Source organism: Cryobacterium serini (assembly GCF_004404025.1).
Taxonomy (GTDB): domain Bacteria; phylum Actinomycetota; class Actinomycetes; order Actinomycetales; family Microbacteriaceae; genus Cryobacterium; species Cryobacterium serini.
In genome coordinates, this window is sequence record NZ_SOHN01000008.1 from 1 (window position 1) to 57,671 (window position 57,671).

Sequence of the window (57,671 nt, forward strand, 5' to 3'; positions counted from 1 at the left end):
CCTTCCTCGCCGGCATCTTCCTACTCGTGCTCGTGCTCGGCCTCGGCGACGTGCTCGCCGTCGTGCCCATGGCCGCCCTGGTCGCCGTGATGATCATCGTGTCGTATCTGACCTTTGACTGGCACAGCATCCGCTTGTCTACTCTGAAGCGGATGCCGGGGAGCGAGACCACCGTCATGGTCGCCACGGTCGTCATCATCGTTCTTACCCACAACCTGGCCATCGGTGTCGTCGCCGGCGTGATCGTGGCGATGGTCGCCTTCGCGCGCCGTGTCGCCCACCTCGCCCGGGTCGAGCGCACCGTCGAACTCGACCAGCCTGTGCCGACCGCCTACTACACGGTGACCGGGGCGCTATTCTTCGCCTCCAGCAACGACCTGATGACACAGTTCGAGTATGCCGACGACCCCGACCGCATCGTCATCGATCTGTCGGCATCACACATCTGGGATGCCTCGACCGTCGCCACCCTCGACGCCATCAGCCACAAATACGAGCGGCTCAATAAACACGTAGTCATCGAGGGATTGAACGAGGCGAGCCACGAACTGCACGCCCGGCTCGCCGGCAACCTCGGCGGTGGGCACTAGCACGACGGTTGACACGGTGTCCTCCAGCCTGTACAAGGTGCGGGCGTAAGCCCCGCAGGGGCTACGGTAACTCTGGTCCGGAGCGCGCGGCGCCCCGGTAGTCTGGACCTTAAGCTGCGGCGGGCAGCTGTGAGGGGCGGTTCTGGGGAACGTGACGGTGGAGTTGGAGCGCACCCAGGCATCGTCGGAACCGCTCGACCGACTCGTCGAGGACCTCCAGCGCCTACGCAACACGGCGGGCGAAGTCTCATACGCCGAGATCGCCGCGCTGATAGCCCGCACACGTGAGGCGCACGGGATCACCCCGGCCGCGGCCCGGGTCGCCCGCTCGTCAGTCTTCGATGCGTTCCGTATGGGCCGTCGACGCATCAACGCGGTGCTGGTCGAGGAGATCGTGCGGGCCCTCGGCGAGGATGAGGCCGCTGCCGCGCTCTGGCGCAAGCGGTGCCTCGACGCCCAATTCTCCGCGCGACGTTCGGCCGGCTTTGTGAGGATAGACCGACCGGATGCGTCGGGTGAGCCGGCCGAGTCGGCTGCCCCGCATCCGCCGGTCGCGCCGCTGACCTCCCACCCGGATCGCCGGGCCCTGGCCGTCGCGCTCACCGTCGCTCTGCTGGTCGGTTGCGTGGGCGTGAACCTGTTTGGCGACGGCGTCGTAGACAAATTCCACCTCCCGGTCTGGTTGGACATGATCGGCACGGCGACCGCCGCGATCGCGCTCGGCCCGTGGCACGGAGCGCTCGTCGGGGTGCTGACAAACCTGCTCGGCGGGCTGCAAGGCAACCCGGAGACACTGCCATTTGCGCCCGTCAATGTCGTGGGGGCGCTCGTCTGGGGCTACGGCTACCGTCTCTTCTGCCGGAACCGCGGCGCCCTACGTTTTCTGCTCCTCAACGTGGCGGTCGCGGTCTCCTGTACGCTCGTCGCGGTGCCGATCAACGTGCTGGTTTTCAGCGGCGTTGCCGGCCATGCCAGTGACCTTGTGGCGTCGACGATGGTCACCATCGGCGAGAGACTCTGGGTCGCCGTGTTCTCGGCGAACCTGATGCTTTCGCTCCTCGACAAGCTCGTGGCCGGGTACATCGCCCTGCTGCTCGCCCGCTTTTTACTGCCGTTGGGCCTGGGCCGCAGCCCCGAACTTGGCCGGCAATGACACTGCCGAGGTGTCCGAGATTGTCCGGGAACGGCATCCGCTGCCCTCACGGCCCCGAGCAGGGCACACACTCGGCACACAATGGTGCTCATGGACACAACCCTGACACCTGACCTGACGTTGACGGAGCAGATCGAGAACGCGGGTCTGCGGTATGCATATGCGCGGGCTTTTCGTATCACGGTGCCCGACGCGCCCGCCGACGTGGACCCGTCGCTGCTCCTGCTTCTGCGCGAACGAGGGCTCACGGAAGCCGACGCCCTGCGCGTTCTCGCGGCCGACCAGGCGATGGCTGCACTGCCGAAGGACGATACACGACCGTTATCGGCGACGGCCTACAACATCCCGATCCGGCAGACGATCGTGGGGGAATTCAGCGCGAACTCCGGAAAGAGGGTGACCTGGCCCCCTCGCCACAACAAGTTCAGCCAGCAGTGGTCGGAGTCGATGACATCCGCCAGGCTGCCCTTTGTGACACATAGCCCCGCCTTGCCTGAGAGGAAAGAGGCGGTCGCGCAGCTGCGCGAATTTCTGGATGCTTTGGAAGGCAGCAGGAGCACGGGTGACTACGTCGTGTGGCGCAGGAACAGGCAGCAGGACGATACCGTCACCACGCCGCCGTCCCTCGAAGAGTTCAACCGCGTCTTCGGCTCGTGGAGCCAGGCGCTCGACGCTGCGGGGATGGCGGCGCCCGCGACCTCCACATCGGCACAACAAGCCGAGGACGCAGTGGCCAAGCTCGCCGCTGATCTGGAGCGGCACCAGGCCGACGCGGAAAGACTGCGTAAGCAGTTGGGCGCATCCGGCGGGGCATCTCCCGATGTGCTCGCGCACCACACCGAGCTTGCATACCTCGTCGCGTTGGAGACGCACGCATTGGAGAGCTCGCGTATCAACGAATACCTCCTGAAAGAGCGGGAGAAGAACGCGAAAACGCTCAAGCGCTGGGCCATCGCCGGAGGCGCGGCGCTGGCGATTGTGCCTCCCCTCATCGAGTTTCTCCTGACGAAGTACCTGTAGTGCACGTTGCACCGCGGATTCGACAGACCAGGAACAAGGACACCGAGCAGGCGGTCAGACAGTGAGCGTCGATGCGCCCAGAGTTTCGGGAAACTGGCTGTATACCGTCGTGGGGGCGCTGAAGAAGGCCCCGGGAATCAGCAGCCTAGGTGTCCGCCCCGAGTCATGGGCCATCGAGAATGCCTTAGATCGCCCCACCGATATCGTCGCGAAGCTCCCCACTGGCAGCATCAACCGCAGCGCCCACCGTCGGCGCCAACCGCTCGGGTGAAAACCGGTCACCCAGTCCGAAGGCCTGCAGTCGGTCCTTGACCGGTCCCTTCACTTCGGCGAGCACGAGCGTCACCCCCCTAGAAGCGAGGTACTCGTCAAGCTCGAGCAATTCGTCGATGGCGGTCGTGTCGATATCGGTGATCGGTTCGGCGGCAAGGATGACGGTGTGCACGGGCGTGCCACCGGCCTCCGATTCGCGCTCCGCCCGCCGCACCATCGAGCGCACGTAGTCATCAAAGATGCCCCCGTTGGCAAAAAAGAGCGGGGCGTCGAAGCGCACGATGACGATGCCGGGAACGCGATCGGCATCCGGATGCCGTGAGCGGTCATGGTAACCGCGCACACCCGGAATGCGTCCGAGCTCGGCCCGGTACGGACGCCACGCGCGGATCACGAAAGCGACCAGGGACAGACCGATCGCCACGAGAATGCCCTGTAAAACGCCCACCAGAAAAACGCCGAGGAACGCGGCGATCGAGAGCAGGGCATCCGTTTTGTCGATCCGCCACAATCGCGAGGCGCCCGAAACGTCGAGCAGGCTGGCTGCGGCCACAATAACCACGGCGCCGAGGGTCGCCGTCGGCAGGTACCCGGTTACACCAGGGGCCACGAGCATGAAGATAACGATGATCAGCGCGCCGATGACGGGCGTCAGCTGGGAGCGCGCCCCTGCCTGCTCGGCGACGGGCGTGCGCGAGGTGGATGCAGAGATCGGAAAGCCGCCGAAAAACCCGCCTCCGATATTAGCGATTCCGAGGCCGGCCATCTCTTGACTACCGTCCACACTGTCGCCGCGGCGCGCCGCAAGCGTGCGGGAAAGCACCCCGGTGTCAGCGAAGGCGATGAGCGCTATGCCCAGCGCCGGCCCGATCAGCGAAACCACGTCGTCCCAGACGAGACCGCCGAGCGCCGGGGCGGGGAGCCCCTGCGGCATGGCACCGACAATCGGCAGTATGTTCTGCAGGGAGAAGATCGCCGTGACCACAATGGATGCGACGACCGCGATCAGCACGCCAGGGATGCGCCCGCCGAGCAGGAAACGCAACCCTACGATGACGGCAAGGGAGGCAAGGCCGAGCAGCATCGCACCGACGACGATGCTCCCCGCCGCAGCGCCCTGCACGATGGCGCCAATTCCCTGGATCGGGCCGGGCGCCTCGATGGAGAACCCGAGCAGCTTGGGAATCTGCGAAATGATCACGAGCAAAGCGAGGGCGTTGAGGTAGCCGACCCGGATCGGCTTGGAGAGCAGGTCGGTGACGAAGCCGAGGCGGAACAGGCCGGCGATGAGCAGAGTGAGGCCGACCATCAGCCCGAGGAGTCCGGCGAGCGCAATCGCTCGCTCCGTGTTGCCGAGCGCCAGCGGCAGGATCGACGCAGCGATGATCGGGGCGAGTGCAGAGTCGGGTCCGAGCACGAGGATGCGCGATGGGCCGAAGACGGCGTAGACAACCAGCGGCACGATCGTTGCGTACAGACCGGTGTACGCGGGCAGCCCGGAGGCCTCCGCGTAGCCCATACCGGCCGGGATCAGCAGGAAGCTGAGCACGATGCCGGCACGCAGGTCGGGCACCAGCCACGCGCGCTGGTAATGCAGGGCGGTGTTCAGCCCCGGTATCAGGCTGAAGGCTACGCCGCGGAATCCGCCGGTTGGCATGCCTTTACGGTAGTCCGGTCCTTGGCTGGTGTCTGGATTTTATCGAGTGTTCCGTTGCCGCCGCCAACCGCCCTGCTCCAAGCGTTTGGCCGAGCCCGCTTCAACGGCTCAATCACGGTGCCCGTGGGTCAGTCAGTCACCAGAATCAGCCCGCGCGCGCCCTTCTCCGCGTCCGACATCACGTGGCTCACAAACGGATAGGTACCCGCTTCGGTAAATGTGAGCTCGACGAAGCCGCCCTGGGCCGGTGCAAGCGCGAGTGTCTGAGCCCCACCCGTTCCGGTACTGCCACCGTCACGCAAAAGGTACTCTCCCTCCGAGAACACGGTGTCGAACTGACCTCCGACCACGTGAAAGGAGCTTCCAACGTTCGGGCCGGCATCGAGAACCCAGATGCGCACCCTTTCCCCGACTCTCGCGGTTAGCGGCGCGGCGACATACTGATTCGCGTAGCCGTTGAACGTGAGCAGGTCCGGCAGTTGCGTCTGCACCTTGACCGGGTCGCCTTCCTCGCCCTGCCGCCCAAGATAAAACTCGGACTGGACCAGCACGTATTCCGAGTCGACGGCGGGAAGTCCGGGTGGGTCGATGATGACCGCACCAAACATGCCGTTCGCAATGTGGACCGACATAGGCATCGTAGAGCAGTGATACATCCAGATTCCCGAGCGCGTCGCGGTGAACCGGTAAGTGAGCTCTTCGCCGGGGTCGATGGTTTGCATCGGCTTGTCCGGTGCGAGCGCGCCGGCGTGAAAGTCGAGCGAATGGCCGATGGTTCCGGCGTTCACGAAGGTGATCTCGAAGACGTCACCGACAGTGCCGTGCAGGGTCGGCCCGGGCGCTGTTTTGTTGTAGGTCCACAGCATCTGCGTGACGCCCGGTGCCACCTCGGTCTCGGTATTGCTCACGGTCATCGTGCTCGTGTGCACGGTAGCGGATGCCGCTGGCGCCAGTCGCGCATCACGCGCGACGAAGTCGCTTCCCGGCTCGGCCATGGGATCGATGTCACCGGATGCCGACGCGTCGCTGTGCATTGCGTCCGCGTTCGAATCGGCAGAGGCGGCCGAGTCCGCACCGATCGCGTTCACGGTCAGCAGCATCCCGAGCAGCCGGTGGCCCCCAAGAGAACACCAACCGTTCAGGTCGGCTGTGATCATCCCGACATCGACGGTCGTCGTTGCCTTGGGCTCGACCGAGCCAGACTCCACTTTGTTGTCTAACACGAGGTCGTGGAGCATGCCGTCGGCGTTGATGAGGGTGATCACCAGGGTGTCGCCGACCGGAACGTTGATCGTGTCAGGGCTGAACCGAGTGTCAATCATCGTGACGTCGACGGTCGTCGTATGGCCGGTCGCGCCCGGGCCGGAGGCGAGGCTCGTGTTGGAGGGCTCGAGCGCGACGCCGACGGCGAGGGTCAGCGCCAGGGTCGCCGCGGCCGCGACGAGCATGTTGGTGCGACGGGCCGGCGGCGGTGCAGGACTCTCCACGACGTCGCGGACCAACGGCGGAAGTTGCGCTCCCGGAGGGGTGCGGTTTTTTCGATTGACGCGCAGCGCCCGCACCATCAGAACAATGAACGCCGCGAGAGTCGTGAGGAGAACCGCCCAGAGCGCAGCGGCGACGACATCGGGCACCGGCAGAAGGGTGAGAACGAGTGCGCCATTGACGACGCTGACTCGGAACAAGCCAGCACGATCGAGTTCGCGCGCGGTGGCCTTGGATGCTCGCGGTCCGCCGCCGAGCACGACCGGAATCAAAAAACTCAGCGCACCGATCATGATCTGGCCGCCGAAGCCGACCGCGAAGTACGGCACAAGCGTTTTGAGGCCGGCCGCGGCATCCGCCCAACTGGCAGCGGTGACTACGACGGCGCCGAAACCGACCGCGCACAGTGCAAACCACGCCAGGGCCACGATGATAGACCACCCGGAGTAGCTGACGGCGGGCGAACGGCGCACGTGCCCGGCCAACTCCGCAAGCACCCGGGCGAAGCCGACCAGGTAGATGAGCACACCTGCCGCAGTGATGATTCGGGAGTCGGCGTAGGCGCCAGCGCCCAGAACCACAAGTCCGGCCAGAAGAGTCGGCAGGGTGGGGCGTGCGGCCGCCCGGGTGGTGGACAGCACCCGGGAGCGCAGCACGGTCGGGAGCAGCAGGGCGACGGTGCCAATGACGGTCAGGCCGACCCAGCCGAGCAGGTTCAGCCCGATGTGCGCGATGTAAAGCCGGTCGTAATAGTCACCCGCCGCCGAACTGCCGGGGTGGGCCATCCAAATTCCGAGAGTGACACCGACTACGAGGCATCCGGCCGCCGCAATGTAATAGCGCACCAACAGAGCGAACCGGGCCGGAAGTGCGCCCCGCAGCTGCCGCACGAGAATGGTGGCGTGCACGATGGCATTGAGCCCGACCAGGATTCCTCCGGTGAGAACAACATGCCACCAGGCACCGGTGATCCCGATCATGACCAGCGCCGCACCCACCGTATGCACGGTCAGTCGAACGCCCAGCCAGTACCGACCGCCGGGAGCAGTGTTCTTCAGCAGGCTGTCGGCGAAGTGCTGACTCCAGACCAGGATCGCGGTCGAGAGGGCCCCAAGCAGCAGCAGGTGCACCATGAGCCAGGGCCCGAACGACGATCCCCGATAGAGGACGACGCTGACAATGCCGAGGATCAGCCAGGCGGGAACGAGCATGCCGGTGATCTGGTGCCACAGCCGACGCTTGAGGCTCGGTTTCATCTCGAACCGCTACAGAATGCGGGTCAGGCGCAGGGTCCACACATCGGGACCACGCTCGAGGTAGCTGATGCTGAAAGAGTTCGGGTGGTTTCGTTCGAGCTGGGCCAGTAAGGGCAGCGGATTGTGGGACGCCATGAGGTCGAGCGATATTCCGGGCTGAATCGCGTCCAACGCACCGAAGATCGCGGCGTGACGGATCGCGTGCGGGATGGTGCGGCTGTCGAGAACGATTGCTTCGCTGTCGTCATGACCGCAGGTACACGTGGCCGTAGCGGGCTCGTGCTCGTGCTCGTGCTCGTGCTCGTGGGCAGTCGGCCCGGCAGTGATGCGGATTGGTTCGGCGGTCATGGTGTCTCCTCGGCTCGGTGCGAACAACAACACCTCTATTTTAGAGCACACTATTCCGTTTAATACACCGACCCTCCTATGAGCGAGTGAATGGATGCGTCGCATTTGGTGAAATCACCGTTACCACTCTCGCGACCGGTTAGACGATCGACGTTGGCACGCGCTCGGTAACCGGGTGCGTACGCTCAAGCGACGCCCCCTCAACATCAACGTTGGGCAGTATGCGATCGAGCCATTTCGGCAGCCACCACGCGGCGTCACCGAGCAAATGCATCACGGCCGGAATGATCAGCAGTCGCACCACAAATGCATCAAGCAGTACGCCACCGGCGAGCCCGAAACCGATTGACTGGATCATGACCGAGTTCGAGAAGATAAAGCCAGAGAAGACCGAGGCCATGATGAGTGCGGCGGCGATGACCACCGTGCGCCCGGCGTGCACCCCGCGCTGCACGGCAAGGCGCGCCGATGCTCCATGCACATACGATTCGCGCATACCGCTGACCAGGAACAGCTGGTAGTCCATCGCCAGCCCGAACAGAACACCGACAACGAGAATAGGCAGGAAGCTTAGGATCGGCCCCGGGTCATGGATACCGAACACGGCACCGAGCCAACCCCACTGGAAGACCGCCGTGATAGCCCCGAACGATGCGAACAGCGACAATACAAAGCCCAGCGTTGCGGTTACGGGCACCAGGATCGATCGGAACACGAAGATCAGAATGATCAGTGAGAGCCCCACGACAACGAGAAGATAGAGCGGGAGCGCGGCGGCGAGTTTTTCGCTCACATCGATGTTTCCGGATGCGTTCCCGGCCACACCAAGGGATGCGACACCGTCGAGATCGATTCCTCGGAGGTCACGGACGAGCTGCTCGGTCGATTCGCTGTTCGGCCCCTCGGCGGGAATGACCTGGAAAGCGAGCAGCAGGTCATCGTCGGATGCTCCAATCGGCGCGACGGCAACGACGTCTCTCTCGGCACGGAGCGCCGTTCCGATGCGCACCTGTTCGGCGAGCAGGCCCTCATCCGTGATGGCGGTCTCGAGATCGGCGACGACAAGCAGCGGGCCGTTCACGCCCGCCCCGAATTTGTCGTCGACCAGTTTGTAAGCGTTGTACGCGCTCGAGCCCAGCGGTTCGGACGAGCCGGCGGGGAGTCCGAGGCGCATCGAGAGCGCGGGGATGGCCACGACAAGCAGAACGACGATGCCCACGACCACCGTGACGACGGCGCGCACGGTGTTCATCGGCTTGACTGGCACCCGGGCCTGGTTGCTGGCGTGGCCGACCCGAGCGCGGGCCTTCTTCGTGAGGATCTTCGTGCCGACCATGCCCAGCACCGCCGGCGTGAGCGTGATTGCAATGAGAATGGCGACGAAGACGCAAACGGCACCGACCGTGCCCATGAGCCCGAGAAAGGGGATGCCGGTGAGGTTGAGGGCGAGCAGGGCGATGAGCACGGTAGCGCCCGCGAACACGACCGCGTTGCCGGAGGTGCCGTTGGCCAGTCCGATCGACTCGTGCAGAGGCAGGCCGTGGCTCAGTTGGGTGCGATGTCGGTTGAGGATGAACAGCGAGTAGTCGATGCCGACTGCGAGCCCGAGCATCACACCCAGAACCGGAGTGACCGAGAGCATCTCGACGGTCCCCGACAACGCAAGTGACGCGAGCACGCCAACGCCCACACCGATCAAGGCGTTCAACAGGGGCAGTCCCGCACCGATCAGGGTGCCCAGCATGACCCACAACACGATGGCCGCAACGATCACGCCGCCGATCTCTCCCGGGCCGAGGATCTCGGGAATGCTGGAGGCAATGTCGTTGGAGACTGCAGCCGTGACGCCGTCGATTCCGGAGCCGGTCATCTCCGCGACAACGGCTTCCTTCGACTCTGCCGGTACCTGATTGAGCGACGTGTCGAACTGGATGCTCGCCACGGCGGTTGTCTCGTCGGTCGAGACCTGACGGATGCCGGCGGCCAGGGCGAGCAGGTCTGCTCCCTGCTCGAGCGTGGTGCTCTGAGTTTCGAGTTCCGTGCGGCTCCCATCCAGGGCGGCTTGTTGATCGGCAATCGCAGTCAGGCCCGCATCGATCTGCGCCTGCTGTGCATCGAGCGTCCGTTGAGCAGCGGCGAGTTGGCCCGCCGCCTCGGCCTGCGCGCGGCTGGCATCGAGCTGGGCCTGTCCAGCCGCGGCCTGGGCCGCTGCCGCATCGATCTGCGCCTGCCCCGCATCGATCTGCTCCGTTGCGGCGGCGATCTTCTGCCGCCCGTCGACGACCTGCTGCGTCTGGTCATCGATCTGGGCTTGGGTATCGAACGGATTCGTCGCCGATTTCACATTGTTCAGACCGATCGTGCGTGTGAGCAGGGCGCCGATGGCGGTTTTCTGGGGGCCGGTGAAGGCGGAGTCGTCGGTCGTAGTGAACAAGACCGTGCCCCGCCCGCCACTGGCTGCCGGGAACTTCGCCGCCAGCTCGTCGCTGACCTTCTGAGTGGCGGTGCCGGGGATGCTGACGGACGACGTGAGTGTTCCGCCGAAAGCAGCGAACGCAGCAACGGCGAGGCCGAGAATAACCACCCAGGCGATGATGACCAGCCACGCTCGGCGGGCGGAGAACCGACCCAGTCGATAGAGAAGCGATGCCATAGTTCTCAGTTGCTTTCTTGGTGGTTGGCTGGTGAATAACCAATGCGAATGATCAAAATGAGGCGGTCGAGCAGTTCGTGCCAGACAGCGCGGGAGGATGCGTCGAGCGTCCCACCCGTAAGAGCCAACCAGTGCGCCGAGACGATGGCGATGCCATTCATCACCGAGCTGACAAGAATGGAAACCTCGAATTCGTCGATCGCGCTCGTGCGATCGGCGATTTCCGTTGAGAGCTGTTCGGTCGTGCGGGTGAAGACGTCACCGATGCTGTGCCGGGAGCGACCGTCCTCGCCCTCGACCGTGAGCACGCCGGCGAGGTAGGCGACCACGGGCGGCAGGTCGATGGTACGCAGTGCCGTCGTGATCTCATCGAACAGGGCGTCGCGGCTGCCGTCTCCCACCGGGGTCGATGCCGTCGCCGCACGGAATTCATCGACGGTGGCGCTGAGCACCCGCGTGCAGGTGGTCATGATCACATCGTCGAGCGATGAGAAGTGGTTGAAAACCGTGCGCCGAGAGACGTCGGCGCGCTCAGCGAGTTCGTCGACGCTGAATTGTGGTTTGCCTCGCTCACGAATGAGCGAATCGGCAGCATCCAGGATGGCCTGACGGTATCGCGCCTTGAGCTCGGTACGGCGATCGGGGGTGGCACGCAACGAAATCACGTCATTACACTAAGTGCAACCACGCACAAAGTGCAAGGTGAACTAGAGTGAGCTGCTGTTTGCCTAGTGCCCGCGAGTGATCCACTCTTCGCGGTGGCTCGCCTCGTCGCCGATCAGCGTGGACTGACCGTGCCCGGTGCGCACCACGGTGGCAGCCGGCAGCGTGAGCAGCGCGGTGGTGATCGAGTCGATGATCGTGGGGAAATCGCTGAACGATCGTCCGGTCGCGCCCGGCCCACCGTGGAAGAGCGTGTCGCCGCTGAACACCGTCCCGAGTTCCGGCACAGAGAAGCAGACCGATCCTGGCGAGTGCCCCGGCGTGTGCAGCACCTCGAGCTCAATGCCGGCGACGACGATGCGCTGGCCGTCCTCCAGCGCCTTCGGGCGCGTGCCTGCCGCAACAGACGCTGCAGCATCCGCTGGAAAGACCATCTCCCAGAGCATGGTGTCGGCTGGGTGCAGCCAGACCGGGGCGCCCGTTGCGGCGCTCACTCCGGCTGCTGCACCGATGTGGTCGTTGTGCCCGTGGGTGCACAGAATGGCCAGCAGCTTACGGTCGCCTACGGCCTTCAGGATCGCCTCGGCGTCGTGGGCGGCATCGATGACGACGCATTCGGTGTCGTCGCCAACGATCCAGACGTTGTTGTCGAGATCCCACGTACCGCCGTCGAGGCTGAAGGTGCCGACGGTGACGAGGTGGTCAATGCGTGCGGCCATCAGAGCACCACCACCGAGCGCAGCACGTCGCCGAGTGCCATTTTCTCAAATGCCGCCTCGATTTCGCCGATGCCGATCTTCTCGCTGACGAATTCGTCGAGCGGCAGCCGTCCCTGCAGGTACAGGTCGGTCAGCATGGGAAAGTCGCGCTCCGGCAGGCAGTCGCCATACCAGCTCGATTTGAGCGAGCCGCCGCGCCCAAAGACGTCGATAAGTGGGATTTCGAGCATCATTTCAGGGTTCGGCACGCCGACCAGCACGACCGTTCCGGCCAGGTCCCTGGCGTAGAACGCCTGCCGCCAGGTTTCGGGACGGCCGACGGCGTCAATGACGACGTTGGCGCCGAATCCGCCGGTCAATGCCTGCACCGCTGCAACGACGCCGGCCTCATCCAGGTTCGACGAGTCGATGGGGTGCGTGGCGCCGAGGTGCTGGGCCTTGTCGAGCTTCTTGGGGTCGCGGTCGATGGCGATGATGACGGATGCTCCAGCCAGGCGTGATCCCACAATCGCGGCATCCCCCACCCCGCCGCACCCGATCACGGCGACCGAGTCGCCGCGGCTGACGTTGCCGGTGTTCATGGCCGCGCCGATGCCAGCCATGATGCCGCAGCCGAGGAGTCCGACGGCCGCGGGGTCGGCATCCGGATTCACCTTGGTGCACTGCTTGGCGTGCACGAGGGTCTTTTCGGCGAAAGCGCCGATACCGAGGGCCGGGCTGAGCTCGGTGCCGTCGGCGAGGGTCATCTTCTGGGTTGCGTTGAAGGTGTTGAAGCAGTACCAGGGTTCGGCCCGCTTGCACGCTCGACATTCGCCGCAGACGGCGCGCCAGTTGAGCACCACGAAGTCGCCGACCGCGACGTGAGTGACGCCGTCGCCGATGACGCTGACGCGCCCGGCGGCTTCATGCCCGAGCAGGAAGGGGAAGTCGTCATTGATGCCACCCTCCTTGTAGTGGAAGTCGGTATGGCAGACGCCGCACGTTTCGATGTCCACGATGACTTCACCCGGGCCGGGATCGGGGATGACAATTTCGACCAGTTCGACTGGCGCGCCCTTCGAGCGGGCAATGACACCTGTGACTGTGGTGGGCATGGAGCTCCTCCGATTGAGGGGTGACTAGGACTCCTTGTACTTTATCGGAGGCGTTCGCGTGAAGGCGGCCTCCTGACGCCCGCACAGGTGCCACGCCCGATTGCCTGGATCAGGCAGGGCGGCTTCGGCGCTCACGCAACACCGTCACGGTCTGCAGTTCTGGCCAGGTCAAGGCCGGACTTGAAGACCCACAGCCGCATGGCCAACGCGTCCCGGATTGCGATACAGGCGTCGGAGCCGAGCAACTGACGCCAATCGCTAGTTGGCCAGGCGTGCGCGACTGAAAAGGAAATGACGGCGCCGTGTCGGGCGCACTTGGCTTACGCTCGCCAGAGTTGCGGCAGGAGTTGATGAGGCTGGTGTCCGCACGAGTTCAACATGGGAAGACACGGAACATTGAATAATAAATTCATGAACAGATAAACCTCGCCCGAAGAACGGATTCCGACGGAACATCGCCTCTTTCCCGCACGTTTTGCACCGAGAAACTAGATGACTAGGTCCTGGCGCAACGCGCCGAGCCGTTCCTGGGCCCCATTTCCCTGATCGGACTTTGATATACGAGGTACCACTGGCACGGTCGTCGAGATCCGCGCCCAACCAAATGCCGTCAACCACAAGACCCTTCCGGTCTATAGGGTCGATCAGCACAGCGGGAACGTATCCAAACTGGTTCACCCGGACTAGAACGATCGAGGGCACTCGGGAGGCTTCCTCATGAAGAAGAATAACTGTCACAACACGTGCATTTTTTAACAAATCGTTCCTTCGAAATAGCAAAACACGGAAGACCATCGACCGATGATGTTCCGTAATGGCGCTGCTCCCCGTCATCACACGCACTGGATCGACCGCCTACGGCGGCACCAAACTCCCAGCGTGTTTTGGCCGCACGTGGCAATCCTTCGGAATAACGCTGGACCCGCATTATAGGTTGCCTTCCCAGACTATGGGCCGATCGTGTGGCCGTACACATCGGCGTCAAGACCCCGTGACCCAGCCCACCCCATCGGCCACCCGCCGCCCCCAGTCTGTGCGGATGCCGCCCCGCAAAACAAATGTGGGCGCGGCCGTCACGATTCGCGACCAGACTCCGGCAGATTTCGCGACGATGGGAGCGTCGTCGTCGACAGCGGCACCAATTCCGCACTTGTTAGCGTCCGGGCGGTGTATTGGTTCGCGCTCAAAATGGTTGGAGCAAACGGCATGCCATCAGGCCCGTGGACCAGTCCGTCTTGCCGTTCATGGATTCGACGCGTCCGCTTGAGCCCGTACTCGATGGATGCCGCCTAGAATTTTCGGACAAAGAACAACCCCTGACTCCCAGTGTTTATATGGGATTCAGGGGTTCAAATGACTGCGGGTAGTTTACGTAATTCCGATTGCCCTGTCACAGCGCAGAAGCAATCGACCGACCCGTATCTCTTTTCCATCACATCGCGGAACCAATTCCACAACACCCGCCGTGTCGCCTGACTCTGCGCTGTGTATTCGAGGCTGTGGGGCCAGGGAATATTGCCTTCGGGGGCCGCCGGTATTGCCTTTGGTTTCCGCGTAATCGCGCGGCCGCGGGCCAGCGGCGCTCGACCGCGCGAGTCTCTATGCCGTGACCTGGCCGACGGTCCAACGGTTTCGACCCAGACGGTGTTGTGCACGATGCGGTCCGTGATCGCGTCGGCGTGAACGCCAAAACTACGGTGCTGGTGCCAGTCCTTCTGGTCTACTGGGTGCAGAACACCGTTGATGCCTGGTCGGAGCGTCGCTCGAGAAATTCCAACAGCATGCTCCCGGTGCGCTCGGTCGGCTCGGCCAGAAGCCATTCATCGATCACAAACAGCGTGAACGCTTCGCACTTGTTCAGGAACTTCGTTGACCCGGACGGCTTATCGCGGGCCAGCTGCCAGGCCTCTTCGATCTCTGGCATCCGGATGTAGTGCGCTCGCACCAGGTGCAGGCAGGCCGCTTTCGTTAGCGCGCAGCCCAGACACGATTTCCCGACCCGGTGAAGCCCTAGGACACGACATTCTGCTGCCGGTCGATGAATGAGCACGTGCCCAAGCCGGCGATCATCGACCGGTTAAGACCGCGCTCGTCCACGAGGTCCAAGCGGAGCAGGTCAGCGTTGGGATAGCGCGGGTTCGCCCGACAGATCAGCCCCTCCACTCTGGTTTGGGTGAAGGCGGAATGGGCATCATCGACGGTCAGTTTGATCTTCTCCTCGAACGCCAAACCCAGCGTCAGGACGTCGTCTTGAGCGTCGAACGCGTCCAACAAAGTGGTCACTCCCATCTCGCGGAGCTTGAGTTTGGTCTCGATATCGATCCGGCTCATCGTGCACCGCCTCCGGCGTAGAGTGATTGGCGCCGCGAACATATCCGCCGGTTTCGGGTTCGGTGGGTTGGGAGCGCGAAATCCTGCGGGTTCCTGGTTTGTCTTGCCCGGTTTCCAAGATCGGCTGTAAGTGCGCATACCGGGGGTGCGAATGGCTGCAGCGAGGATGTCGTGTGCCAAATTCCGAGGAGGGTGCGACGGCGACAGGGCGGCCGGACACGAACGCGGACCAGCCGAGGTTGTGGCCTCGACTCCCTCAACGACTAAGTCTCGGAGGGGCGCACCAACGGGCCGAGGTTTTTCTTCATCTCACCCTCATTGCGAGTTGCCCGCCAGATGACAAAGGGCACAAGGAGGAAGACCGCCAGATCCCAATATGAGAATCCATTCTTCGCAATGGCAAGTACGCTGCCACCGACTGCGGTTAGGACATAGACGACATTGTCAATGTGATGACCCCTAATCCCTTGCGCCTTGTACTGTAATCCACGCGCGAGAGGCGTGAATCTGAGATGCTGTTCCATTCCCAGTAGGAGTTCAATCTCATGAAGACGGCGAAGTTTCAATAAGTACAGTTGCCGATAGTGGCTTGCAAAGAGAAGCCAACACGACATCAAAGATGCGACGAGAACGGAGGACACTCCAACGACCATCTCCGAGGGCGTGGACTGGATGAGGAAGCCCCAGTAGACGAACACTCCGGCGATTAGGAACGATCCTGCCTGCCATCTGAAACCGTCGTAGGTTAAATAGACATCGTTGGCCGCAGAGTATTCGACTAGGAGAACGTCCCGCGGGACGCCCCCGCGCTTTGACTGGGCTTCAGCCATGGTGCCCTCATCCCCTCACTTACTCGCTGCCCCACTGGCAACTCAACGATCGAACCGCAATCGCAATCGCAATCGCGGAGAACATGAATCGGACGAAGTGCAGGTAGATGATTCCTCGCCGCTTTCCGATCGACGCTCCGTTGGTCGCTGTTTAATGAGGATACAAGTTGGGAGCTGCCCGATGGACTTAGCCTCGATCCACTGGCCGACCTGTGACGAGCGTCCGAGCTTGATTTGAGTGTGTTTCGCGGTTTCGGGCACGGTTGAAAATCGGCCTCATCCTCTCGGCGCGGAGTTGAAGCACGAGCTTCGCGTTGATCCTTCGTACCATTGTTGATTACTCCTTCTGCCGCGTGCCAATACACGCGGCAGAAGGAAGCAGATAGCCCCCAACAGCAATACTCGGTGGCCCCGAGCTCGCTACTGACCACACCGCCCGGTGGTCGCCAAAGTCCATATCGGTGGCCCCCAGCAGGGCTAATACTCAGCGCTTCTATCCACAGGCGTTTTGAACAACAATGTGGCGCTGCGGAATACCGCTCGACAATTTCTAGCCCAAGAGACGGCGGTGCTTACCTCAAAAATGAGGTGAGCTGCTTGGCGACGACAACTGAGACAGAATCCACCCCACCAAGCACAACGATCTTGCCCGGCCGCAACCGGGTCAATTCGTCCTTGATCGAATTCGGTATCGCACCAACTTTCTCCGATCACTCCATTCGTCTGATCCGAGTAATTGGGCAGGACGCCACGGTCCGCAAGGTTTTACTGGCTGGCGGCGGGCTCGTTGCCGTGGCGGCGCTCAAGGTCGTCCTGAAAGATCCCGCTGTCGGCGAGCCTGTCGCGAAATGGTTACGCGACCTCGCTGCTACAACGAAGTCCATCGGGAATGTCGTGGATCAGTTGGCTGCAACATGAGACGAAGCCGTCGATCCGTGGCTCCACCGGGCCAGCCGAATCTCAGTGGCGGAAGAGCCGCATGTAGCGACATCCTGCTGGCTCGTTCGTGACGGTCATCTAAAGAACGCGACAGTGGGCGTCGAATCTTGGCCCCGTGCCAACCGGGAACTCAGGGATTGTAATAAGCGATGTGCGGGGCGTCTAAGGAGTTCCCACAGGTTTCGATTACATCGGGTTTGACTTTTGATTGCGCGGCTCGCGTCACACGACATCGTTGAGTCGTTTGCCTAGGGCCAAATACGGATTCGCGCATCGCCGGGTAGGAGGAACCGCAGTAGGCACCACGAATTGCGGCCATGATCCCGCAGCTGAATTTCTGGCTCAATTGCCCAGACCTCGCTAGATCAAACACGATCCTCCACACCCGTCGATCACTTCGCTCAAACCATCGGCTTGGGGAGGTAAGCGCGAGAAGAATCAGACGCTCGTCTCGCAATGTTGAGACTAAAATCCGGCGCGAGCCGAAATCGGGCGTTGCGCCCGATACCCTGATGGTGTTGGACACCGAGACTGCAACGGGGTCGTTCCCATCGGTTGGGCCGAATTTTTCGGTCCGCCGGACAAGAGCGCTCCACTTTCTGGAACGATCCTTCGTGCACGGCTTCTGACTCGACATGGGGGACCAACGTGTCTGTGAACATATTAGATAATTTGATAGCAGGCAGATACTTGCCGGCGAAGGACACCAAACAACGAACTGGCGGCCAGGCGAGCGTCATAAAGTGCATCGACACGCACAACGCGCAGATCGTGGCCGTGAAGATAATAGAAGGCCTGTTCAGAGACGAAATAGCTTCAAAGATCTTCGAGCGTGAAACGGGAGCCCTGAAACGGCTAACACATCGCAACATCGTCGGCTATCGCACTTCCGGTTACGACGAAGATGGTCGGATGTATATCGTTCTGGACTGGATTGAAGATTCGCTGGAAACCGTGCTTCAAGACCGAGGTTCAATCCCTTGGGACGAAATGCTGGCGAAGATCGTTCGGCCTCTGGCAGATGGCTTGTCCTACATGCATCTGAACAAGGAAGAGCATCGTGACATAAAGCCAGCCAATATCCTGATCAATGCTGACGGTGTGCCGCTGTTCGCTGATTTCGGAGTGGGAAAATCACGCGCCAACAACGAAGACGAATCAGAAATGACGATCCACGGATTTCGTTCCGGAATATGGACTCCGCCTGAAAGATCCGCCGTCCCCTACGTTCGTGATGTCTACTCGCTGGCCGTAGTCTTTATCCGAGCGGTGTGCACTGATGACATTCAGGACGCATATCAACTTGCCTCAGCGGTTGAATCGATGCTCATTCCGGTCAGCCTCAAGGAGCTTCTACTTCGATGTATTGACGCGGACCCCGATGTCAGGCCAGCGAACGGCTCCGTCTTCGCAGCGGAACTAGAATCCATGATCCGCTCGGACCAGCAGCGCCATTCGAGTTCCCTAACCGTAAATCTCCATCTAACTCGCGCAGCAACGACGAAGATCGGGGGACCTTTCTCGACACCAGAGCAGACAAAGTCCATTGTCCAGACAGACGTGTCCGGCGATACCTTCGTTAGTTATGGATGGGACCGCGATCAGGAGAGGTTTGATCGAGAGACTTTGATTCTCCTGGGCGAGTCGACACGTTACGTCCTCAAAGCCGACGGCCCGGCGGGCGCGCTGATGGTGGTCGACGCCACGAACCCAGAATACGAAGCCCTTGAGCATACGCGTGATCGTTCGCTTCGACTGCCCGCAAGTGTTAACTGGTCGCTCACGCAAGCCAGAAGCAACCCGGGCTTTGAGATCTTGCAGCATCGACTTGATGCATACTACGACGCCGATTCGATGGATCCGTCAGCGGACACCGGCGCAGACTCATCCACGATGACATCCACTTGGAGGAACCTGCTCAACGCGCGCGAGGACTTGGAACGCGGTGATCGTAAACCGCTCACCTACGTCACGTCGGAACCCACGCGTTACGGCACCAGGTTCGAACTCAATGGACCGCCTGAAGAGGACCTCGTCGGGTCGGAGTGGCAAGTCCGTCGGTCCGATGTCGGACGCGGCGGACGAGCCCGAGGCGAAATAGTTGACCAGTCCGACACAGCAATAGTGCTCCGTTGGTCGGGTAAAGCGCCCGTTTCTCTCTCCAAAGCGGGCGTCCTGGAACCGCACCTCGGTTCCTCACAAGTAGGTCTACAAAGACAGAGCGATGCCGTAAGCGCACTTGAGACAGGAACCGGTGCGGCACAGTGGCTGAAAGGCCTGCTCGAAGACCCGACGACAGCCCTTCCTCCTGTGGCCTCCGAAGAACCGGAGTGGGTCACGAATCTTGACGACGATAAACGGGCCGCGGTTCGCGGTGCGCTCGGGGCACCCGAGTGCGTGATCTTGAAAGGTCCCCCTGGAACGGGAAAGACGCGATTCATCGCGGAATTCGTGATCCAGCTCCTAGCACGGGAGCCCGACGCCCGCGTGTTAATCGTCAGCCAGACGCACGTCGCCGTAGACAATGCCCTCAGCAGACTGGATGACGCGGGACTTTCTGGTCTCGTGCGCCTCGGCAAGGAAGACGACGCCAGAATTGGTATGTCGTCGCAGCATCTCGTACTGCACAGGCAGCTCAGCGTCTGGGCCTCGCTCGTCCGGCAGCGGGCCGAAGATCATTTGTCGGCACTTTCGGGACAAGCAGGACTTTCGGTCAAGAATCTCAAAGCAATGTCACTCCTTCACACACTTCGTTCTTCGATGAAGAACAGCGAATACGTTAGGTCCAGACTGCCGAGTGCTTCAAGTGACCAGTCCACAATGACGAGTGAGCTGGGACTCAGAAACGATGCCGTCACACTTCAGGACAAACTCGACTCCGCAGGGGAAAATGAGCGAGCACTCCTGAACTCCGCGCTCGCCCTTCTCGACGGAGAGGTGCCTTTGGGGGACGATCCTGCCCTTGACGATGTTGAGGCCGCGATCGAATTACTTAGCGATCGTTCTGACGCGGCCCCGCATCTGCTGCGTATGTTGAAGCTGCAATCAGAGTGGTTGGAACGCGTCGAATCGGATTCAAGCCTGGCAGCAGAGTATTTGAAAACAACCTCCGTAATTGCGGGTACATGCATCGGATTTCTGGGCAATCCTCTCGTACGCAATCTCGAAATTGGCGTTTGCATTGTCGATGAGGCCTCCAAAGCAACGAGCACTGAGGCCTTGGTCCCAGTGGTCCGTGCAAAACGATTCGTGCTGGTCGGGGACCTGAACCAGCTGCCACCCTCGGACGAGGAACTTCTGCAAAACCAAGACCTACTGGACCAATACAGCCTCACTCAGGAAGACGTCAAAGAGTCTCTTTTTCAAAGGTTGGTCGAGCGCCTACCGGAGGCGAATCAATTTGCTCTCCTTCAGCAGCACCGAATGATCAAACCCATCGGTGATCTCGTTTCTACCTGCTTCTATTCCGGCGAACTTAGGTCGCCGAACGTCATGGGGCTACCGGGCTATGAGTCCCTCGGAAAACCCGTCCTCTGGCTTGATACGTCGACGCAGGGCGCACAACGTCTTGAGTCTTCTGAGGCCGGATCAAAGGGACGCTTCATCAATCGGGCTGAGGCCGAATTGGTTGCGCATCGGCTTGGCACCATCGACGCCGGGATCGCGACGGGCATCGTTCAGCTACCGCCCAACGCCGAAGTCTTGGATGTTTTGGTCCTCGCGTCATATAGCAGTCAAATCGAACAGCTCCGACGCCGCCTCGCACGAGAGCGGTTTTCAAATCTCAAGATCACCATAGAAACAGTGGACGCTGTGCAAGGCAAAGAGGCAGACATCGCATTATTCTCCACCACCCGGAGCAATACGCACGGCGGTATGGGGTTCATGGGCCCCGACTATTGGAGGCGAATAAACGTCGCGGTGTCGAGAGCGCGCTTCGGCCTCACGATCGTGGGTGACGCTTCGTTCTGGAGCAGCGGCGGACTTGGTTCGGTCCTCCAGTACATGCGATCAAACGTAGACACCTGTGAAATTCGGTCTAACAATGGATGATGCGAGCGCCACTCTCTATAGGCAATTCGCGAACAAGCGGCCTGGATTGAGACTGGTTTCTGTTGAGCCTGCAGCGCTTCCGATCACAATCCTGAACACGACTGTTCTTGCTCAAGAAAAAAAGCCACTGCCGCTGCTCGATGAATTCGTGATACGCGCGATCAGTGGCGGGCTAAGGGCAGTCTCCGATATCGGAGGGCTCTTAGGGCTCGAGGAAAGCTTGATTGCTGCGTCGATTGTGGATCTGGCTACAGCGGGCAACCTTCGGTACAACCCGACCCTGCGTACGGCAACTCTCACAGCCATAGGCGAGCAGGTTGCCCAAGACCTTTCAGCGGTGACACCAGTTGAGCTCAGCATCAAACCGGCATTTGATCGGATGCTTTGGCGCGTCGCTGACTACGCGAGGGATGACATCATCAACAAGTCCCTCGCCGTGGACGAGGGTCGTATCATGCTGCCTGCTCGCCACCTGAAACATATTGCAGGTGACGAAGTAACCGCTCGTTCGCTTAATCTTCTACTCCAAGGGGACCTGGAGAATGCTAGGCAGCTGGAGATTCTCCGCGTAATTCGCACAAAGGCGTCCGTGCACAGATATCTACGATGCTGGCTACTGGTCTTTGCAAATGAATCCCGCGGGTCAGCCGCAGAGCTCGCTGTCGTCGTGAACGACGCATCCAGCAGCCTTCACGATATTGCGCTGGAGGAGGCAGGCGGAGCTGAGCGGTTGGGCATATCAGTCCATGCTGGCGACTCGCGAACCGAGCTGGACCCTGCTCTCGAGGTCGCGCGAATTCAGACGATAGAGCCAGCCTCAATTCCTGACTTACTCTCGGTCTTGACGGCCGCGCCAATTGAGGAGAGCCTGCTCGTTCGCAGTTTGGATATGTACGAACACCGAATCGTGCTCAGGGAAGCGTTCGAAACAGCGACGCAAAGAATCCTGATTGTCTCACCGTGGGTCAAGGGCGCAGTCGTGACGACCGAGTTTCTAGCAGCTGCCGAAAACGCACTGCGGAGAGGAGTTCAGCTCGATATTGTCCATGGCTACGGTGACGATGATCGTGGCTCTGACGCGCACGCATTGCGTAAGCTGTCGAATTTGCAGAGCAGATTTAAGAAGAACTTCAATTTGATCCGGCACCCCAACACGCACGCGAAGGTATTGATTTTCGACGACGTTTGGATTTCTACAAGCTTTAATTGGCTGTCTTTTAAAGGTGCTGCCGACCGAACGTACCGGATGGAGGAGGGAACGCTGGTGAAGAGCAACGAACACGCAGACAGGGAATATGCCCAGTATCGGGAGCGCCTTGCCGACATCAATCCCCCCGCCCCCGTTCGCCTGTAAATCCCGTCGACGCATCGCGCAACAATTAGCGGTGCGGATGCGTTCGCGACCGATCAGGTGGAATGTGAGACCACCGATAACAGTCCATATGTCAGGTTCTGGCCTGTCCCCTCCCGGCTACCACGCCGCTCACCGGGCGCAGCTGAGAGCGCGGCACAACCTTTGTGCCTACGACGCCACGGCAGCGGTCGCTGCCACCTGCCGCAGAACGTCGATCAGGTTGGTGACCTGAGCGTCGGTGAACAGCTCATCGGGCCCGTGGGGCGCGTAATCAGTGAATGGTGCTTCGTATAGCAGACCCGTCGCCACAGCACCGCGCTGCGTGAGCTGCTCAATGATTAGCGTCACGAACGCCAGCTGGTTGGCAGTCAGAGCTGCGCTGCTGACGAACGCATCGAGCGCTTGAGACGCGGCGCCGCGGTCCATACCCGCGACCGATCGAATGAACAGGCCGAGTCCGTTGGCTTCGGTGGCGCCCGCAGCGATCTCGGCGGGTGAGAACCCGCCGGTTTCGGTCAGGATGCGTTCGAGTTCGGCCAGGTCGAGGGCGGTGAGCTGGCGCCCCATGCGCAGCTTGTGCAGCACGACCTGGTCCTGGTGCTCGCGGAGGAACGCCAGGAGCTTCTCGCGAAAGCGTTCCCGGTCGACACCGGGCGTCACGATCCGCACCTCAGCCGACTCAAATTCGCCGAGGGTGTCTTCAAAGTCGGTGTACACGATGGCCTGCTTCGTCTTTTCGACGAGGCGCACGAGAGCGCGGAGCCGCAACCGCATCAGCTCGAGCATGCCGACGGTCACGCCGTCCCACCACTCATCACTGGCCACGGCCTGAATCAGCTCAAGGTTCTGTTTGATCACCGGGATGTTGCGTTGCTCACCGAGCGCTTCGGCAATGGCTTGCAGCCGTACCCTGGCATGAGCAAATGCGTCTACATCTTCCGGTTCTAGGCTCACGACTCCGAGCTGGGCCCGCAGCGCCAACAGGTCAAAGCGTTTGGCGTCTTCATCGGTGTCGAGGGCGTGCACGCTCGACGGCAGCCCCGACAGGTGCTCGGCGGCAGCATCCAAATCTACGGCCGTCGGGATGAGCCAGGCGCTGGCGGTGGCGAAATGTTCAGCCTGGCGCAAGTGCTTTCGTACGAGGAAGTTGCCGTGATTCATACCGACGACGGTGTCGTGCAACCGGGTAGCCAGCGACAACCGCAGAGCCATTTGGCTTTCGTGGGGTGAGGCGAGGGAGTCGAGCGCCCGCAGCAGACCAATCCGCGCTTTGAAGGAGCGTTGGTGCAGCGGTTCCACCTGACTGGCAGCAGCGTCCGTCATCTCCGCGTTGAAGAACTCGATGTTGCCGCAGGCGTCGAAGATCATGAAATCTTCTTTGTCGGCGCCGGGCCCATACAGGTCGGGGCGGAGGCGCGTGCCGCGGCCGATCATCTGCCAGTACTTGGTCTTCGAGTACACGGGCTTGAAGAAAACCAGGTTCACGACGTCCGGCACGTCGATGCCCGTGTCGAGCATGTCCACCGAGATCGCGATCCGCGGCGACCCGTCGGTCTTGGAGAAGGTGCCGATCAGGTTTTGCACGTATTCGGTCTTGTAGGTGAGAACTCGCGCGAACTGCCCGGCGAACTCGGGGTAGTTGACGTTGAACCGGTCGGCGATGAACTCGGCATGCGCATTGTTCTTCGCAAAGACAATCGTCTTGCCGAGGCGGTCACCTCCGGCCACCCGCCGCCCCTCGCGCATGAGTACTTCCAGAACCTTGTCCACGGTGTCAGCGTTGAACAATCACTTGTTCACCGCAGCCGCATCGATCGCGTCGGGAACGAGGCCGTCATCCCAATCGAGCATGTCCCATTGGTCGCGCTCGTCAGCACTCAGGTCGGCGTAACGGATGCCGCGGTTCATGAACCCCAGCGCGATCGGCCGCGCCACGGGCGGCACCAAGTACTTGTCGGCGATGGCCTGACCGAGCTCATACGAATCGGTGGGGACCCCGTCTTCAAGGTTGAAGAGACTGTAGGTGTTGTGGTCGATCTCATCCTTCGGCGTCGCGGTCAGGCCCACGAGTAGGGAGTCGAAATAGGAGAAGATCTCGCCGTACTTCTGGTACACCGACCGGTGCGCTTCGTCGACGATGATCAGGTCGAAGTAGCCGGGGCCGAACCGGCGCAGCCCCCCGCCCGCATCGTCGGCTGTGGAACCGCCCTGATCTATCAGACCCATCATCGTGCCGTACGTCGAGACAAACACACGCCCGTCGGTATCACGGTCCGTGAGCAGGTTCACCGGGGCCGCATCCGGCAGGTGCTCTTTGAACGCCCCCGCCGCCTGATTCACCAAGGCGATCCGATCGGCGAGGAACAACACCCGTTTGGCCCAGTTGGCCCGCATGAGCACGTCGGTGACGATTTTATGTCGGTTCGCATAGAGACCGTATGACCTCACCCAACTCATCCTCATCCCCATCCCTGCATACTCGTGCTGCGTTTCGCCTTAAGCTTTCCAGCTCGGCCCCGGTCGACTCGACCGTCCACTTCGAACATCCCACGCGCCCACAGCGCGAGAGCACCAGCACCAGCACCAGGACCAGGACCAGGACCAGGACCAGGAAACACCATGCCCTCGCCCACAGCCCCTTCCAGTCTTCGACCTGCATCACGAGGATGTGCTGGAGCGACCCGTGGGTTTTCGACGCCCGATTCATCGGCAGCCGGCTCGGCCGGCTGCGACGCACCAACCGCACCGACGACCCGACAGGCATCGCGCCCAGCATTCACTCAGTCCTTCCGGCAGAGTGCGTCACCGTGATGGTGCGGTACCAGCCCGAGATGTCGCCGCAGCGGTGGGAACGCATCCGAGAGTTCGTCGAAGACGCCGTCGCTGTCACCGCACCCAATTGTGCGTACACGACGTCTCGCCTGCTCATCGTCTGCTCGCACTACGTGGACTGGGCAGTAAACATCGCCAGCCTCCCGCTGCAGCCGCAGATTATCTTTCGCCTCGAACTCATCTCTCGGTACACCAGCGAGGTAATGAACCAGGCAGAGGGAACACGCCGCAACTACCGAGCCATCCTGCTGCGCATCTCCGAGATACTCCTCCCCGACAGCCCCGAGGCAGAGCTGACGGCGCTGAACTCACGCGTCAGCATGGAACCCTATTCCGATGCGGACCTGACCCGGCTCGAGTTCTGGGCCAGAGGACAGAACACACCCGGTCGGGAACGCAACGCGACCGTTCTGTTGGCGCTCTGCGCCGGGGGCGGCCTGTGGTCCAACGAGGTATGTGAAGCGCGGCGCGAGGATATCCAGTTCGATGCCCACGGCGTACTCGTGTCCGTGCGCGGCAGCAATGCCCGATACGTACCGCTTCTGGCCCGTTGGGAACCCTGGTTGCGTGTGGCCGTCACCGGCCTCGACGCCGGTGACCGCGTGTTCGGCAGCCCGACCCGTAAGAACAACAGCAAGAACCTCGTCACCGCGTTCATTCAACAAAGCGTTCAGCCGCACGGAATGCCACGGCCGCAAACCAACCGCATGCGAGCGACCTGGATTGTGACACACCTGGCCGCCCGCACCGACATGCGCGCGCTGATGACCGCCAGCGGCGTCGGAAAATTCGAGAACCTGGCCCGGCTCCTGCAGTTTGTGCCGAAGCTGGACACCGTCGCCTACCGTCAGCACCTGCGCGGGGAGCTGAACAAGTGATTCCGCGCATCGACCGCGCCCGCGTGCACGACGCTGAAGCCTGGATGCTCGAGGCATTTGGCATGACGAACGCCATGTATATGCGCCGCATCACGACAGACCCCCTCCGGGTCTACGTGAGCGAGACAATCCGTGTTCTTGAGTCCGCGAAAGTTCGTGCGCTTATCAAGACATGGCGCCACGAATCCGGCTTCATCTCTCCCCGAGGCCGCAAGCAGACCATCGACGAACATGCCGCCCTCGCAGTGATTCTCATCCAAATGCGTATCGACAGTGACCTCCGGTTCAACAACATGGCCGCGACGATTTTGCGTTTGACGGATGCCGAACGCGAAAGCCTGGGCATCCGCGTTCACGACGTCGAGCATGCCTTCTGGTACGACCGCCTCTGGCGGGCCGTCTCAAGACTGCAACGCCTCATCGACCCCTTCCCCGGCAACCGCCGCAAACTGCCCAGCCGCCAGGAATACAAGGAGATTCTCGCCGCTCGCGACCCAGCTGACACCGCCGTCAAGCAGGCTCGCCTCTCCACCCTCTGCAACGGGCTGCTCCACGGGTCCATCGCGCTCATGCCTCGAGCACTCCGCCGCCGATTCAAAGGCAACACAGCCCTCGACGCAACGCAGATTCCTCACAACGGATGGCTCGGCGGCCCGAGCAGGAAGAACCCCAACGGGGCCCACTGCAGCATCAATTATGACGGCGGCTGGTACGTACGTGATGGCAACCACGATGGCAGCGGAACCACGTATAAGGACAAGCGAGCGTGGGCCATCGAAGCTGAAATCGCAACGATGACCGCCAACACGCCGGGGGAACGCGCAACCTTTCCCCTGCTCGCCCATGGCGTCAGCTTTCACAAACCCGGCATGATTGCCGGGGAGGGCAACCGGTTGGTCAAGGCGATTCTCGCCGCCGGCTTCCCCATTCTGCACTTCATGGCCGACCGCGCATACCTGCCCCGCAGCACAGCCGACACCCTGCAGGCCACTCTGGCGAAAATTGGCGCCAAGCCGGTCTTCGACTACGACAAAGACGAACAAGGCCAGACCACCTTCTACGAGGACCTCATCCAAGTCGGCGGCCAGTGGTACGTGAACTACATGCCCCAGGACCTGATTCACGCCCTCGACCTGTACCGAAAGGACCGGAAGGCTGCTGACACCGGCGTGCCCGTTGACGAGGAAACGCCGGAAGACGACGCCATCCTCTCCAGCGACTCAAACCCCGTGCGTCAAGCCAAAGAACTGCGAGACCAGCGAATCGCCGAACGTGAAAAGTACCGCGCCAAGCCCAAGGGCAAGCGCCGGCCCGACGGCTCACGCCAATACCTCTACCCTGACCCTAAGAACTACGACGATTTGGCCTTCGACCACAAGACCGGTGAACTCATCGAGCCCATCCGCAAGAAGACCGTCGTGATACCCGCCGGGAAAGACCCCGCCAAGGACAAAGCCCTGAAGTACGGGCAGACCTACCCCCACAAAAGTCCAGTGTGGAAGGGTTTCTACGCACTGCGCAACACCGTCGAATCGCAGAACGCGTTCATCAAGGACTCCGCAACCGAAGACATCGCCTCCCCCATGAAACGGCGCGCCCGCGGCAACACCTTCGCATCGCTGGCCGTGACACTCGCACTCGTCTCAGCCAACATCCGAAAGATTTTGACGTTCATTCAAAGTGAGCTCGCCCGAGTCCCCATTACCACGAAGAACAAGTCCTTCGCGAGCACGTACTATTCCAGCGCTGAAATCACTGCGGCGACGCCACCCACCGACACGGCGCCGTCACCACCACCCAGCTAGGCCGCCCGGTCGTCAACAATTCCTTTACCTGCATTAAAAGTCGCTTCGCCCTGCCAAAAACAGGGCGAAGCGGTGTTTAACCGCCGATCACGCCCGGATCACAGCGTTTCTTGGACCGAGCACTCTCAGAATCGGCGCCTTAACGCAGAAAACCGGCGATGCGATCGCCGGTTTTTTGTTGCCGCAGGAATTTCGTAAACTAAACGCCGGAATTACGTAAACTCCTGGCTGCGGAGACGGTGGGATTTGAACCCTAATACTGCCTCAACGAGGCAGCGAGATCGGCCCGAAATTCGCGGAATTACGCGACTTTTCAATCATCTGAGCCCGGTTGAATTTGAAGTATTCTGGTTCAAATGTTGCCAAAATGTTGCCACGGCCAGCACATAGAGAATCGACCACTACGTCAACGCGCACACCTAAATGCGCTTTCGCGGACGAAGAATAAAGTCTAAACGCCGCGATGATCCTCCTCGAAGCCTGGCGACGACAAGCTCGCGTTCGCCTCGTCCAAGTTCTGCAGGCCGGAGAGGGCACGACTCTCTTCATGATTGACTCTGCTGACGACGCCGCAGTCGCTGCCGTGAAAGTTTCGGTCACGCCAATATGCGCAGAAGAGAACACTCACAGCTTTGCCTATGAGTGGGCGTGCGCGACCGGCAGTTGCGTCTAACGCTTCCACCCCACCTTCGAGAAGCTCACCGATCCCCACCTGCTCATCATCATGGGCCTGCCCGTCTGCTACCAGTGCCACCAGCGCTGCGAGAGGACGCGCATCGGCCACATCAGGCGTTTTGAGTGTGGAAACCCGGCCTGTAACGAGCTCATCCACCTCCTCAGCGCCATGTCGGCGCAGGTCAACAAAACTGCAGCCTGTGGCGGCGCTAGAGCCGATGCGCCTCAGGCTCGCGCCTTTCGGATCCCGGACTAACCCGACACCACAAACCGGCACGGGGTCGCTCGCTTGATAAATAACTTGTCAAATACTCAGGGCCGATAACGGTGATTATGTCAAGTTCTTGATTTCCTCACAGTTGGGTCGAACCTGCCTGGTCGGCCGAGCTCTCCCTCACGGCGAAAGCATCTCTCAGCCCCAAAATCAAGCTGAGATTCACCTGTTGCTTTCTCGTCCTGACAGATACAGCTGGGCCAACGCGATCCAGTCTTCTGGTGTAACTTCAGGCGCCCAGATTGCGAGGTATTCGCGGGGCGTGAGCCCACTCGGCGTCATTTCGATACCGTCACGATAGGTGGCAAAAGGAGAACTGGATCGACTGACGCGGAACAAAACGTCGCGAAACCGATTCTTCCCCAGTGCGAACGTCGGGAATTCCGAGACGCTCGCGCAACGCCAGGCTCGCCAGGCTTTCCCGAACGCAAATTCAAAGTCCATGATCGATGGGTTGAACTCGACAACGCCCTCCGCTGCAAGAGCTCCAAAGAATCCATTGGCTACAAGAAGGAGTTGTTGGTTGCGGGTAGTGGCCGAAGCCCCCGGATTCACGCTGCCACATCCGCCACCGTCGCAACGGCCAAAAGAAGATCTCGCTCGGCACCGAGGGCCAAAAGAGCCTCCGCCACAGACGGGTGCCCGAAACATGGGACTAGTTTCCTCTTCACGTCAGACTCCTTCTCGCTGCGCTTCTTGTCAGAAGCGAGTGACCATTCGACCTCCGAATTGAGAGAGTGAAGCACTCTTGCGACGGTCTCCGGCACGTCGACATATCCCCAGTCGTGGCCTTCGACAGCTTCCCGGAATAGTTTCGGGAACATTGGGTTTGCACCCTTGAAAGCATCTTCGATCGCCTCAATAGTGAGGTAGTTTTCCATCTCTCGCCGGGTCAGAACAAACATGTGTGACGACAGGTGATCGTCGGTGTTGTAGCGCGCTAGGTACTTGGATATCTCGGGTTTCAGAGCCGACCCTTCAACCAAGCGATCGGAATCAAGAAGGTGAACCTCAGGCCTACTAAACGGCGACAGGCGGCTCTCCCAAAGAGCAGCGGCGCCGCAGCCGCCGATAGGTATGAAGCAAAGCTCACCGTCAGTTTCCATTTGGCGAAGATCTGGATATTCAGTGGGACGGGCGGCTTGTAGCGCATCGCTCAGTGCCAGTAGACCGCCGATATCGTTCTTGCCCTCAACGATGAAGAAGCAACGCACATTGTGATCCGCGAAAGTCCCCATCGCCTTGTTCAATTGCTGGAGAACGAACCGCTCGCTGGATGTGTCACTGGAACTCCACACGCGCTTCCCCTGCTGCTCCTCGACGAAACGCACGGCTGCGATCGGTATGTTCCTCACCAAGTTCGAGCTGTGCGTCGTCATCAAAACCTGCCTGTTTGCGAGCCCCGCAACTTCAATTAGAGCGGAAACAGTTTCGCGCTGAAGATCCGGGTGGAGAGCCGTCTCGGGCTCCTCCACTGCGATGATGACGCCCCGTCGCCACTCATCCGTTTCTTCATATCCTCGCTCAACTTCCGCCCGAAAGAAGCTCAAGAGAACCAGTCTGCGTGTCCCGCTGCCACGCTTCGCAAGGGGAACATCGTTCTCGTCGACAAATTGTAGGGACGAGAATGCCTTCTGCCATACGGGGTCTAGGTTGGCCGGAATCAGCTTGGCCGCAAGATTTGGTGCGAATTCCTCCAATTTCCCAACGACTTCCAGGAGAAGTTCTGAAATCTCAGCCTTAACATCGCTCGTAAGCTTCGTGAGTTCAGCCGTATGGCGATCGAGCACGGCCTTGACTATGAGCTTGGCTGGGTCTTGGGCAACCTCATCGGACTCCGCCCCCAGCCGGTCAGCTTGAAAGAGGTGGAACAGGGGAAAGACACTCTCCAGAGCGCTGGCAACGTGCTTCCCGTCCTCTGAGTTCAACGGGATGATCGTCGGTTGCAGCGACGAGAGCCCCTTGGCTTCCCAGGCGCGCCAGATCGCCTGCCTATAGTTCAGGTTCACGCGTCGATCCTCCAGCTCCGCGACAACATCAAGAGTCGAGGCGAGGGATTTGAGTTGCGCGTGCTTCAGGCCGATAAGCGTTGGGCCGCCATCGACGACCGGGTGTAGAGCATGCGCCAAAATCTCGGGGTTGGCTCGCCCCCTGGTCCAGGTCTTGCTAATCACCAAGTGGCCGTTAGCGTCGAGGAGTTTCTCATCCTGGAGGGTCGTCACCGCAGTCTGGTCGATGACCAGCTCAGGGGGAAGGTCAGCGAATGTGCACGTGATGCGAATCGTTCCATGCCCATGAACCGAATAGTCAGAGACGTCCGGCTTTCCCTTGTCCAGGAACAGCCTCATAGCTTCCAGGATGCTGCTCTTTCCAGCGTCATTCTTGCCGGCAAACACAGTCAACGTATCGATCGACACGTAACTCGATGTCAGATATCCGCGAAAACCCTCTAGCTCAATACCCACAATGCGCATTTGTCCCCCTCGACAACAACTTGACATTCAAGTGCCAAGGCTGAGCCTGCCGGATTTGGGCCGACTCCGCAAAAGCGGACTGGTCAAGGCGCAACATGAAGCAGCGCGGCGACCAGCGATGCTAATCACCTCCGAAATAGCACCGACATCAGGCATGAGAGTGAGACACGCGTGGGAGGCAACTCGTGCGTTCCATCGTTCGGATTGTCCTTCCGAATGGAATCTATCGCCTCTACGCACCCGGCATAGCCCTAACCAATCGCCAGCAGGGTCACGCCCACAAGAATGAATGTCAAGGATGTGTCGAGATTAATCTGGGAATTGATTGAGTGTTAGCGCTTAGTGGCGGCGTTCTGTGATCGCTGTTTGGCGCATCGACCCGGTTCTCTGCGTTGCGTCAAAGGGCAGTCAGGGTCTTGTATCTCGTGCGATACGAAACAGGTCAGTTATGAGACACCACAGTCGTGAGAACTGGGGCAGCCTGGTCGACCTGGAACAGGCATTTCTATGTGTGGAAGACTCGAGAGTAGAGGGGATCTCCATGGGTGCGGGCAGCCTTGAGAGCGCATCAGGTCAGTCCCGGTTCGGAGTATTCTTCGTGCGAGATCGCACGGAGGATGCGGATGGTGCCGTCCAGGCTAGTGCCTGCACGGGTGCTGGTCTTGGCAAGTTGGCGAGGGGCTTCCAGCACTGGGAGCGACGTCGTTGTGCTCCGGCTGACCCGGGTTACTCCGCCAGTGCGGGCAGTGAGGTAGCCCTCGGATTCAAGCACTTTGTACGCCTTAGCGACGGTGCCAGGAGCGACATCGAGATCCTCCGCGAGCTGACGAACCAAGGGACGGCGCCCCTCGGCGTGCCCACAAGCGCGCAGTGGAACCTTCTCAGTCGGAGCTGCTCGTCCCCGTCCCTTTGACGATTTGGAGTAGTTGGACCCGCTCGTCGGGCGTCAGGGTTTCGCCCACTGAATGACGAGATGGTCGGATCTGTAGAAGTCGGCATGGCTGTAAATGACAGACTGTCGCGCACGGTCGAGGGACTGATACCGGTAGGTGCTGAACCGCACGATTGAGTGGGTGCTCAAGTCCTCAAATACTCAGTACTCACCGACATCGAAAAAAGAGAGATGCCCATGCTGGGCGAGGACGGAACTCAAATAGCCGCTTAATCGTCGCCCACATGAAAATTCCGTTGACTATTTCCGGATGGAGTTGACGCCGCGAGTTATCTCCGCCAATCTGAGTTTCACACGACATCTGGTTCGTGAGCATCGGGGGGAAAATGATGTTTCGAAAATGGGCGGGTGGATCGTATCGCCTGCGAGACCAGCCATTTAATGAACCGCTGCCCGGGGTAATTGTTCCGCGCGTGAAGTCAACGCAACGCATGTTTTGACCTCTCTCCGAGGGGGTCCCCGCAGACGCCCCGCGTTCCTTTCGACGTCAATCATTGTCGTCACAGCCCTTCTGTTGATAGGTTGCTCATCGGCATCGATCACGCCGGCGGTTCGAGACACAGTCGCGATCGCTCTCGTCGATAGCGGCCTCAACGATGAAAACGTCGACTTTAGCTGTTTTCATGTTTTCGATACTGACGCCGACGACCAAGGGCACGGCACTTTAGTCGCATCGATCGCAGCAGGAATCGATGAGGATAGCTGTCCTGCGTGGGCCCATCGAGTCACTTGGATTAGTTACTCCGTCTTCACTGCAGGAACCGCGTCGGCGGAGGACGTTGCGGACGCTATAGAGCAAGCTATCCGGGACCAGGTGGACGTCATTAACGTCAGCATCGCGATCGGGACGGACACCCGGGCCTTACGTGACTCGGTGAAACGCGCCGTTGAATCGGGAATCGTGGTGGTCGCGGCTGCTGGAAACAACCAAGGGATGGGGGCGGGCTACCCCGCCCGATACCCGGGAGTTATTTCCGTCGGCTCATTAGATGCCGCGGGCCATCCATCAAGCTTCTCGGCTATTGACCATGTGAATTACTTCGCACCCGGTGAAGACATTCCCGCGGTCGACCGCACGGGGGCCCGGCAGCTTGTCACCGGGACGTCAGCGGCTGCAGCAATGACCTCGAATCAAATCTTGAAAAGCTTGCTCGGCGTAGCTAAACCCGATTCCACCCTGTCCGCACTGATCGCTCACCAATCAAAGGAAGACAATCAATGAAAAAGATCGCCATCGGAGTCGTAGCGGCGCTGCTGCTCTCTGGATTCGCTTACTCGCCCGCGTTCGCAGAGACCAGCTCTGCCCCGGTAGAAGCTTCAGGCAGCGGGATGGTTGACGAGGAAAAGCTTGAATCCGCTTTCAACGACGCAGGATTGACACTGGAAGACGTGGACGCCTCGCTCACTAAAATCTCAGTCGAGACGACATCGGATTTGGGATCTGGCGAACCTGTCACGGCGCTGACAACGTTGTCGTTTGAGGACAGTAGCGCTCTTTTTTCTCTAGGGAGCATCGACACCGACTACAACGCCAACTACTCCATCCAGATACAAGAGTTGAACGACGAAGCCACCTCGTTCACCATGACAGACCTGGCCACTGGTGAGACAGAATCATATGCCGATGACGTGGGCTATGCCGCCTTCGTGCCAGTACTGGTTCTGGGAATACCTATCGCTCTAGAGATCTTGAAAACACTCCTGGTGGCATCTGCAGTTGTCATCGTCGCTGGTGTTACGTGGATCGCAGCCACTAACGCAATCGATGCCCTCAATAAAAAGGGATCAAGCTACCAACATTTCCGCGCAATGATTCTAAACGGCAAACTCGTGCTTGCAAATGGTATGTCGCTTTCCGCGGCCATCACATGGGGCCGCGGGGGGAAAGACACGTGGTCTCGCAGCGAGGCCGGCGCGCTCGCAGTTGCGAAAGGAATCAAAAACGGCCTGGCCGTAGTCGGACCTGAGCGCGATTCGGGCGGTCGCGGAAAATTCGCACACTTCCACCCGAGCAACCGCACCCCCGCAATGCACGCCTTTTTCGGACTACCCAATTGATGGACAATCACGAAGCTGACGACCGTTCAGACCTCCTGGCACGGTGGAAGAAGACCAATCCTCAGCGATGGACAACGGACGCCGTTGAAGAACACTTGAAACAGGGTTTTTGTGCATATGAAATCCCGCTCGAGGCCATTACACGCACTGACTATTCGAACGATGGAGAAGTCCGCGAGGACTTGATCTACTCGCTCTACACGATCACTCATCCGGACGTCCTATCCCGCCTGTACAGCGCAGAAGAGAAGGAAATGAAAGATGTTGGTCCTGATACGTACGATGAAAGCTGGCGGGGACTCTTCCTTCAAGAAACTTCGGGCAGTGACACTGACGATCTTGGAACGGCGCCTCTTGGAGACGCGTCTTGGCTGGCATACAACCTTCTAAACACTCAACATTTGGTGGGCCAACGCACCTCCATCGTGCTCGAGCAAGAAGACGGCCTCGTCACTGGTGCCAAGGTTTATGGGATGTCTGACCACCTAACGACGTACATGACCGCGCTGACCGGATACAGAGAGACTGGAACAGAAACTGACCAAAATTACTACTCGATGAAAACTGGCGACGTAAACGACGAAGCCTTCGTCTACTACCTCGACTGCCTCGCGCGACACAGCTTCATCTAGCCCGATACGAACAACACCTGTCAGGCTGCGGATGCTGACCCACGGTGATGCGGCAGAATTATGCTAGCTGCCGCTATCACCCGTTGGTCAGCACCGTAGTCTGACTCGTCAGAGGAACCTGCCAAGAAGTCGCCCTTGATGTGCCTCGCCCGGAGGCCAAAAAGCGGCCTATTCGATCCTGCGATGTCCGCGATCGCATAGTGGCCACCGGCCGCAGCCAGTTAATCGAACACCCCCCTCACGACGGAAATATTTCTCGGCCCATAAGCACACTGTCGTGCCGGCGTAAACGCGACCGTGGCATCAACTGCGGTCGCGACAACTGCCCTGCCCTGGAAAACTCCGCCATTCCACGAAACGGCTGTCTCGAAACCCTAGAGATACGAGAGGTCTCACGCTCTACTCTTTGCACCTCTCACAATCGCCGGAATCTCGCGGCGCGGCGATTCTCATAACTACGTCTCGAAACCTGATGCGTGAATGACGGTACTCACCGTTAGATACAAGACACCCAGGAGCAGAGTGACGAAGCTGATCGGCTACGCGCGCGTGTCGACGTGCCAGCAGTACCCTGACGCGCAAGAGGTCGACCTCCTCGGAGCTGGCATCCGGCGTGACGACATCTACGTCGACCACGGCATCTCCGGCGCTCAAGCATCGCGGCCACACTTCGATCGCGCGCTCGACGCTCTCGAGGCCGGCAGCGTCACTCGTGCCATGCGACCAAGATAACGACCCACCAACCAATCGGAAAGGGGTTGCGCCTCGCGGGATGATTACCGCTTGATCCTGGCCGCGCAGTAACGATGACTCCCTGGCGTTATCAGCCCTACTCCTCGCCCAATCGGACCAGCTCCCCCCGGAGCAGGTCGGGAACTGCGTCAAGCGCCGAGTCGAGCAAGAACTCGATCCTTGAAGCGATCCGACTGTCTGACAGCGACAGGATTTCAGCCCACTTGCTGGGCGCGTATCGGGCGAGCATCGACAGCGCGTAGAGCACGACCCACCACGCCATAAGTGGGCGGAGCGAGCCCTCGCTGTCTCCGGCGCGAGGCAAGAGTACTGCGCTCCGCCGGTAGTTCTCCGCGCCCTGGAGCTCGTGGACGCCGGATCCATCGCGGGTCTTCAGACCGTCGATGCTCTCCACAATCAGAAAACATCGCCCCTCGTTGTGACTCCATCGGACGTTCCCGGCGTCATCGACGGCCAGCTCGAGGCCGTCCAATGCAGGGTACGGGGCGAGCAAAGCGCGCACTTCACCCGGTGTCGTGTCACGACCCGAAGTCAGGCCCGGAATCAGCATCTCGACATCTAGCGGGAACGACGGGACGTTGTAGATGTGCACGCCGGTGAGCGGGCGGGCGTACCCCTCGTGCTCCTGGAAGACCATCGTGTAGTCGAGGAGTTGGTTCATCGCGGCCCCAAATTCAACCGCGTTGAAGTCGAGCCGCGAACCGATGGCAATGGACACGCGCGAGAATAGGTCGCGCGTCACGCCGTCCTGCCTGACGGCTGTAGCCCGGATGCCATGCGGGACACCGACATCGAACTTGAGTCCGTGTCCGTTCGCCTGCCACTGGCGTCCGGTTCCCTGGCCCAGGGCACGGGAACCGGCGGCAATGGCCCGCCCTGCCTGTGAGAGCCCGTAGAACAGATTCAGCGGGCGGCTCTCATAGCCGATGCGCTCTGCTGCGGCGAACTGCTGTTGCGCCTGTTCAAGCGCCATCTGGAACTCCCGCCGGCGCGCGGTGTCGCTACGCAGAACGTGATCAATCGATTCCTGGGGCTCGGCTCGGATGGTCCGAATTGCACGCCACGATTCCGGCGCTGTCATGAGGCCCATCGAGTACATCGTTGTCGGCATGGGTTCAGCGTAGTTGGCGCGAGCGCGCTCGACTGGCGTGACTGCAGGAGGCGTTCCGCATAGTGCCCTGACTTGCTGTGCAGACGACCGTGGAAACGACACCACCCCGCTCCGCCCAACAGAATCAGGCAGCCGAAAACCTGCCAAAGCCGAAGTTCTGGCAGCCTCACCACAAAGATGAGTTGTGGTCACGACCGGGCATGCCTTCTTCTGGGTTCTGACCGCCTAAGCAGGGGTGGTCAGAATCGGCACTCTCGCCCGCTGGATCGTTTGTCCCCAGATCTGTCGCGCTGGTCGTTGCGTGCGGGACACTATCCCGCTACAAAGAGGTGTCGCACTCAACATCAGCGGATGAGCTAATTCTTGGCGAGAAGCTTCGCTCCGTCAGGTCGCAGCTCCCCCGTCGGTGACACATGGCGATACAGCGTCTGCCGGGTAATCCCGAGCTCGACACAGAGGGCGCTGATCTTCGTCTCCTTCTGCCCCATCGCCGCCAGGGCCAGGCGGACCTTGGCCGGCGTCATCTTGAACGGGCGCCCGCCGGTCCTCCCCCGCGCTCGCGCCGCGGCGAGCCCGGCCACGGTGCGCTCAGAGATGAGCGCCCTTTCAAACTCGGCCAGGGCAGCGAAGATCCCGAAGACGAGTTTCCCGGACGCGGTTGTAGTGTCGATCGCTGCGCCCTCGCCCGTGAGCACTTTGAGGCCGATGCCGCGGTCGGTGAGGTCATGAACCGTGTTAACCAGGTGGCGCAGGTCACGCCCGAGCCTGTCGAGTTTCCAAACAAGAAGGGTGTCGCCGTTCCGAAGAGCTTTCAAGCACGCCGCAAGCTGGGGACGGTCGTCCTTCTTCCCAGACGCCTGGTCCTCATAGAGGTTGCCCCGCTCAACGCCTGCCGCGAGGAGCGCGTCTCGTTGGAGATCGGTGCTCTGTGACCCGTCAGCTTTTGACACCCGCATGTATCCGACGAGCATGCTGCTCCCTGTCATTTATACGTTCGATTACGTGACAAGTTGATCGTGCCCTTGGGGAAGACAAAAATTGTCACACGACCAGTCATTCGTTCTGCGTGCCGCAACCACGTCCGCCGAGCCGCATCATTTAACGTCCAACTGCTCCAGATCCTCCGAGGCACGGTCAGCCCTCGACCGGTAGTCCCAAGCGAAACCCAGTAGGAGCTCCCGATATTTTCCTCCCTGCTCGGCGACCCGTTCTGTCGATTCGGCCAGCGACAGGTAGCCGTCGCGTATCTCGGTCAGATACACTTTCCGCTCCTGCCGGTGGTGGGCCTGGTACTCGGCCTCATCTTTCTCGTCTTCGGTCACGGCGAAAGCGTATCGGCACGAGGCGCTCACCGGGGTACCGCGTCAATCCGGTCGAAGTGGGGCTAGACGACTCTGCGCAAGTTCCGCGAGAGTTTCGGAATGACTCCTTCCCCGTTCTTCGACGAACGCACCGGGGGCTGGTGCCCACAGCGATGACCCACTATGGACGCAACCACGCCCAGGTGCTGGCGTATCTTCGGCAGCTGTCGACGCTCACGAATGAGCAGTGGAAGGCAGTGCGGACTGAGGCGATCAAGACGAGACAGCCTCGGAATCAGGTCTGGTATGGGGAAGTCGAAGTGGTGGATCGCATGGGGCGACGAGCGGAGTGGGAAGCGGCCCACGAAGCAGCTGTTGCCGCATTCAACAAGGCCTATCCGCTCACGACGATTCAAGGCTCGTGGCGGAACTATCGAATGGAGCCAGCGCAAGGGGGCGCCGGGGACGCCGCCCGCGCGATAGTCATCGGCGATCTCATCACTGACAAGGCCTTGGAAACGCTCACCGCGCCAATGCGTGCCGCAGGTGTGAGTTTTCGAGCCCCATCGCGCTAGTCACCGCCGCCTGCCGGTCCGCGTGGCTCGGGCGTCTTCGATCTTCGCTCCCCGTGCTGGGAGTTCGGGTCGCCGGTGTGACTTTTAGCGCTCCGTGGCGGTGTTTTGTTCACGCTAAATGGCGGTGTCAGGTCGTGCCGATCGCGAGCGGGATACACGCCTTCGACGTGAATCCCAAGGACCCGCCACGGCTCGCCCACGTCCATGACGCAGCTACATCACTCACCCCTCGCGGGCGGCGAGGGCGTGCTGGTGGCGGTAGAGGGTTGCGCGGCTCCATCCGACGAGGTACGCGGCATCGGCGGCGGTACGTCCGCGCTTCCGGGCGGCGTTGACGATCCCGAGTTTGTCGGCGATCACTGTCGGGTCCACGACCGGCCGACCGAAGCGGGTGCCAGCAGTGCGTGCGGCCGCGATGCCAGCATTGACGCGTTCAATGATGAGCTCGCGCTCATACTCCGCCAGTGTCGCGAGCATATTCAGCATCAGCCGACCGTTCGTCGTTGCGGGGTCAATCCCATCCGAGATCGAGCGCACGAGCACACCACGCTCACGCAGCAGATTCACCGTGTTAAGGACATCGATGAGGGACCGGCCGAGCCGGTCCACCCGCCACACGACAATGGTGTCGTCGGGTTCGGCGTATTCGAGGAGCTTCTTCATCCCTGGACGCTCAATCGCGGTCTTGCTCCCCGAGGTGATATCCGCGAATCCATATCGGCGAGCCGAACAACGTCCAACCACGCCAAAAGTGCCTCGTCGCGCTCCGTCACCTGCACCATCACTCAGCCTCCGAACTGACAACGTTTCAGCTTTCCACCACGATTCTGCACCCAGCCACCGACACAGCCCCGCATGCCACACCGCACATCATCGACTTCAACTCATCAACCTCACCGCTTCTGCTCGTCGCTTTTCTTACCCGATTGCTTCCTACTTTCTGCCATCAGCTCCCACATCTTCTGCCGGCTTTCCCTGGCTTTTCCTGTCACTTTTTTCACTTCTTCTCTGTCTTCTCTTCTTGTTCTCCCTCTTTGTTCTTTTCAGTTTTTTATCTTTTTTGTTTTTGTACTTCTGTTTTCTTCTTCTACTTTTTCTTCTCTTTCCCTGTCCCACCACCACCCCTTTACTTCCCAACCTCCTACACACTGAGGAACGATGGGTGAGGGAGGTTGGGAAGCGAGCGCAGCGAGGGGGTGGCGGTGGGACAGGGAAAGAGACCCCTTATCTATTCGTTTACCTATTCGCTGCCGGTGAATAGGTAAACGAATACCCGCGCCGTTGCTCGCCTCTCGGCGAAGCCACCAAAATTCATCTTGAGCGACTCCGCATCGACCGCCACATCCGCAACCGTGGGGCTCACGCAGAGCACCATTGAAGCCAGTGGGAACCCCACTAACTGGGGCAGTCACCAGATCGCCACCATGCGTCGGGTGGCCCATGCTGGATGGATGACCGCCTCGCCAAATAACCCATCAGCGGGCTGGTATCCCGACCCACGAGGTGACGAGGCTGAGCGCTACTGGGACGGTGCAAGCTGGACCGCCTATGCGCGGCCGGCTGGAAGTTCTGCCGCGCCTGTAGGTCTGGCGCAGTCTCCTGTTCTGCCTGCGGCAACTCCGCCCAGTGTAAGGACCGGGCCCGGGTGCCTGGCGCTAACCGTTTGGATCATCGTGGGGGCAGCGGCCATTGCCATCGTTATTACATTCGCTACCGCGCTCAGCTCTCCAGACTCGACGTCGTCCCGCTCTTCAGATACACGGGCAATTCCCGCAGAGCCCCCGGCCCCAGCGCCGGCGCTACGCGCTACCTACTTTGTGGAAGGAACAGCCTCCTCGGCGAGCATCACAGCGTCGTCAGGGACGGGGACAGAGCAACACGACGTGAAGCTGCCGATGACGAACACAGATGGCGCAATTGGCGTGAGTCACACCACTACCCCGGGGGCTTTCCTGTATATCTCAGCCCAGAATCGAGGCGACCGCGGGACAGTGACGTGCAAGATTACCGTTGATGGAGTTACCGTCTCCGAGAACACGTCGAGTGGTGCGTACGGAATAGCGAGCTGCGACTATTCGATGCCGCGTTAGCGCTAGAACCACTCACGCAACGATCTGTTAGCCCTTCTCGGGAGATCAGAGTCTCCCTGCCTTTACAGCTGCGGGAACTTCTTGATGCTGTCGAACCAGCGGACGACGCTGTTTGCGTTGTGGGCTTGCAAGAGGGCATCTTCGACGATGCCGGCGAATTGTGCGGCATCGCGAAGGCCGAGTTCGGCACGGGCGACTCCCGGTGCGCAGCCGGCGCCGCAGCCGTCTTCACCGCTGTACTCGACGCCGTCGATGACGGTGCTGTGCCAGTTGGCGAGCTGGTCGTAGACCTGGCCGAGCGAGCGCTGGGTGGCGGTCAGGCATCCCAGCAGCAGAAAGGAGTCGTAGGGCCGTTCGATCGCACGAGTCGCGTGCGCCAGGCTGCGTGCGATGTCGGCCAGCTCGTTCGCCCGGCTGATCAATTCGCTGTCGTGGTCGTTCATGGTGGTGCTCCCTTCATGAGGTATCCAGGGTGGGCCGCGCGTGCGGCCCACCCTGGATGGCTATTCGGCGTCAGGCTTGGAGTTGCGGCGAACGGTGGCGACGGCGCGGTTGAGGTCGGGTCCGACGTTGTCGGCGTCGATGACGCGGCCGTATTGGCGTGCCTGGTCGTCTCCCCAGCTGTCAGTGTGTTCGCGGCCGACGACGATGACGGGGTCACCCTTGTGCAAGGTAGCGGCGACGTTTTGGCCGAGCTCGAACTTAGCTTCCACGAAATGCGTAGTTGCGGCGTCGTGGGCGAGCCATTTGCCGCCGCGGTACTCGCCGGTGTTCTCGATGACTCGCAGCTTGGTGATCTGAATGCTGCCGGCTGTGACGACTTCGGGGTCCAGAGCCAGGTTGCCGATGATGGTGCGTGTGGACATGAGTGCTTCTCCTTCGAGGGGTGGTGCGTTGAATTGCGGTGGGGAGTCGTTGGCTTTGGGTTCTTCGACCAACTATTTTTTGTGCCGTCCGGCGAGAAGAATCGATAGCGAGCGGGAGCGCCGGGAGTGCCCCGAATGTCAGGCGAGATAAGGGAGCCAGCGACCGCGTCTGAGAATCTGGGAACGGGAGGCGCGTAGCGAGCTACGGTGATCGGCCGGACAGGTAACAAATTGTGTTTCACGCGGTGGGGATGCGCGCCGATTGCGGCCGCGATCAAGGGGCCTTTGGCCGACGTTGCTGGCAAGTTATCCACAGGTGTTTTTCGCCCGCGCGTACTGTTAATATTTTGTTTGTCCTGTTAGTACTGTTAGGGGGGCCGATCAGCGGCCCCCTATAGGGCCAGATCTGGCCCCCTATCGGTACGCTAAACGGCCCCCTACGGAGGCCGCTCACCGGCCCCCAAACCTCCGCGTCGAAGCATCGGAATGACGTTGGTCTCGTACCGTCGGTGACCGCCCGGTCTCGTGCTGTCGACGAGCAGATTGAACTCGGCATTGTGGCCACGGTGGCCAGCACTGACTCGCTCGATAGCGCCGCTGGCGACGAGTTCCGCGATCGCCCGCTTGACCGAGTGATACGCCGACTCTGATCCGTTGTCCGGAGCCAGATAGCCCAGGGCGATCGCCGAGGATTCTCGGGATGCGAAGTACCGTCGCGGCGGTTGATTACCGGGGTTGTCGGTGTCGTCCCAGGTTTCCAAGGCCATGTGCACGAGCAGCCGGGTTGCCGCGTGCCCCAGGCCCAGACGTGCAGCTGCGAGAACCGCGCCCTTAGCCGCATATAGGCCCACAGTGCTCTCACCCACCGGATCGGGTGCGAGGCGTTGCGAGATGGCAGAATTTCAGTATTCTGGACATAGATCAGATCCTTTGCGGGTGTTCGATCCTTGCCCCGGGGTGCAACCCGGGGCTTTATCTTTGGCCTGCCGCGAGCCGACGACCTGGTCGCCTGCAACAGGAGGCGCGGCCTCACCGCGTCACGAGGGCGCGTTTGCCCGTCTGCGTCTGTGCGCTCGCCTCGACCCAGGCGATCACTTCGGCCCGCTTGTACAGGACTTTCTTCGGCGTCGGCTTGTAGAAGCGCGGTCCCCGACCCAAGTAGCGCAGATGGGCCAGCCCGCCGACGGTCAGTCCGGTGAGTTCGGCGACGACGACGGGGAGGATGAATTCTTCGGTCATGATTACGTCCCTTCGGTGACACGAGACACTCATTGCTTCGTGTTGCGATCACAATAAAACGCTTTTCGCTGTTTGACAAGGACCAATAGCTGTACGGTGTCGGCATGACAGGTTTTGTGAGGCAGTCCGGAATTGGCGAGCGGATTCAAGCCATCCGGAAACGGCACGGCATCCGCTCCGCCAAGGACCTCGCCGACCTCATGCCCGGCGGCAATGTCACCGAGGCGATCCTGCAAAACCTTGAAGCCGGCCGCAAACAGGACCTCTCGGTCAGCCAACTCCTGAACATCTCCCACGCGCTGCGCGTTCCACCGGTTTTTCTCCTTGCACCAATCGGGCGCCCGCATGACGCGCTCGACCTGGTCAACCTCAGCAATACCTTCGAGGGAATGACCGTCGCTGAATTCGATGCCTGGATCTCCGGGGAAACGAATGGCACCTACCGGTGGCGTGACCTCACCGAGCGCACGGAACGCTCGCAGCTCGAGGCCATGCGCCAGCTCATTGCCAGCCTGCGCGAGCGCCGCCGTCTCACCACCAACTCGGCCATCGAAGCGGAACTCACGCCGCCGGGTGAGGTCAGCACGGACCCCGCGATCTGGGATACCACGCAGGAACGACTTGCCGAGGCAAACCGGCGCATCGAACAACTCAGCAGCTATCTCACCGACGCGGGCTGGGACCTCGAAGGATGGGTCAAGTAGACCGCTGAGCCCGGGCCGAATAACTGTCGTCCGCGTGTGAGCGGTCGAGGTGTCGCCCTTGAGTTGCACTCTGTGCGCGTGATGAATTTTCTGGCGCAGGCTGGGATCGGCGACCGCATTCAAGCGATTCGCAAGCAGCACGCCATCCGTTCGGCTAGAGCCCTCGCCGATCTCATCCCAGGCGACAATGTCACCGAATCGATCGTGCAGAATATCGAGGCTGGCGGCAAGGACGACCTTCTCGTCAGCCAACTGCTCAACATCGCCAAGGCCCTACGCGTCTCGCCAATCTTCCTCCTCGCCCCCCATCGCCACACCCTCAGCCCGGTTCGACATCGCCAACCTCAGCTCGCGCTTCGATAACATGACCGTGGTCCAGTTCGATGTCTGGATCTTGAGCGAGGTCGACGGCGCTTACCACTGGGCCACCAACGACGAACACTCCGAACGCGCCCAGCTCTTGGCGACGCCGGAGCTCCACAGGCAGCTCCGCGAGCGAAGTCGTTTGGCTGTAAAAGTCGAGGGCGAGCGATTCGTAGAGTCCGCTGACAAAATCGCTGCGACTACTGCATTCGACACCACCGAAGTGCGCCTCCCTAAAGTCAGCCGGCGTATCAAACAACTGACTAGTTATCTGGCCGCGGCTGGCTGAGAAACAGGGGGCTGGGCTTACTGACTTCGCCCAGCCCAATGTCGGTGGGCGGGAGGAGAGTGGATCCAGCACAATCACTGACGATCCCGAGGTGAGGTCATGGGCAGCATCTACTCGTATCTGACGAAGGCCGGTAAGCGCTACCGAGTCGTCTATCGCAAGCCGGACCACGATCAAGCACAGAAACGCGGCTTTACGACGAAACGGGATGCCGCGCTCTTCCTCTCAACGGTCGAAGTCACCAAGGCGAACGGCGATTTCATCGAGGCCTCGGCTGGTCGATTGACCATTGCGACATTGGGTGCTCAATGGCTCCACCACCAGTCACATCTCAAGCCCTCCAGCCTTCGCCCGGTTGAAATCGCGTGGCGCCTCTACGTGAAGCCAGCTTGGGGCACCCGAACTGTGGGCGAAATTCGTCACAGTGACGTTCAGTCGTCGGTGACTGAACTTACCGCGGTAAAGGGCGCGACGACTGTCCTCCGCGCCTACGGCGTCCTCGCTTCCACCCTCGACGTTGCCGTCAAGGACAAGCGAATCACCTCAAATCCGGCGCGCGGCGTGAACCTGCCTCGCAAGATTGCCAAGGAGCACACCTACCTGTCACACAGACAGGTCGCAGCGCTGGCGACCGCCTCCGGCGACCGTGCAACTCTCGTTCTCATAATGGCGTATTGCGGCCTCCGCTGGGGCGAAGCCATCGGGCTTCAGGTCAAGGACATCGACTTTCTCAAGCGCAGAATCAACGTCAATCGCAACGCTGTTGAGGTCGGTTCGCAGATAGAGGTCGGAACTCCGAAGTCCTACAAAGTGCGCTCGGTGCCCTTCCCCGCGTTCCTGCTCCCCGGACTGAGTGACGAATGTCGAGACAAGCCGGCAACGGCACTCGTCTTCGCCGATCGATTCGGAAACCACCTCAAACGCACCCGGGTAAGCCTGGGCACGCGGAGCTGGTTTCTGACGGCACTTACGACGGCAGGCCTACCACGGATGACAATTCACGACCTCCGCCACACGGCCGCAAGTCTCGCTGTGAGCGTCGGCGCAAACGTCAAAGCGGTGCAACGGATGCTCGGTCATGCCTCCGCAGCGATGACCCTCGACACCTACGCGGACCTCTTCGATGACGACCTGGACGCCGTTGCAGACCGTTTGAATCAGGCCGCTATTTTTTCAAATGTTGCCAAAATGTTGCCAAAACAGAATTTTGGGGCAAAGGGAAACCCCTGAGTCCCAGTGTTTATAAGGGATTCAGGGGTTCGAATGGCTGCGGAGACGGTGGGATTTGAACCCACGGTACCCCGTAAAGGGTACTCCACCTTAGCAGGGTGGTGCACTAAGCCGAACTATGCGACGTCTCCTTGGCATCTGCTCGCGCAAACACACTCGTCCATCTTAGCCGTACTGCGAGCATCCGCTCTGACCATGAAAAGAATGGATGCTCGAGCCCGGCTAACCTTGCTCGCTCAGCAGACGACCGTTCGTGCAGGTGTAGTCACCGGCCGTCTGACCGGTCACCGACTTCGACAGGACAGCACCGGGCGCTTCCGTGGCCACGGGCGCCTCGGTGACCGCCGGATCGGCTGCCACAGCCGGATCAGTGGTCGCAGCCGGGGCGGGAGCCGCGTCTACGGGAGCATTCGGGTCGGCCACGGTGCCGGTGCCGGTGGTTCCACTCAGGGTCAGCGGCTCATCGGCAGCGACCGCCTCGAACAGGTCGTTGAAAGCCGGTTGACTGGCCTTGACCCCGCCCGCCACGCTACCGGTGGGCACCTGGGCGAAGACGACCTGATTGAGATCGATGTCCTTGAGCGCGATGGCGATGGATGCGAGGGTGGTGACGCTGTTGAGGCTGTCGGACAAACGCATGTTACCCACGACCGCTTTGGCCAGGCCGTACACCTTGGCGGGGTCGGAGAGGGTGTCTGCGCTCTGGATCGTGCGCACGAGCGATGACATGAACAGCTGTTGGTTATTGATTCGGGTCAGGTCACTGCCATCGCCGAGGCCATGGCGGGTGCGCAGAAATTGCAACGCGTCATAGCCCTGGAGCATGTGCTCGCCCGGGTTGAGCATAATTCCGGTGTATTCGTCTTCGATGCGCTCCGCCACGCAGACCGGCACGCCGCCGACGGCGGAGGACATGGCCATGACACCACTGAACTGCGCTTCGGCCGCAAACGGAATGGACAGGCCGGTGAGCTTCTCGACCGTTAGCACCGTGCAGGCGAGGCCACCATAGGTGAGCGTGGTGTTGATCTTCTGGCTGCTCATCGCGGGGAACGAGCCGCCCTCGGGGTCGGGGCAGGAGGGGATGGGGACGTACAGGTCGCGAGGAAAGCTGATGACCGAAGCGTTGCTGTGGTCTTCAGAGATGTGCAGCAGCATCGTCACGTCATTGAGGTCACCAGTCGAGTCCTCCGGACCAAAAGCTGCGTCCTGCCCAACACGGCTGTCACTGCCGACTATGAGCATGTTCACGCCGCCGTCAATAGCGCCGATCGATGGGACCGGGCCGTTGCTCTCATTGGCGAGGTGCACGCTGGGCTGCACGCTCACTGCGACGTCGTAGGTGGCGATGGCGGCCACGGAGAAGCCGCTGACCAGAACGACAGCCAGGCTGCCGGCAAGAAACTTCGCGACCGTGACGGCAGCATTCGACTTTTTCAGTCGACCGTGACGTGCAACGGTTTTGAGGTTCTGTGCACCGTTCGAGCGGGGGCGAAGCTGGTCGCTCACTCATGTCCTCTCATCGGGTTGCTGGCTGGGCCGGCCTGAGGCGACAGTCGCTGTATGCCGGTCGTTGTGCATTTCACAGGTGCTGCGGAGGGCGTGGGATTCGAACCCACGAGACATTTCTGCCCACCAGTTTTCAAGACTGGCTCCATCGGCCGCTCGGACAGCCCTCCTGGTTACCCGTGCCCCACGCCAAAAATGCGACGCGGAAACAATTGGGCGAACTGGCCCGATTCTAGCCGATGGCAGACTGCTCAGGCTGACAGAGCCGGCTGATAAACGGCTGGATGCCGCTCAAAGCGTGCGCAACACCGTGGCTAGGCCGTCGGCTGTCACGTTGCCGGTGACCTCCGACGCGGCGGCAAGAACGTCATCGGGCGACTCCCCCATGGCTACACCGCGACCGAATTCGGCGGCCCATTGCAGCATGTCGATGTCGTTGCGACCGTCGCCGACGGCCATTACCCGGTCGCGGGGAACACCAACGGACACCCGCACCCGCTCCATCGCCGTGGACTTATTGACGCCGTCTGGCGCGATGTCGAGCCAGGCAGTCCACCCGATGGCGTAGCTGACCCGGTTCAGGCCCATGCGCTCGACCACCTGAAGAAAATCTTCCATGTCGTGGTCGGGTGAGATGACGACCACGCGGGTTGCCTGGTGCTTCAGAAGCTCATCGAAATCGACCCGTTCACTATCCATACCGATAGTGGCATCGGGAATCGGCTCGGTATAGCGGTAGAAGCCGTGCTCGTCTTCGACGGCGAACCGCGCCGACCCGAGGTGCGCGCGAATCGAGGTGAGCACATCGCTCGGGTTGAAGGTTTCGACCCATTCCCGGCGGTAGCCCAAGGGCGCCGAAGCGTCACGGTGCATCGTGATGGCGCCGTTGGAACAGACCACGTAGCGCGGTGAGATGCCGAGTCGGTCGAGCACCGGCAGTGCTGCTGCTGCGGAACGCCCGGTGGCCAGCATGACCTCGTGTCCAGCAGCGGCAAGCCGGGTGACCTCGTCGATCACGGCCTGGCTGATCGAGCCGTCTTCGTGCATCGTGGTCCCGTCGATGTCGAGGGCGACGAGCCACCGCTCGGTCGTTGATACCGTAGTCACTTTGATCCCTTCACGGGAATCGGCGTGAGCACCTCGAGGCCACCGAGGTAGGGCCGCAGCGCGCTTGGAACGAGCACCGAACCATCCGCTTGCTGATGCGTTTCGAGCATGGCGACGAGCCAGCGGGTGGTCGCCAGCGTGCCGTTCAGGGTGGCGACGGGCGCGGTCTTGCCCGTATCGGTTCGATAGCGGATGTCCAGCCGGCGCGCCTGGTAGGTGGTGCAGTTGCTCGTGCTGGTGAGCTCGCGGTATGCGTTCTGGGTGGGCACCCAGGCCTCGATGTCGAACTTGCGGGCGGCGCTCGAGCCGAGGTCACCGGCAGCGACGTCGATCACCCGATAACTGAGGCCGAGCGACTGCAGCATGCCCTCCTGCAGTGCGACGAGGCGATCGTGCTCGGCTTCGGCGTTCTCGGGCAGCACGTAGGTGAACATTTCAAGCTTGTTGAACTGGTGTACGCGAATGATGCCGCGGGTGTCTTTTCCACCCGAGCCGGCCTCACGGCGATAGCAGGTGGACCAGCCGGCGTAACGCAAGGGCTCTTCGGAGAGGTCGAGGATCTCATCCTTGTGGTACCCGGCGAGCGCGACCTCGCTCGTGCCGGTGAGATAGAGATCGTCGGCCGGCAGATAGTAGACCTCGTCATTGTGTTCGCCGAGAAAGCCGGTGCCGTCCATGATCTCTGGACGCACCAGGGTCGGCGTGATGAGCGGCACGAAGCCGGCTTCGAGCGCCCGGTCCAGCGCCATGTTCATGAGGGCGATCTCAAGCCGGGCACCGATGCCCTTCAAGAAGTAGAAGCGGGTTCCGGAAACCTTGGCGCCGCGGGCCATGTCTATGGCGCCGAGCAGTTCGCCGAGCTCGAGGTGGTCGCGCGGCTCAAAGTCGAACACCGGGGCGTCGCCGTGGGTGCGTAGAGTCGCAAAGTTTTCTTCGGCGCCGGCCGGAACTCCGTCGATGATGGGGTTTGCGATGGTTCTAACGACCGTGGCGAAACGGGCGTCGGCATCGCCGGCAACGACTCCGGCGGCTTTCACCGCGGCGGCGAGAATTTGCGCTTCGGCGACGAGCGCCTTCTTCTCAGCGCCGGGCGCCGAAGCTACCCGCTTGCCAAACAGATTCTGCGCGGCGCGCAGGTCTTCGAACGCCGTGATGGTCGATCGCCGTTCCGCGTCGGCGGCAAGCGCGGCATCGACCGCCTTAACGGAGTCGCCGCGAGCCTCCTGCGAACGCTTGAAGAGGTCAGGGTTTTCGCGTAACAGCACCGGATCAATCACCCGGCCAGTCTACAAGCGCCTTCCGCCGGGCAATCGCGAGGCCAACCCAGTAGCCTAAACCTCGTGAGCGCCTCCGAGAACCTGGCCCAGCACGCCGCCGTCGTCTACAACCCGGTCAAGGTCGACCTCGCCAGGTTGCGGGCGAGCGTGGGCGCAGCGGAACGGGCGGCCGGCTGGGGTCCGACGCAATGGTTTGAAACGACCATCGACGATGTCGGTCAGGCAGCCACGAAACGGGCCCTCGATGCCGACGCTGCCATGGTCGTCTCGGCCGGCGGCGACGGCACGGTGCGGGCCGTCGCAGAGGCGCTTCGTGAATCGGGCGTACCGATGGCCATCGTGCCATCAGGTACCGGCAATCTGCTCGCCCGCAACCTGCTGCTGCCACTGGGCAACATCGACGCCGCAGCGTCGATCGCGTTCGGCGGTGTGGACAAGCCCATCGACCTCGGCGTCGCTTTCCTGACCACCAAAGCCGGCGCGGTGGAGGAACACGTCTTCCTGGTCATGGCCGGGCTCGGCCTCGACGCACAGATGATCGCCAATACCCGCGACGATCTCAAGAGGCAGGTGGGCTGGCTCGCCTACATCGACGGGGTAGCGCGAGCGCTTCCGAAAGCGCGGCCGTTTCGCATCCGCTACAGCGTTGCCGGACGCGTCGACCGGCCGGCGCAGGTGAGCGCCATTCTCGTTGCCAACTGCGGGCTGCTGCCGGGCAACCTGCAGTTTCTGCCCGATGCGCGGCTCGACGACGGCATTCTGGACATTGCCGTGCTGCAGCCCAAGGGCGTGCTCGGCTGGCTGACCATCTGGCGGCGGGTGACCTGGGAAAACGGGGTATTGCGCCGCTCGGCGGTGGGCCGACGCATGATTGCGGCGACGGAGTCTTCGAATGAGCGAGTGATGACGACCCTGCGCGGGCCGGATATTCGCATCGCGCTCGAGCACGCGCAGGATTTCGAACTCGACGGCGATGAGTACGGCCTGGTGCAGAAGGTACGTTTGCACGCCGATGCCGGCGCGCTCATTGTGCGAGTGCCGGCCTGAGTCAGATAGCTGAGCGGCTATCGGCGCGACGATCGGGAACGCCACCGCAGGGCGTGGAAGAACAGCAGGCCCACGATGGTGACCAAACCGGTGGAGATCATGGCGGGCGCGACAGTGTAGATCAACTGCTGCATCACCATCTCCATCGGCATCTCCGCACTCGAGGATCCCGCGAAGCCCGAGCTGAAATAGGTGGAAGTGATCGTGCGCGCCTGCAGGACAATCCCACCGATAATGAGGGCTGGCCCCATAATCCACAGGGCAATGATGAACGGATTATGCGGCTCGAAATGGTCGAGGGGCTCGTCGTCGTCGGCTGCACCGTCTGCAGGCACAGGGATCGCGCCCGAGTTGCGTCCGTCTGTACCGACGGATGCTTCTGGCTGGGTGGAAGAGGTGGGCGCGAACAGCTCGGTCATCGACGCGCTATCGGCATCCGCCGAGTCACCGGGCTCGTAGCCGCGCTGATAGCGGGCATCGTGCTCGGGGTCAAAGCGCGGCGCGGTCATTTGGTGGGCTCCCCCGCGATCAGGCCGCGCAACCAGTCGCGAGCCTCGATGAAGATGCCGTCGTCATAGCGGGAGGTGAACTCGATCTTGCGCTGGTCTGCGCGCGGATAGGATCCGAGAAAGATCACCTTCGGGCTGAAGCGACGAAGTCCGAGCAGGGCGTCAGCCACGCGCTCATCAAGAATATGACCGTCGGCGTCGACGACGAAGCGGTAGCGGCCGAGGGAATCCCCGATCGGCCGAGACTGGATGAGGCTGAGGTTCACGCCGCGGGTGGCGAACTGTTCGAGCATGTCGAGCAGGGCGCCGGAGCGGTCACTCGGCAGCTCGATGATGAGGCTGGTCTTGTCTGCTCCGGTCGGAGCGGTGACTTCCGCGGTGCGACCCACCAGCACGAACCGGGTCACCGCGTTCGGGTTGTCACCGATCTCCGACGCCAGAACCACGAGGTCGTGGTGCTTGTCAATGCCAGGCGGGGCGATCGCGGCATCCGCTTGATCATTGTCTAAAAGGGCAGAGGCGGCGGCGACGTTGCTCGACGCTGGGATGTGACCGTGGCTCGGCAGGGCGCGCTCAAGCCAGTTGCGGCACTGCCCATAGGCCACCGGATGCGCGTTGATGACGCGCACGTCGCCCAGGGTCGTGCCGGGGCGGGCGACCAGCACGAAGTTCACCGGTACGAGGTATTCGCCGATGATGCGCAAATTCGGCACGCTCGCGAGGGCATCCTGCGTGGCCGTCACACCGCCGTCGACCGAATTCTCGATGGCGATCATTGCTGCCAGGCTGCGGCCGCTCGCGACATCGGCGAAGGCCTCGCCCACATTGTTGACCGGACGCCAGATCTGGCCGCGAGCGCCTGGCACCTGAGCGAGAGCAGCTTCGGTAAAGGTGCCGGCCGGGCCGAGATAGCTGTAAGTCTGTGTCGGCGCTTTGGTCTGGGGCGGATTCGGCGAGTCGGGCATGGCTGACAGCCTACTGGGGATGCCAGACTGTGCTCATGAGCGAACGTGCGGGCACTCGAGCCCTGGAATCTGACCTGATCGACGTTGATGGGCTGGTCAAGGCCTATTACGACCTGAAACCGGATGTCACGGTGCCGGCCCAGCGGGTAGTCTTCGGCACCTCCGGACATCGCGGCAGTTCACTGAACACCGCGTTCAACGAGAATCACATCAGCGCCACGACGCAAGCCATCGTGGAATATCGCGCCGGTCAGGGCATCACTGGCCCGCTCTTCATCGGCACTGACCCGCACGCCCTGAGCGGCCCGGCCTATACGACCGCCCTCGAAGTGCTCGTCGCCAACGGCGTGCGCGCGCTCGTTGACGAATTCGACGACTACGTGCCCACCCCGTCCCTGTCGCACGCGATTTTGGCCTACAACCGCGCCGAGCACGGCGACCTGGCCGACGGCATCGTGGTCACCCCGAGCCACAACCCACCGATGGACGGCGGCTTCAAGTACAACCCGCCGCACGGCGGTCCGGCCGACAGCGATGCCACCTCGTGGATCGCCAACCGAGCCAACGAGCTCATCGCCAATGGCCTGGACGGCGTGTTGATGAGCGAACCCAGCGCCCTGGAAACCTACGACTTTCGTGGCAACTACGTGAACGACCTCGAGAACATCATCGATATGCAGGCCATCCGCACCAGCGGAATCCGCATCGGGGCCGACCCGCTCGGCGGCGCGAGCGTGGGCTACTGGGGCGCCATCCGCGACCGCTACGAAATCGACCTCGTCGTGGTCAACCCCAAGGTCGACCCAACCTGGCGTTTCATGACCCTGGACTGGGACGAGAAGATCCGGATGGATCCCTCGAGTGCGTCTGTCATGGCATCCGTTGTCGCGCACAAAGATGAGTACGACATTCTCACCGGCAACGACGCCGACGCCGACCGGCACGGCATCGTCACACCCGACGGTGGCCTGATGAACCCGAACCACTTTCTGGCCGTCGCCATCGACTACCTTTACAGCCACCGCGAAGGCTGGAAGCCCGACGCCGCGGTCGGTAAGACCCTCGTCTCATCGACGATGATCGACCGGGTGACCGGCTTTCTCGGCCGCGACCTGTGGGAGGTGCCGGTTGGCTTCAAGTGGTTCGTGCCGGGCCTCATCGACGGTTCGGTGGCTTTCGGCGGCGAAGAGAGCGCCGGAGCGAGCTTCGTGCGTTTCGACGGCACCGTCTGGACCACCGATAAGGACGGCATTCTGCTGGCCCTGCTCGCCTCCGAGATTCTCGCGGTGACCGGCAAGACCCCCTCGCAGCGTTATGCCGAGCTCGCCGAGCATTTCGGCGCTCCTTCCTATGCCCGAGTGGATGCCGCAGCCACGCCCGCGCAGAAGGCCGCTTTGGCAAAACTCGACGGCTCGATGATCACGGCTACCGAACTGGCCGGCGAGAAGATCACCGGCGCGTTCAGCGTCGCTCCCGGCAACGGCGCTGCCATCGGTGGCGTCAAGGTGACGACCGAGAATGCCTGGTTCGCGGCCCGGCCGAGCGGCACCGAAGACGTCTACAAGATTTACGCCGAGTCTTTTCTCGGAGATGAGCACCTGGCTCAGGTCCAACTGGAGGCCAAAGCCATCGTCGACGCCGCGATCGCCTAGGGCACACTCCAGTAGTAGGCCGTTCCCCCCGGGTGATCCACAGTGATTGCCGTGTCGACCGAGCGATAGTCGGAATCCAAGGTGTGCCCGGCGAAGAAGATCGAAACGGTGTCGCCGACCTTTTCGACCTTGGTGACAATGCCGGTGTGGTCGCGATCGCCGGTGTTGTCCCAATCGAATTGCGCGATGTCACCGACCTTGACCTGGTCACGCTGCTGATCGGTCAACGCGGTGGCTTTGCCGGTCTGCGCAATGTACTTCATGAAGGCGGTGGAGCTGCGCCAGGCCGCTGTCGAGTCGTACGCGTTGCCGTTCTTCGCACTGGACCAGACAGCGTCCATGGTCCAGCCGCGGGCGATCATGGCCTGGCTGGCGAAGTTGACGCAGTCATTCTCGCCGAGCACTCCCCACTCTGCCAAGTTGTAGTTTTCGACGCTCCAGTGCGCAAGGAGGTAGTCCACCTGGGCCGTGACGGCGGCGCTCACCACCGGTGCTGCCGCGACCGGCGCCGCAGCGGCAGACTCGGTGGGGGTGGGGCGAGCCGGTTGATCCGTTGCGGCGGCATCCGTTGGCTGCACAGTCGTAGCAGGGTCGGCGGAACCCTCGAGGGCCTGCACGACGAGCGCGGTCGCGCCGACTGCGAGCACGGCCCCGACGGCCGACGTGAGGCCGAGTAGCTGCCACCGGGTCAACTGCACTGTGTACTCACTTCGATTTTTCTGTAAACGGTGGACTGCCTAAGCATTGAAGGCGGCACTGAGGTAGAGCCCGATCGCCGCGAGGGCGACGACCACTCCGACGATGATGACGCCGATCAAAAACCGGCGGCGGAGACGGCGCTGGTCGGCCTCCGTGGGTTCGTTGTTCTGCAGCATGATTCGAGCTTAGCCGCGACAAATATCAGAGTTCTGGATGCCGCGTGCACAATTGCGGAGATTTCTTGCACAAACTTCAGTTCCACGCGATTGCAGGCCATTGTCGACCGGATGTTCGCACTGAGGCACGCGGGTTTCACGGTCAAAACGTTGATTCAATGCTGCACGGCAGGATAGCGTGACGGCATGTCGCAGACCGAACCCACACCGTTCACCTGGCCGCACGGATTTCTTTGGGGGTCGGCTACGGCCGCCGCGCAGATCGAGGGTGCCGGCCACGCCGGCGGCAAAGAAGACTCAATCTGGGACGCGTTCGCGCGGGTTCCGGGCACCATCGCAGGCGGTGACGACCTTGAGACCGCCGTGGATCATTACCACCGGATGCCCGCCGACGTGGCGCTCATGGCCTCCCTCGGCCTCGACTCCTACCGTTTTTCCACCAGCTGGGCGCGGGTGCGCCCGGGCGACCGCGCCGTGAACCAGGAGGGGCTCGACTTCTATTCCCGACTGGTCGACGAACTGCTCGGCGCCGGTATTCTGCCCTGGCTCACCCTGTATCACTGGGACCTGCCGCAGGCGCTGGAGGAGAGGGGTGGCTGGGCCAACCGCGACACTGCCTACCGTTTCGTTGACTACGCAACGGATGTCTACGCCGCCCTCGGAGATCGGGTCACCCACTGGACAACCTTCAACGAACCGTTCTGCTCATCGCTGCTCGGCTATGGATCGGGCGTGCACGCCCCGGGCCACCAGGACGGCCGGGCGGCGATCGCTGCTGTGCACCACCAGCACCTCGCGCACGGACTCGCGGTCAATGCGCTGCGCTCAGCGGGCGCCCAGAACCTCGGGATCACGCTCAACCTCACCAATGCTGTGCCGCGCGATGCCACCGACCCGGCCGACGTGGAGGCGGCCCGACGGCTCGATTCGCTCGCGAATCGCATCTTTCTCGACCCGCTGCTGCGTGGTGCCTACCCCGAGGACACCCTGCGCGACCTGGAGCCGTTCGGACTCGCCGAGGTCATCCACTCGGACGACCTGGAGATCATCGCCGCCCCGCTCGATTTTCTCGGTGTCAACCACTACCACGACGACCTCGTGAGCGGGCATGCGGATGCCTCTGCTGGCGACTCTCACGCCGGCGGCGCTGCGCGTTCGGTCGGGTCGCCGTGGATCGGATCCGAATACATCACTTTCCCCAGCCGAGGACTGCCGCGCACCGCCATGGACTGGGAAGTCAACCCCGACGGACTGCGCCTCCTGCTCGTGCGGCTCGGCACGGAGTACGACCGCCTCCCGCCGCTCTACGTCACCGAGAACGGCGCCGCCTACGACGACGTGGTGAGCGCCGATGGCGCCGTGCACGACGCCGAACGCACGGAGTACATCGTGGCGCACATCAACAAGGCGGGTGAGGCCATCGCGGCCGGCGCCGACGTGCGCGGGTACTTCGTCTGGTCGCTGCTCGACAACTTCGAGTGGTCCTATGGCTACGAGAAGCGCTTCGGAATCATACGGGTTGACTACGACACCCTCGAGCGCACGGTGAAAGACAGTGGACGCATGTTTGCCGAGCATTTACGGGCGGCACGCGCGGGGTGAGTGGCCTCAGGCGAGCGGATGCTGCCAGCGGGCAGCATCCGTTCCTCCCGGCGTCAGCGACGGCAGCATCCGTTTCTCGCGGCACTCGTCAGGGATCACTGCACTCGTAGGTAGGGGTGCCAGCATCCCGAACGAGTGCCGCGAGCGTTCGACGGTCGCCAGCGGGCTAACGCAGCTGCGGAACCACCTCGGCGGCGAGCCAGGAGAGGTGGTCAAGGTCATAGAGATCCATGATCTGCAGGTAAACGCACTCGACACCGGAGTCGGCAAGGGTGCCGAGCCGGTCGGCGATCTCGGAGGCGGTGCCGGCCAAGCCATGTTCGCGAAGCTCGCCCGGCTCGCGGCCGACCGCGGCAGCCCGGCGTGTGAACGCGGCCTCGTCGTGGCCACCGACGGCGATCAAAGCGGCCGAATAGGTCAGCTCGGCCGGGTTACGGCCGATGGCTTCGCAAGCCGCCCGCACGCCGTCGAACTTTGCCGCGATGTCGGCGAAGTCGGGGAAGGGCAGATTGAACTCGGTCGCGAACCGGGCGGCAAGTTTAGGGGTGCGCTTGGCGCCGCCGCCACCAACGATCACCGGCACCCGCGCCTGCACCGGCTTCGGCAGCGCCGGGGAATCGACCAAGGCGTAGTGCTCGCCGGCAAAGTCGTAGCGTTGCCCGACCGGCGTGTTCCAGAGCCCCGTGAGTACCTCGAGCTGCTCCTCGAGCATGCCGAATCGCTTGGCCGGAAACGGAATGCCGTAGGCGAGGTGCTCCTGCTCGAACCAGCCGGTACCGAGGCCGAGTTCCACCCGGCCGCCCGACATCTGGTCGACCTGCGCCACCTGGATAGCGAGAATGCCCGGCGGTCGGTAGGTCACCGACGAGACGAGGGTACCCAAGCGGATGCGCTTCGTCTCGCGCGCCAGCCCGGCCAGGGTGGTCCAGGCATCCGTCGGGCCGGGCAGGCCGTCACCATCACCCATGGCCTGGTAGTGGTCACTGCGGAAGAAGGCGTCGAAGCCGAGCCGCTCGGTGGCCTGGGCGACGGCCAGGATGTCGTCGTAGGTCGCACCCTGCTGGGGCTCGGTGAAAATGCGGAATTTCATGAGTTCTCCTCTATAAAAAGTCGACGCCCGGCACCGGCGCGAATCGGACGCGCATCACATCGAGGGCCTCCCGGTTCTGGTCGATGAGCACGAAGCGTCGGTCGAGCGCGGCCGCGACCGCGCCGGTCGTACCACTGCCGGCGAAGAAGTCGAGCACCCAGTCACCCTCGCGGCTGGACGCCTGGATGATGCGACGCAGAATCCCAATCGGTTTCTGCGTGGGGTAGCCGGTTTTCTCCTTGCCGGTGGGCGAGACGATCGTGTGCCACCAGACATCCGTCGGCAGTTTTCCCTTGGCCACTTTTTCGGGCGTGACGAGGCCCGGCGCCATGTACGGCTCGCGGTCGACGGTCGTGGAATCGAAGTAATACCGGGCCGGATTCTTCACGTAGACCAGAATCGTGTCGTGCTTGGTGGGCCACTTGTTCTTGGATTTCGCACCGTAGTCGTAGGCCCAGATGAGTTCGTTGAGAAAGCACTCCCGGCCGAACAGGGCGTCAAGCAACACCTTGGCATAGT

The 57,671-nt window shown here is 61.6% G+C and carries 53 protein-coding genes, 2 tRNA genes and 2 pseudogenes (1 of these 57 running past the window's edge); 21 read left to right on the top strand and 36 right to left on the bottom strand.

Annotated elements, in window-relative coordinates; translation table 11 throughout:
- From E3T51_RS03385 to E3T51_RS03395, 3 genes are all read left to right on the top strand, one after another.
- A partial coding sequence (locus E3T51_RS03385; protein ID WP_134525905.1) for an STAS domain-containing protein occupies positions 1-590 on the top strand: 590 nt, incomplete at its 5' end.
- A gap of 151 nt (positions 591-741) precedes the next feature.
- On the top strand, positions 742-1,743 hold the full coding sequence (locus tag E3T51_RS03390; protein WP_134527545.1) for an ECF transporter S component: 1,002 nt from the start codon (positions 742-744) through the stop codon (positions 1,741-1,743).
- A 90-nt stretch (positions 1,744-1,833) separates the two neighbouring features.
- The gene (locus E3T51_RS03395; RefSeq protein ID WP_134527548.1) at positions 1,834-2,763 is read left to right on the top strand and encodes a hypothetical protein; all 930 of its coding nucleotides are present in this window, start codon (positions 1,834-1,836) and stop codon (positions 2,761-2,763) included.
- 184 nt (positions 2,764-2,947) lie between these two features.
- Here E3T51_RS03395 and E3T51_RS03400 read toward each other — a convergent pair whose 3' ends face one another.
- The 9 genes and pseudogenes from E3T51_RS03400 to E3T51_RS03440 form a co-directional block, all read right to left on the bottom strand.
- On the bottom strand, positions 2,948-4,693 hold the full coding sequence (locus tag E3T51_RS03400; RefSeq protein ID WP_134527550.1) for a SulP family inorganic anion transporter: 1,746 nt from the start codon (positions 4,691-4,693) through the stop codon (positions 2,948-2,950).
- A 128-nt stretch (positions 4,694-4,821) separates the two neighbouring features.
- Positions 4,822-7,434, bottom strand: coding sequence for a multicopper oxidase domain-containing protein (locus E3T51_RS03405; RefSeq protein WP_134527552.1), 2,613 nt, complete (start codon positions 7,432-7,434; stop codon positions 4,822-4,824).
- Positions 7,435-7,443: 9 nt separating this feature from the next.
- Entirely contained in the window at positions 7,444-7,782 is a 339-nt protein-coding gene (locus tag E3T51_RS03410; RefSeq protein ID WP_198417836.1) for a DUF2249 domain-containing protein, read from the bottom strand.
- A gap of 139 nt (positions 7,783-7,921) precedes the next feature.
- Positions 7,922-10,435 carry an MMPL family transporter gene (locus E3T51_RS03415; protein ID WP_134527556.1) on the bottom strand — a complete coding sequence of 838 codons (2,514 nt, stop codon included), beginning with the start codon at positions 10,433-10,435 and terminating at the stop codon, positions 7,922-7,924.
- A gap of 5 nt (positions 10,436-10,440) precedes the next feature.
- A complete protein-coding gene (locus E3T51_RS03420) occupies positions 10,441-11,100 on the bottom strand; it encodes a TetR/AcrR family transcriptional regulator (RefSeq protein WP_134527557.1) in 660 nt (219 codons plus the stop codon).
- 63 nt (positions 11,101-11,163) lie between these two features.
- Positions 11,164-11,817 (bottom strand): MBL fold metallo-hydrolase, encoded by a 654-nt coding sequence (locus E3T51_RS03425; protein ID WP_134527560.1) that lies wholly within the window; start codon positions 11,815-11,817, stop codon positions 11,164-11,166.
- Positions 11,817-12,911, bottom strand: a complete 1,095-nt coding sequence (locus tag E3T51_RS03430) for an S-(hydroxymethyl)mycothiol dehydrogenase (protein ID WP_134527562.1) — start codon at positions 12,909-12,911, stop codon at positions 11,817-11,819. The genes E3T51_RS03425 and E3T51_RS03430 overlap by 1 nt, the downstream gene beginning before the upstream one ends.
- Before the next feature lie 1,628 nt (positions 12,912-14,539).
- A pseudogene (locus tag E3T51_RS17585) lies at positions 14,540-15,242 on the bottom strand (ATP-binding protein); the annotation flags it as partial.
- 263 nt (positions 15,243-15,505) lie between these two features.
- Positions 15,506-16,072 (bottom strand): hypothetical protein, encoded by a 567-nt coding sequence (locus tag E3T51_RS03440; RefSeq protein WP_134527563.1) that lies wholly within the window; start codon positions 16,070-16,072, stop codon positions 15,506-15,508.
- A 597-nt stretch (positions 16,073-16,669) separates the two neighbouring features.
- On the opposite strand from E3T51_RS03440, the gene E3T51_RS03445 reads away from it, so the two are divergent.
- From E3T51_RS03445 to E3T51_RS03455, 3 genes are all read left to right on the top strand, one after another.
- Positions 16,670-16,990 (top strand): hypothetical protein, encoded by a 321-nt coding sequence (locus tag E3T51_RS03445; protein WP_206751171.1) that lies wholly within the window; start codon positions 16,670-16,672, stop codon positions 16,988-16,990.
- Between the two features lie 711 nt (positions 16,991-17,701).
- A complete protein-coding gene (locus E3T51_RS03450; protein ID WP_134527567.1) occupies positions 17,702-21,064 on the top strand; it encodes an AAA domain-containing protein in 3,363 nt (1,120 codons plus the stop codon).
- Entirely contained in the window at positions 21,057-22,418 is a 1,362-nt protein-coding gene (locus E3T51_RS03455; RefSeq protein WP_134527569.1) for a phospholipase D-like domain-containing protein, read from the top strand. The genes E3T51_RS03450 and E3T51_RS03455 overlap by 8 nt, the downstream gene beginning before the upstream one ends.
- Positions 22,419-22,586: 168 nt before the next feature.
- Here the strand turns inward: E3T51_RS03455 and E3T51_RS03460 are convergent, their stop codons facing one another.
- Positions 22,587-24,188: a type I restriction-modification enzyme R subunit C-terminal domain-containing protein gene (locus E3T51_RS03460; protein WP_134527572.1), complete on the bottom strand. Its 1,602-nt coding sequence runs from the start codon at positions 24,186-24,188 to the stop codon at positions 22,587-22,589.
- An 18-nt stretch (positions 24,189-24,206) separates the two neighbouring features.
- A complete protein-coding gene (locus tag E3T51_RS03465) occupies positions 24,207-24,866 on the bottom strand; it encodes a DEAD/DEAH box helicase family protein (protein WP_166806369.1) in 660 nt (219 codons plus the stop codon).
- Positions 24,867-25,084: 218 nt separating this feature from the next.
- On the opposite strand from E3T51_RS03465, the gene E3T51_RS03470 reads away from it, so the two are divergent.
- Both E3T51_RS03470 and E3T51_RS03475 read left to right on the top strand, forming a co-directional pair.
- Positions 25,085-26,128 (top strand): tyrosine-type recombinase/integrase, encoded by a 1,044-nt coding sequence (locus tag E3T51_RS03470; protein ID WP_134527576.1) that lies wholly within the window; start codon positions 25,085-25,087, stop codon positions 26,126-26,128.
- Positions 26,125-27,933, top strand: coding sequence for a hypothetical protein (locus tag E3T51_RS03475; RefSeq protein WP_134527578.1), 1,809 nt, complete (start codon positions 26,125-26,127; stop codon positions 27,931-27,933). Before E3T51_RS03470 ends, E3T51_RS03475 begins: the two co-directional genes overlap by 4 nt.
- Positions 27,934-28,384: 451 nt before the next feature.
- Here E3T51_RS03475 and E3T51_RS03480 read toward each other — a convergent pair whose 3' ends face one another.
- From E3T51_RS03480 to E3T51_RS03495, 4 genes are all read right to left on the bottom strand, one after another.
- Positions 28,385-28,765 (bottom strand): hypothetical protein, encoded by a 381-nt coding sequence (locus E3T51_RS03480; protein WP_134527580.1) that lies wholly within the window; start codon positions 28,763-28,765, stop codon positions 28,385-28,387.
- A 279-nt stretch (positions 28,766-29,044) separates the two neighbouring features.
- Positions 29,045-29,437, bottom strand: a complete 393-nt coding sequence (locus E3T51_RS03485; protein WP_104082774.1) for a hypothetical protein — start codon at positions 29,435-29,437, stop codon at positions 29,045-29,047.
- Entirely contained in the window at positions 29,434-31,356 is a 1,923-nt protein-coding gene (locus E3T51_RS03490) for an ATP-binding protein (protein ID WP_158251184.1), read from the bottom strand. The genes E3T51_RS03485 and E3T51_RS03490 overlap by 4 nt, the downstream gene beginning before the upstream one ends.
- A 568-nt stretch (positions 31,357-31,924) precedes the next feature.
- Positions 31,925-32,128: a hypothetical protein gene (locus tag E3T51_RS03495; RefSeq protein ID WP_233193068.1), complete on the bottom strand. Its 204-nt coding sequence runs from the start codon at positions 32,126-32,128 to the stop codon at positions 31,925-31,927.
- A 694-nt stretch (positions 32,129-32,822) separates the two neighbouring features.
- Here E3T51_RS03495 and E3T51_RS03500 point away from each other — a divergent pair.
- The 4 genes and pseudogenes from E3T51_RS03500 to E3T51_RS03515 all read left to right on the top strand — a co-directional run.
- Positions 32,823-33,530, top strand: coding sequence for a S8 family peptidase (locus E3T51_RS03500; RefSeq protein WP_158251185.1), 708 nt, complete (start codon positions 32,823-32,825; stop codon positions 33,528-33,530).
- Entirely contained in the window at positions 33,527-34,366 is an 840-nt protein-coding gene (locus E3T51_RS03505; RefSeq protein WP_104082778.1) for a hypothetical protein, read from the top strand. The genes E3T51_RS03500 and E3T51_RS03505 overlap by 4 nt, the downstream gene beginning before the upstream one ends.
- Positions 34,366-34,998: a hypothetical protein gene (locus E3T51_RS03510; RefSeq protein WP_092452073.1), complete on the top strand. Its 633-nt coding sequence runs from the start codon at positions 34,366-34,368 to the stop codon at positions 34,996-34,998. The genes E3T51_RS03505 and E3T51_RS03510 overlap by 1 nt, the downstream gene beginning before the upstream one ends.
- Before the next feature lie 522 nt (positions 34,999-35,520).
- Positions 35,521-35,700 (top strand): annotated as a pseudogene (locus E3T51_RS03515) (recombinase family protein); the annotation flags it as partial.
- Between the two features lie 127 nt (positions 35,701-35,827).
- Here the strand turns inward: E3T51_RS03515 and E3T51_RS03520 are convergent.
- From E3T51_RS03520 to E3T51_RS03530, 3 genes are all read right to left on the bottom strand, one after another.
- On the bottom strand, positions 35,828-36,862 hold the full coding sequence (locus E3T51_RS03520) for a YaaC family protein (RefSeq protein ID WP_134527586.1): 1,035 nt from the start codon (positions 36,860-36,862) through the stop codon (positions 35,828-35,830).
- Positions 36,863-37,218: 356 nt separating this feature from the next.
- Complete coding sequence (locus E3T51_RS03525) at positions 37,219-37,833, bottom strand: recombinase family protein (protein WP_134527588.1); 615 nt, start codon at positions 37,831-37,833, stop codon at positions 37,219-37,221.
- A 123-nt stretch (positions 37,834-37,956) separates the two neighbouring features.
- The gene (locus E3T51_RS03530) at positions 37,957-38,184 is read right to left on the bottom strand and encodes a hypothetical protein (RefSeq protein WP_134527591.1); all 228 of its coding nucleotides are present in this window, start codon (positions 38,182-38,184) and stop codon (positions 37,957-37,959) included.
- A gap of 152 nt (positions 38,185-38,336) precedes the next feature.
- On the opposite strand from E3T51_RS03530, the gene E3T51_RS03535 reads away from it, so the two are divergent.
- The gene (locus E3T51_RS03535) at positions 38,337-38,738 is read left to right on the top strand and encodes a hypothetical protein (protein ID WP_134527594.1); all 402 of its coding nucleotides are present in this window, start codon (positions 38,337-38,339) and stop codon (positions 38,736-38,738) included.
- Positions 38,739-38,960: 222 nt separating this feature from the next.
- On the opposite strand, the gene E3T51_RS03540 is transcribed toward E3T51_RS03535, so the two are convergent.
- The 3 genes from E3T51_RS03540 to E3T51_RS17310 form a co-directional block, all read right to left on the bottom strand.
- Positions 38,961-39,482, bottom strand: a complete 522-nt coding sequence (locus E3T51_RS03540) for a recombinase family protein (protein WP_420898402.1) — start codon at positions 39,480-39,482, stop codon at positions 38,961-38,963.
- Positions 39,483-39,671: 189 nt separating this feature from the next.
- Positions 39,672-39,854, bottom strand: a complete 183-nt coding sequence (locus E3T51_RS16670; RefSeq protein WP_166806370.1) for a hypothetical protein — start codon at positions 39,852-39,854, stop codon at positions 39,672-39,674.
- A gap of 124 nt (positions 39,855-39,978) precedes the next feature.
- On the bottom strand, positions 39,979-40,101 hold the full coding sequence (locus E3T51_RS17310; protein ID WP_255453210.1) for a hypothetical protein: 123 nt from the start codon (positions 40,099-40,101) through the stop codon (positions 39,979-39,981).
- An 88-nt stretch (positions 40,102-40,189) separates the two neighbouring features.
- On the opposite strand from E3T51_RS17310, the gene E3T51_RS17490 reads away from it, so the two are divergent.
- Positions 40,190-40,828: a DUF2510 domain-containing protein gene (locus E3T51_RS17490; protein WP_134527601.1), complete on the top strand. Its 639-nt coding sequence runs from the start codon at positions 40,190-40,192 to the stop codon at positions 40,826-40,828.
- Between the two features lie 62 nt (positions 40,829-40,890).
- On the opposite strand, the gene E3T51_RS03550 is transcribed toward E3T51_RS17490, so the two are convergent.
- The 4 genes from E3T51_RS03550 to E3T51_RS03565 all read right to left on the bottom strand — a co-directional run bounded on the left by E3T51_RS03550 (position 40,891) and on the right by E3T51_RS03565 (position 42,933).
- A complete protein-coding gene (locus E3T51_RS03550) occupies positions 40,891-41,271 on the bottom strand; it encodes a hypothetical protein (protein WP_134527604.1) in 381 nt (126 codons plus the stop codon).
- A 60-nt stretch (positions 41,272-41,331) separates the two neighbouring features.
- Positions 41,332-41,694 (bottom strand): single-stranded DNA-binding protein, encoded by a 363-nt coding sequence (locus tag E3T51_RS03555; RefSeq protein WP_134527606.1) that lies wholly within the window; start codon positions 41,692-41,694, stop codon positions 41,332-41,334.
- 437 nt (positions 41,695-42,131) lie between these two features.
- Positions 42,132-42,560, bottom strand: coding sequence for a hypothetical protein (locus E3T51_RS03560; RefSeq protein ID WP_134527609.1), 429 nt, complete (start codon positions 42,558-42,560; stop codon positions 42,132-42,134).
- A gap of 163 nt (positions 42,561-42,723) precedes the next feature.
- Positions 42,724-42,933, bottom strand: coding sequence for a helix-turn-helix transcriptional regulator (locus E3T51_RS03565; protein WP_233200524.1), 210 nt, complete (start codon positions 42,931-42,933; stop codon positions 42,724-42,726).
- Positions 42,934-43,037: 104 nt separating this feature from the next.
- Between E3T51_RS03565 and E3T51_RS03570 the strand changes: the two genes are divergently transcribed.
- From E3T51_RS03570 to E3T51_RS03585, 4 genes are all read left to right on the top strand, one after another.
- Complete coding sequence (locus E3T51_RS03570) at positions 43,038-43,637, top strand: helix-turn-helix domain-containing protein (RefSeq protein ID WP_134527612.1); 600 nt, start codon at positions 43,038-43,040, stop codon at positions 43,635-43,637.
- Positions 43,638-43,715: 78 nt separating this feature from the next.
- The gene (locus E3T51_RS03575; protein WP_166806371.1) at positions 43,716-44,000 is read left to right on the top strand and encodes a helix-turn-helix domain-containing protein; all 285 of its coding nucleotides are present in this window, start codon (positions 43,716-43,718) and stop codon (positions 43,998-44,000) included.
- Between the two features lies 1 nt (position 44,001).
- Positions 44,002-44,289, top strand: coding sequence for a hypothetical protein (locus E3T51_RS03580; RefSeq protein WP_134527619.1), 288 nt, complete (start codon positions 44,002-44,004; stop codon positions 44,287-44,289).
- A gap of 99 nt (positions 44,290-44,388) precedes the next feature.
- Entirely contained in the window at positions 44,389-45,519 is a 1,131-nt protein-coding gene (locus E3T51_RS03585) for a tyrosine-type recombinase/integrase (RefSeq protein ID WP_134527622.1), read from the top strand.
- A 40-nt stretch (positions 45,520-45,559) separates the two neighbouring features.
- Here E3T51_RS03585 and E3T51_RS03590 read toward each other — a convergent pair.
- From E3T51_RS03590 to serS, 5 genes are all read right to left on the bottom strand, one after another.
- Positions 45,560-45,650 (bottom strand) — tRNA-Ser (locus E3T51_RS03590).
- Positions 45,651-45,741: 91 nt separating this feature from the next.
- Complete coding sequence (locus tag E3T51_RS03595; protein WP_134527625.1) at positions 45,742-47,028, bottom strand: LCP family protein; 1,287 nt, start codon at positions 47,026-47,028, stop codon at positions 45,742-45,744.
- Between the two features lie 85 nt (positions 47,029-47,113).
- Positions 47,114-47,198 (bottom strand) — tRNA-Ser (locus E3T51_RS03600).
- Between the two features lie 121 nt (positions 47,199-47,319).
- On the bottom strand, positions 47,320-48,135 hold the full coding sequence (locus E3T51_RS03605; RefSeq protein WP_134527628.1) for an HAD family hydrolase: 816 nt from the start codon (positions 48,133-48,135) through the stop codon (positions 47,320-47,322).
- Positions 48,132-49,412 carry a serine--tRNA ligase gene (gene serS / locus E3T51_RS03610; RefSeq protein WP_134527631.1) on the bottom strand — a complete coding sequence of 427 codons (1,281 nt, stop codon included), beginning with the start codon at positions 49,410-49,412 and terminating at the stop codon, positions 48,132-48,134. The genes E3T51_RS03605 and serS overlap by 4 nt, the downstream gene beginning before the upstream one ends.
- A 63-nt stretch (positions 49,413-49,475) precedes the next feature.
- Here serS and E3T51_RS03615 point away from each other — a divergent pair, with 63 nt between their 5' ends.
- The gene (locus E3T51_RS03615) at positions 49,476-50,459 is read left to right on the top strand and encodes a diacylglycerol/lipid kinase family protein (protein WP_134527634.1); all 984 of its coding nucleotides are present in this window, start codon (positions 49,476-49,478) and stop codon (positions 50,457-50,459) included.
- Positions 50,460-50,476: 17 nt separating this feature from the next.
- On the opposite strand, the gene E3T51_RS03620 is transcribed toward E3T51_RS03615, so the two are convergent.
- Both E3T51_RS03620 and pheA read right to left on the bottom strand, forming a co-directional pair.
- On the bottom strand, positions 50,477-50,968 hold the full coding sequence (locus tag E3T51_RS03620; RefSeq protein ID WP_134527637.1) for a hypothetical protein: 492 nt from the start codon (positions 50,966-50,968) through the stop codon (positions 50,477-50,479).
- Complete coding sequence (gene pheA, locus E3T51_RS03625) at positions 50,965-51,933, bottom strand: prephenate dehydratase (RefSeq protein WP_134527640.1); 969 nt, start codon at positions 51,931-51,933, stop codon at positions 50,965-50,967. The genes E3T51_RS03620 and pheA overlap by 4 nt, the downstream gene beginning before the upstream one ends.
- Positions 51,934-51,968: 35 nt before the next feature.
- On the opposite strand from pheA, the gene pgm reads away from it, so the two are divergent.
- Positions 51,969-53,585 (top strand): phosphoglucomutase (alpha-D-glucose-1,6-bisphosphate-dependent), encoded by a 1,617-nt coding sequence (gene pgm, locus E3T51_RS03630; protein ID WP_134527643.1) that lies wholly within the window; start codon positions 51,969-51,971, stop codon positions 53,583-53,585.
- Here the strand turns inward: pgm and E3T51_RS03635 are convergent.
- Together E3T51_RS03635 and E3T51_RS16675 are read right to left on the bottom strand one after the other, a co-directional pair.
- Positions 53,582-54,277, bottom strand: a complete 696-nt coding sequence (locus E3T51_RS03635) for an amidase domain-containing protein (RefSeq protein WP_166806372.1) — start codon at positions 54,275-54,277, stop codon at positions 53,582-53,584. The genes pgm and E3T51_RS03635 overlap by 4 nt on opposite strands.
- Before the next feature lie 45 nt (positions 54,278-54,322).
- Positions 54,323-54,460 carry a hypothetical protein gene (locus E3T51_RS16675; protein WP_166806373.1) on the bottom strand — a complete coding sequence of 46 codons (138 nt, stop codon included), beginning with the start codon at positions 54,458-54,460 and terminating at the stop codon, positions 54,323-54,325.
- Between the two features lie 186 nt (positions 54,461-54,646).
- On the opposite strand from E3T51_RS16675, the gene E3T51_RS03640 reads away from it, so the two are divergent.
- Positions 54,647-56,062, top strand: coding sequence for a GH1 family beta-glucosidase (locus E3T51_RS03640; RefSeq protein ID WP_134527649.1), 1,416 nt, complete (start codon positions 54,647-54,649; stop codon positions 56,060-56,062).
- Between the two features lie 166 nt (positions 56,063-56,228).
- Here the strand turns inward: E3T51_RS03640 and E3T51_RS03645 are convergent, their stop codons facing one another.
- Both E3T51_RS03645 and E3T51_RS03650 read right to left on the bottom strand, forming a co-directional pair.
- A complete protein-coding gene (locus E3T51_RS03645) occupies positions 56,229-57,152 on the bottom strand; it encodes an LLM class F420-dependent oxidoreductase (protein WP_134527652.1) in 924 nt (307 codons plus the stop codon).
- A 10-nt stretch (positions 57,153-57,162) separates the two neighbouring features.
- A protein-coding gene (locus E3T51_RS03650; protein WP_134527655.1) for a DNA-methyltransferase crosses the window boundary here: on the bottom strand, positions 57,163-57,671 show its 3' portion. It continues 367 nt past the right edge of the window; 509 of the gene's 876 nt are visible here — the last part of the coding sequence; its start codon lies beyond the right edge, outside the window; it ends in the stop codon at positions 57,163-57,165.

Excerpts from the sequence above, each read along its gene's own strand:
- pheA (WP_134527640.1), bottom strand. The coding sequence starts at position 51,933 with ATGCCCGACTCGCCGAATCCGCCCCAGACCAAAGCGCCGACACAGACT.
- E3T51_RS17490 (WP_134527601.1), top strand. The coding sequence starts at position 40,190 with ATGACCGCCTCGCCAAATAACCCATCAGCGGGCTGGTATCCCGACCCA.
- E3T51_RS03510 (WP_092452073.1), top strand. The coding sequence starts at position 34,366 with ATGGACAATCACGAAGCTGACGACCGTTCAGACCTCCTGGCACGGTGG.
- E3T51_RS03535 (WP_134527594.1), top strand. The coding sequence starts at position 38,337 with ATGACCCACTATGGACGCAACCACGCCCAGGTGCTGGCGTATCTTCGG.
- E3T51_RS03555 (WP_134527606.1), bottom strand. The coding sequence starts at position 41,694 with ATGTCCACACGCACCATCATCGGCAACCTGGCTCTGGACCCCGAAGTC.
- E3T51_RS03405 (WP_134527552.1), bottom strand. The coding sequence starts at position 7,434 with ATGAAACCGAGCCTCAAGCGTCGGCTGTGGCACCAGATCACCGGCATG.
- E3T51_RS03520 (WP_134527586.1), bottom strand. The coding sequence starts at position 36,862 with ATGCCGACAACGATGTACTCGATGGGCCTCATGACAGCGCCGGAATCG.
- E3T51_RS03620 (WP_134527637.1), bottom strand. The coding sequence starts at position 50,968 with ATGACCGCGCCGCGCTTTGACCCCGAGCACGATGCCCGCTATCAGCGC.
- E3T51_RS03400 (WP_134527550.1), bottom strand. The coding sequence starts at position 4,693 with ATGCCAACCGGCGGATTCCGCGGCGTAGCCTTCAGCCTGATACCGGGG.
- E3T51_RS03645 (WP_134527652.1), bottom strand. The coding sequence starts at position 57,152 with ATGAAATTCCGCATTTTCACCGAGCCCCAGCAGGGTGCGACCTACGAC.
- E3T51_RS03430 (WP_134527562.1), bottom strand. The coding sequence starts at position 12,911 with ATGCCCACCACAGTCACAGGTGTCATTGCCCGCTCGAAGGGCGCGCCA.
- E3T51_RS03640 (WP_134527649.1), top strand. The coding sequence starts at position 54,647 with ATGTCGCAGACCGAACCCACACCGTTCACCTGGCCGCACGGATTTCTT.
- E3T51_RS03505 (WP_104082778.1), top strand. The coding sequence starts at position 33,527 with ATGAAAAAGATCGCCATCGGAGTCGTAGCGGCGCTGCTGCTCTCTGGA.
- E3T51_RS03585 (WP_134527622.1), top strand. The coding sequence starts at position 44,389 with ATGGGCAGCATCTACTCGTATCTGACGAAGGCCGGTAAGCGCTACCGA.
- E3T51_RS03525 (WP_134527588.1), bottom strand. The coding sequence starts at position 37,833 with ATGCTCGTCGGATACATGCGGGTGTCAAAAGCTGACGGGTCACAGAGC.
- E3T51_RS03425 (WP_134527560.1), bottom strand. The coding sequence starts at position 11,817 with ATGGCCGCACGCATTGACCACCTCGTCACCGTCGGCACCTTCAGCCTC.
- pgm (WP_134527643.1), top strand. The coding sequence starts at position 51,969 with ATGAGCGAACGTGCGGGCACTCGAGCCCTGGAATCTGACCTGATCGAC.
- E3T51_RS16675 (WP_166806373.1), bottom strand. The coding sequence starts at position 54,460 with ATGCTGCAGAACAACGAACCCACGGAGGCCGACCAGCGCCGTCTCCGC.
- E3T51_RS03395 (WP_134527548.1), top strand. The coding sequence starts at position 1,834 with ATGGACACAACCCTGACACCTGACCTGACGTTGACGGAGCAGATCGAG.
- E3T51_RS03550 (WP_134527604.1), bottom strand. The coding sequence starts at position 41,271 with ATGAACGACCACGACAGCGAATTGATCAGCCGGGCGAACGAGCTGGCC.
- E3T51_RS03570 (WP_134527612.1), top strand. The coding sequence starts at position 43,038 with ATGACAGGTTTTGTGAGGCAGTCCGGAATTGGCGAGCGGATTCAAGCC.
- E3T51_RS03440 (WP_134527563.1), bottom strand. The coding sequence starts at position 16,072 with ATGGCTGAAGCCCAGTCAAAGCGCGGGGGCGTCCCGCGGGACGTTCTC.
- E3T51_RS03565 (WP_233200524.1), bottom strand. The coding sequence starts at position 42,933 with ATGACCGAAGAATTCATCCTCCCCGTCGTCGTCGCCGAACTCACCGGA.
- E3T51_RS03580 (WP_134527619.1), top strand. The coding sequence starts at position 44,002 with ATGACCGTGGTCCAGTTCGATGTCTGGATCTTGAGCGAGGTCGACGGC.
- E3T51_RS03455 (WP_134527569.1), top strand. The coding sequence starts at position 21,057 with ATGGATGATGCGAGCGCCACTCTCTATAGGCAATTCGCGAACAAGCGG.
- E3T51_RS03490 (WP_158251184.1), bottom strand. The coding sequence starts at position 31,356 with ATGCGCATTGTGGGTATTGAGCTAGAGGGTTTTCGCGGATATCTGACA.
- E3T51_RS03470 (WP_134527576.1), top strand. The coding sequence starts at position 25,085 with ATGTGCTGGAGCGACCCGTGGGTTTTCGACGCCCGATTCATCGGCAGC.
- E3T51_RS03410 (WP_198417836.1), bottom strand. The coding sequence starts at position 7,782 with ATGACCGCCGAACCAATCCGCATCACTGCCGGGCCGACTGCCCACGAG.
- E3T51_RS03415 (WP_134527556.1), bottom strand. The coding sequence starts at position 10,435 with ATGGCATCGCTTCTCTATCGACTGGGTCGGTTCTCCGCCCGCCGAGCG.